Source organism: Bradyrhizobium sp. USDA 4369 (assembly GCF_054056435.1).
In genome coordinates this window covers 2,709,906-2,767,246 of sequence record NZ_JBSRYH010000001.1, presented here as the reverse complement: position 1 = coordinate 2,767,246, position 57,341 = coordinate 2,709,906, and the positions used below count along the sequence as shown (strand labels likewise).

Sequence of the window (57,341 nt, the reverse complement as noted above, 5' to 3'; positions counted from 1 at the left end):
GCGCCGCGTCGACCCTCATTTACTTCCTGCTCGCCCGCGGCGAGCGCTCACATTGGCACAGAGTCGATGCGGTCGAGAGCTGGCACTTCTATGCCGGCGCGCCGCTCACTTTGCGGATCGCCGCCGCGGGACAGCCACCGCACACGACGACGCTCGGCATTGACCTCGCTGGCGGCCAAGAGCCGCAGGCGGTGGTCCCGGCTCATGCCTGGCAAGCCGCCGAGAGCACCGGCGATTGGACTCTGGTCGGCTGCACGGTGGCACCGGGGTTCGAATTTGCCGGATTCGAGCTCGCGCCGCCGGGCTGGGAGCCGTCGATCTAGATCCGCTGTTTGCGGATGATCCGTTCGGAACGTGCGTTCGCCGCCGATCGGATCATGCTCCGGACTACGCGGCGCCGGCGCCGGCGTACTTGCCTTCGGACGGCTCGGCCAGACGTTGGCGCTCCCTGGTCAGGAAACCGAGCACGGCATCTGCCGGCATCGGCTCAGCGAAATAATAGCCCTGGATGTAGTCGGCCCCGAGCCGGCGCAGGCTGTCGAGCTGCTCCTTGGTTTCGACACCCTCAACGACGCACGAGATCTCCATGTCGGCGCAGAGGCCGGTCAGCGACTTGATGATCTTGTGGCTGATCGGGTTGGCGTTCACGTCATGGACAAAGCTGCGATCGACCTTGAGTTTGTCGAGCGGCAACCGGTGAACGTGGCTGAGCGAGGAATAGCCGGTGCCGAAATCATCCAGGGAGATCCCGCAACCGATGGCCTTCAACGCTGAGATCGACTGCTCGGCATGAACGAAATCGAAGGTCACCGCGGTCTCGGTGATCTCGAACTCGATCCGCCGTGGCGGCACACCGCTGGCGTGAATCACGGAGATCAGCGGCAGAATGCCGTCGGGCGAGCAGATGTCATGCGCCGACAGATTGAAGGACATGCGGATGTCCTCCGGCCAGGTCCGCGCTGCAGCCAGCGCCTTCACCAGCAAGACGCGCGTCAGCGTGCGGATGACTCCGATGCGCTCGGCGGCCGGAATGAAAGCCGACGGCGAGACCAGGCCCAGCTTGGGACTGCGCCAGCGTGCGAGCACCTCGAAGCCCGTCGTGCGCGCGCTCGCAGCGTCGACGATGGGCTGGAACGCCAGCTCCATTTCCCGCTCGAAATCGGCGGCTAGCAGCAGATGCTCGATCACGCTGCGGCTGCGGATCTCCGCCTCCAGCTCGCTCGAGAAGATCACCGTCTGGCCGCGCGCATGGCGCTTGGCATGATACAGCGCATAGTCGGCGCATTCGTATAACGCATCGGCGGCAGTCGCGGAGCGCGGATAGAGCGCGAAACCTGTCGAGCACGACACTCCCGTATGCGCCGTATCGAGCTCGTAGGGCAGCTGGATCCGCTCGGTGATTTGCCGTCCAAGCGCGAGAAGCTCGTCATCCTCCGGATCGCCCGCGACGATCAGTCCGAATTCATCGCCGCCGAGCCGCGCGAGATGCACGTTGTCGCCCACGCTGTCGCACACGTCGCTGATCCGGCGCGCAGCCTCGATCAGGACGCGATCGCCGACGCTGTGGCCGTAGGTGTCGTTGACGGGCTTGAAGCCATCGAGATCGATAATGCCGACCGCGAGCCGCGTGCCGTCCCGCTCGGCGTCGTTGAAGGCTTGCGCAAGCTCCGAGAAGAAGCGACGGCGATTGGGAAGATCCGTCAACGAATCGAGATTGGCGAGACGGAAGTTCTCGTCCGACAGCGCCTGGGTTGCGGCCTGCTCGGCGAGCAGAGACTTGCGACTGGCGACCAGCGCGGCGAAATCCCGGTAGTAGATGAAGAGCACGATCACCATCGCGCACGAGACGAGCAGCTGATTGACTGCAATCGCACGCAACGCATGGACGCCGGTGGACATGAAGAAGATCACATAGGGCACGATCACCACGAGCGTAACGATCAGCGCGGCCGACCGCAGATGCATCAGGCAGAAGATGATGCCGATGACCGTGACGGCCATGTAGAAGGCGACCTGCCCCTTCGCGAACGGATCGCCATAGGGAAACAGCGCGAACGACCAGGCCACGAACAACGCTCCGATCGGCCCGGCGATCCGATTGGTGACGCGCAGCTTGTGCAGGATCTGTTCGCTGCTGGCTCCGACATCGCGCTGGCGCAACCACCACAGCATGCGAAAGCCGGTCAGCGCCGACAGCAGCGCCGGGACCGCCATCGTCAGCCATATCGGCGCCAGCGGCAGGAACGTATAGGCGAGGGCGAGACTGTTGGTGATCAGAATGAAATAGAGCAGCGGCACCTGTTTGGAGAACGCCTGGAACTGCGCCCGCGTCAGTTCGGGCTGGTCTGGAGGCACGCGAAACAAGTCCGCAGCGCGAGCGAAATAGCCCCTCACATCCGGCATCCGCCGCCCCGTCATCAGCACTATTGCTTGCAGAGTTTTGCCCATGACGGGTAAAGGGCACGTTAGGTGCCGGCACTGGCCGCGCCGAACGGACGGTTGCGAACTACCGCCCCACCGGCTCGTGCCGCTCCACCGTTAAGCTTGCATCAAGGATGGCACCGGATTCGCGAGCGCGACGGTGGCCTTGGGCCGAACCGAGCAAAGCGATTGCGCTATCGGCCACGCAGACGGAACATATCCTTGGCTGCGACCAATCCGCCACCGGCGATCAGCAAGGCCGCAACCGCGATCGCGACACTCGGCCGGGCGTAGCCGCCGAGAATCAGGAAAGCCGTCGACAGCAGCGGCGTCGCATAGGACGCAGCGCCGAGCACGCGAATGTCGCCGCGCTTCATGCCGATGTCCCAGGCGTAGAACGCCGCGCCCACCGGGCCCATTCCGAGCCCGATCACCGCAAGCCATTGCGCTGGAGTGACGGGCCACACCGTGCGCTCGATCGCAGCGTGAACAAGGGCCGCGAGCAGCGACGTCGCGAGGCAGAAGCCGGCCACGGCCTCCGTCGGCACCGCCTTCAGCCGCCGCGACAGCACCGAATAGATCGCCCACACGAACGCGGCAATGAAAGCCGCCGCCAGCCCCGGCAGCTGGCTCGCCGCAAAGCTCGCGCCATTGCCGACGAACAGCAGCACGGTTCCGACCAGGCCGAGGGCGGCGCCGATGACATGATGGATCGCTAGCCGCTCGCCGGGCAGAAAGGCCGAGAACAGCACGATGAGCAGTGGCCAGAGATAGTTCAACAGGCCGGCTTCAGCCGGCGGGGCGAAGCGCAGCGCCAGGAAATACAGCGCGTGATAGCCGAACAGGCCGCCGACGCCCACGGCCCATGCGGCCGCCGGCTGCCGCAACAATTGCAGCGCCTGGGGCTTACGCAACAGTGTCAGCAGGCCGACGGCGCCGCCGATCGCGAAGGTCATCGCGGCGAGCTGGAAAGCCGGGATGGTACCCGTTGCAACGGTTATGACGGCAAGCAGCGACCACATCAGGATCGCCGCCAGACCAATGAGGGTGGCTGTGCGTTGAGACATCGGACCGGCTCCGTCGCGGCCGGCTCAGGCCGGCCATTCACGCCGATGCCCGCGTCGAGCAATCGCAGAGACGTGAATGCCCGCGGGCGAGCGCGGGCATTCCATGTCCATGCCGTAGATTTAATCCTGACGCAACGCCGCTGCGCGTGTCAGGCCATGTACTGGCCGCCATTGATCGACAAGGTCGAACCGGTCATCGCGCCGGCCTCCTCGGCCGCGAGGAACACCACGGCGCGCGCGATCTCCTCCGGCTCGCCCAGCCGGCCGACCGGAATCAGCGGCAAGATGGCCTTCTCGAGCACGTCCTTCGGCACCGCCTGCACCATTTCGGTGTTGATGTAGCCGGGGCAGATCGCGTTGACGGTGATGCCGGCCTTGGCGGTCTCCAGCGCCAACGCCTTGGTGAAGCCGATGTCGCCGGCCTTCGCCGCCGAGTAGTTCACCTGGCCGAACTGGCCTTTCTGGCCGTTGATCGAGGAGATGTTGATGATGCGGCCGAACTTGCGCGCGCGCATGCCCTCGATCACCGGACGGGTCATATTGAACAGCGAGCCGAGATTCGTGTTGATCACCGCGCTCCATTGTTCGAGCGTCATCTTGTGAAAGGCCGTGTCCCGCGTGATGCCGGCATTGTTGACGAGAATGTCGACCGGACCGAGCTCGGCCTCGACCTTCTTGATCCCCTCGGCGCAGGCGTCGAATGAGCTGACGTCCCATTTGTAGACGGGGATCTCGGTCTCGCTCTTGAACTTCTCCGCAGCGGCATCGTTGCCGCCATAGTTCGCTGCGACCTTATGTCCCGCAGCCTTCAGTGCCTTGCTGATCGCTGCGCCAATACCGCGCGTTCCCCCCGTCACCAACGCCACACGTGCCATGTCGAATCCTTCCCTCGATGACTGTTCCAGCACGACAACCTGTGGGTGCTGCCGCGCATTCCGTTGTTATTGGACCACGGACCGCTGCGCGACATCAACTTGTCGCTGAGATATCCATGATCGCTCAACTTCCCTTTTTTACTGATCGATTATGCGACGTGTTTGACGGACATCAAGAACAAAACGCCCGGCGAGATCGCCGGGCGTTGATCTTTAGTTGAGGCGGGTGCGAATGCGAAGGTGATATGCCTCGCAATCAGTGCCGCGATTTTAGTCGCGTGCGATGCACAGCGCGATGCCCATGCCACCGCCGATGCAAAGCGTGGCAAGACCTTTCTTGGCATCGCGCTTCTGCATCTCGTGCAGCAGCGTGACCAGCACGCGCGCGCCCGACGCACCAATCGGATGCCCAATCGCGATCGCGCCGCCGTTGACATTCACCTTGGCGGGATCCCAACCGAGGTCCTTGTTCACCGCGCAGGCCTGCGCGGCGAAAGCCTCGTTGGCTTCGATCAGATCGAGGTCGGCGATGTTCCAGCCTGCCTTCTTCAGCGCGGTGCGCGACGCCGGGATCGGGCCGGTGCCCATGATCTTCGGGTCGACACCGGCTTGGCCCCACGACACGATCCGGCCGAGCGGCGTCTTGCCTTCCTTCGCCGCCTGCTTGGCGGTCATCAGCACCACGGCCGCAGCGCCGTCATTGATGCCCGAGGCGTTGCCCGCGGTGACCGTGCCGTCCTTCTCGAAGGCCGGACGCAGCTTGCCCATCGAATCGAGCGTGGCGCCGTGACGCGGATATTCGTCGGTGTCGACCACAACGTCGCCCTTGCGGCTCTTGACCGTCACCGGCGCGATTTCATCCTTGAACCTGCCAGCCTTCTGCGCGGCCTCGGCCTTGTTCTGCGACGCAACGGCAAACTCGTCCTGCTGCGCGCGCGTGATCTGATATTGTTTCGCGACATTCTCGGCGGTGTTACCCATGTGGTAGCCGTTGAAGGCATCCCACAGGCCGTCCTTGATCATCGTGTCGACGAATTCGAGCGCGCCCATCTTCACGCCACCGCGCAGATATTGCGCATGCGGCGCCATGCTCATCGACTCCTGGCCGCCAGCGACCACGATGTCCGAATCGCCGTTCTTCAGGGCCTGATAGCCAAGCGCCACCGAGCGCAGGCCGGACCCGCAGAGCTGATTGATGCCCCAGGCCGGGCTGTCGACCGGGATGCCGGCTGCGATCGACGCCTGCCGCGCGGGGTTCTGCCCCTGAGCGGCCGTCAGGATCTGTCCCATGATCACCTCGGAGACACGGCCGGGCTCGAGGCCGGCGCGCTCCAGCGCGGCCTTGATGGCCACCGCCCCCAATTCATGGGCCGGAAGGTTGGCGAAAGCACCGTTGAAGCTTCCAACCGCGGTGCGGGCGGCGCTGACGATGACGACATCGTCTGACATGGGCATCTCCTGGGTTCTTGATTTTGAGAAGTGAAGCGAGGGCTTGAGGACTTAGGGGTATTTGAAACGAAGCCGAATATTTTAGTTCACGGTCGTGCCGGCCGTCCGCAAGCCGAGGGATTGGCAAGTGCGCAACCTTCACCCTTTATCCTGTGAACGTCGTTGCGACATGTCAATTGGCGGCATGGGCAATTCCTGTTGCGGCGCACGCAAAATGGTGCGCTTGGCGGTTTGATGGGCAAGATTTCTGCTGCCGGATTAACCGTTCCGCACAAAACCGTAGCCGAACTCGCTCGAAAGTGATTACGTTATTGCATTGCGCAGCTCGTTTGCCCTGCGGCAACGCCGCAGGGTTTCCCGTTCCCGGATTGCATGTGTGAGCTCCATGGCGAAATCAGACCAACCGACCACAATCAAGAAATACGCGAACCGGCGGCTCTACAATACCGGGACGAGTACATACGTGACCCTCGAGGATCTGGCCGCAATGGTTAAGAACGGGGAGGATTTCCTCGTCTATGACGCCAAGACCGGTGACGACATTACCCGTTCGGTGCTGGCCCAGATCATCTTCGAGCAGGAGAATAAGGCCGGTCAGAACCTGCTGCCGACCACCTTCCTGCGCCAGCTGATCCGGTTCTACGGCGACAGCATGCAGATGGTCGTTCCGAAGTACCTGGAACAGTCGATCGACACGCTGACCAGGGAGCAGGAGAAGTTCCGCAAGCAGATCGCCGACACCTTCAGCGGCACACCCTTCGCCCCGCTCGAGGAGCAGGTGCGCCGCAACATGGAGCTGTTCCAGCAAACCTTCTCGATGTTCAAGCCGTTCGCGCCCGTGCCTGCCCGCACCGACGAGAAGGCGGCCGAGCCGGCCGCCGCCGCGGAGGACAATATCGATGATCTGCGCCGCCAGATGAAGGAAATGCAGGACCGGCTGGACCGCATGTCCGAGCCGAAAAAGGACGAGCAGAGCTAAATCAGAGCTGAACTTGGATCATGGTGCGATGCGACGACATCGCATCATGATCGACGCCCCTGGCGAGCTGCGCGAGCCCGCTCACGCCGCCGGCCGTCAACTCGCCGCAGGCAGCACAGCCCTGCTCGCGACCCACGGCTTCTCGATCGAGGCAAGCCCGATCAATCGGCCCTGGATGTAGTCGCAGCCCCAGTCGCGCAGCAGCGTGACCGAGGTGTCGTCCTGGACCCATTCCGCCACCGTCTTGATCTGCAGCCGCCGCGCCAGCTCGACCAGGGTCTGCACGAAGGCGCGATCGTCGGCCGAGCGCGCCAGGTTCTGGACGAACGCGCCATCGATCTTGACGATGTCGACGCCGAGCTTGCGCAGATTTCGGAACGAGGTGTGACCGGCACCGAAATCGTCGATCGCGATCCGGCTGCCCAGATCCTTCAGCCGCGTGACGAAGCCGCGGAGATCGTCGATATCCTGAATTTCGACCGTCTCGGTGATCTCGACGATCAGCCTTTCCGCGACGCCGGGATGGGCGCGCATCATCGACTCGATCGAGGCCCACCAATCCGGGTCCATCGTCGTTTCCGGGGAAATATTGAGACTCAGGGTCACGTCGGGCGCGCTGGCCAGCTCGGCCACGACGAGTTCGAGGATCCTGTGATCCACCAGGCGAATCAGGCCGAGGCGCTCGGCGACGGGCACGATGTCCGGCGCCAGCACGGCGCGTCCATCGTCCTGACGCATGCGCACCAGGCACTCATAGAAGGCGGTCTGGCGCGTGTCGGCATGCACCACCGGCTCGAAGGCGGTGACGATGCGCCGCTCGTTCAGCGCGGTGACGATCTCGTCGGTGACCCGGATATTGACCTTGCGCTGCGCGTCGCGCTCGACATTCGGCCGCCAGGTCGAGAACGAGCCGATGCGGCGCCGCTTGGCCGAATCCAGCGTCTCATGGGCGCGGTTGACGGCCTCTTCGACCGACCTTGCGTGCCGCGGCACACTGACCGCGCCGATCGTCACGGTCACCGCCACCGGACCCGATTTGGTCGGCACCACCTCGTCGCGCACAGCCGCGAGAAAGCGTTCGGCGGCGACGGTCATGTCGTCCATCGTGCAGTTCTTCAGGATCAGCCCGAATTTGTTGCCCGAGAACCGTCCGAGCGTATCGCCCCCCCGCAGGCGGGCGCGGATGCGCTGCGCGACCTCGAGCACCACCCCGTCGGCAACGTCGAAGCCGAACGCGTCGTTGATGCGGGCGAGATGATCGATCCCGATAAGCATGAAGGCGCAGGAAAAGCGAAACCGCTGCGACTCCTCGATGACCTCCGCCAGCGTCGCCAGCAAATGGGTGCGGTTGAGCTCGCCGGTCAGCGGATCATGGCGTGACAATTTGAGCAGCTGCTCGTCACGAGCATGGCGCTCGTTGTTGATCCTGACAATGCCCTGCGCGCGCGCAGGCCGGCCATCGGGGCCGGCGAACCAGCACCCGGTTTCCTCGACCCAGATCAGCGGCGCCGCCGAGTGGGTCCGCACGCCATATTCGATGCGGTAGGGCGTGCCGTCGACGCCGTGCAGCGGCGCGACCTGACGCATGGCTTCGGAACGGACGCCACGCTCCGGCTCGATGAGCTTGCCGAACTCGGTGCCGTTGCAGAGCTGCGGCAGCGGCACGTCCGGAAACACGGCGCCGACATGGTCGCTCCAGACGATCACGTCGCTGGCCAGATCCCATACAAAGGCGGCTTGGCCGAGGGACGACAGGATCGTCGCGGTCTGTGGCAATTCGGGTGTCAAGATCGCCTCGTTTCGGGACAAGCGGGCGCGGCCCGAGGTCAACAGCAAGGAGCCGGCGCCTACTCTCGCGAGCGACAGCACCGGATTTCGCGAATCAGACTACGCATCTCTGGTTAACGGAGAGCATGCCGATGCGACAGACACGCGTCGGAATCCACGTCAACCATCACGCGACATGTCGGAACGCGCTCTCCGGGAGCGGCATTGCTCTTGCGAGATCGGATGGTGAAAGGCTCCGGCGTCTCAGAACGTGACAATCGCGCCGGGTATGGTGGGACGATGTTAACGATCGATCAGGATCAGACCGGAGCGGCAACCGCCGACGAGGCCTCACGCTGCCTGACCCTGATCCGGACCGATCCGCAGGTCGAGCAGGAGGCGCCCAAGGTTCGCGCCCCACGCCCAGATGCCGGCTTCGTCGCCCATCTGATCGCGTCAGCCGAAAAGCTGCCGCAGACCCGCGCGCTCCGACGGGCTGCACCAGCCGATGCGAAATCGGCCTACACGGCCCGGCTTCAGCCGGCCGCCGCTCTCGGCGGCAGGACCCGCCAGGTGGTTTGAACAGGGAGGTGGTGCGCCGGATCAGGGCTTCGGCGTTTCCGGCGCCTTGATGGGGTCTTTTGCGGGATCGGCCGGCGCCTCGGCGGCACCTTCGGCCTGCAAGTCCGGCGCGGTCGACTCTGCCGGCGCGGGCGCTGCGCTCGGCGGGCGCGGCAGCGAGTGATCCAGCAGCACCGATTCCGCGACCGAGGCCGCGGCCGGCACGGCATCGCCGGGCTCCGCATGAATGGGGGTCGCAACCGCAGGAGCATCCCCCGGCTGCACGGCTTCTGCTTTGGCCGGTTCTTCCGTCGCCGTGGGTTCCGGAAGCGTTGCTGGCTCTGCGGCCGGCACCGGAGCCGGCACGGCGACAGCCGCCCGGGCGCGGCGCTTGGTGCGCAGCGCGACGCCGCCGAAGAAATCGACCATGGACAGCAGCGTCAGCAGCAGGAAGGTGGAGTTCCCGAATTTCGGCCACATCGCGAACTCGGCCGCGGCGCCGCCGAACACCAGCAGCGAGAGCAGATGGTCGGTCAGGTATTTGCCATTGGGCTTCGCCGCCTTGATGACCTCCAGCAGCAGCAGCAGCACGGCCAGCGCCAGCAGCATGTCGCCGAGCGAGACCGTCCAGACCTCGCCGGACGGGAGCTGAAGGCGCAGCAGCGTTTCGCTGAACGCGACCCCGGGCATCAGGAAGACGATCATGTTGTAGATCGCCAGCGGGATCAGCAGCAGCGGAAAACCGATCATCGACATCGGTTAAAGCCTTGGGTGGGGCGGGGCCACGGCCCTGCGCGAAATCGATTGGTCGAAAGAAAAGAGATGGCGGCGAGATGGGATCACGCAGCACTCATGCGTAACGGCCCCTGCGAATCAAATCGCACGGGCCCGCTTTCACCCCAATCGATGGCCGAATTCGGGCCGCTTGGAAAGCGGCCCTGCGGGCAATCAGGCGTCTTTCTTCTTCAGGACCTGACGGCCCTTGTACATGCCGGTCTTGAGGTCCAGGTGGTGCGGACGACGCAGTTCGCCGGAGTCCTTGTCCTCGACATAGGTCGGCTTCTTGATCGCGTCAGCCGAGCGGCGCATGCCACGGCGCGACGGCGAAGTTTTTCTTCTGGGGACGGCCATATCGGTATCCTCTAGGGGTAATTTGTAAGGCATCGTCCGCGAAGGACGGCTGCAGCCATGAAGCTGGCGAGCCCGGATGCCGATCAGGCCGCGCTTATAGAGGAAGGGGTCCGGTATGGCTAGGGGCTCTCCGAGGCATTTTTGGCCAAATTTGCGTCCCCGACGCGCTCAGCGCCGCTCGCCCCAGCAGGTCTGCAGGGCCGAGGCCTGCCCCCGCACCATATAGGTCCCCGACAAACGGCGCACGCCAGGACCAGGGGCACGGGCGCTGCGCCGGACCGGATTCGGCAGGATCGCGGCCAGCAGCGCCGCCTCGCGCGGCCCCAGCCCGGCGGCTGAGCGGTTGAAGGCGTAAATTGCCCCAGCTTCGACCCCGAATTGGCCGGATGGACCGAGCTCGGCGATGTTGAGGTAGATCTCCAGGATGCGCCGCTTGCCGAGGACGAGGTCGATCCAGAGCGCCAGCGGCAGTTCCAGCGCCTTGCGGACATAGCTGCGGCCCTGCCACAGGAACAGGTTCTTGGCGACCTGCTGAGTGATGGTCGAGCCGCCACGGCTGACGTCGCCCTCCTCGGCATCGTCCATCACCTCGCGCAGCGCGCCCCAATCGATGCCGTGATGGCTGCAGAATTTGGCATCCTCGGCCGCCACAACGGACCGCGGCAGATAAGGCGACATCGCCGAAAGGTCGATCCAATGCCGCGTGACGGGCTGGCCGGTCAGCGACCGCCAGAGCATCAGGGTCGAAACCGGGTGACCGGCAGCATAGAACGGCGTCAGCACATAGGGCACGAGCAGCACCAGCACGACGATCAGCAGGATGGTTCTGACGGTACGCAATGGCAGGCGTCGCCCGGGTTGGACCGCCGAGGCGGCGGTCAGTTGCCCCGAATTATCCGACATCTGCATGAGGATTCCTGCTTTTTTCCGCCATTATGGCCGAAAGGGCCCATTGTCCCCGCAATTGACGAAGTCGCCGCCATCAACGATTGTCCGGCGAATTTCGTCCCTGGAGCTCTTCTTAAATGACTGCGACGGCCCTCACCGACTTCACCCAACGCCTGGACAAGACCGCGGAAGAGACCGAAGCCCTGCTCGGCGAGCTGCTCGGCGATGCGCCGCTGGCGGACGAGATCGCCAGGCCGCAGCGGTTGATCGAGTCGATGCGCTACTCCAGCCTGGGCGGCGGCAAGCGGCTGCGGCCGTTCCTGGTGGTCGAAAGCGCTGCCGTGTTCGGCGTGCCACGCAAGGGCGCGCTGCTGGCAGGCGCCGCGCTCGAATGCATCCACTGCTACTCGCTGATCCATGACGACCTGCCGGCGATGGACAATTCCGACCTCCGCCGCGGACGTCCGACCCTGCACAAGGTCTATGACGATGCCACCGCGATCCTGGCCGGCGACGCGCTCTTGACCATCGCCTTCGACATCATCACCCGCGACGAGATCCACCCCGACGCCGGCGTCCGCCTGGCGCTGACCCGGGCGCTGGCGCGCTGCGCCGGTGTCGGCGGCATGGCCGGCGGCCAGATCCTCGATCTCGCGGGCGAGGGTCGGTTCGGCGACCGCGGCCCGGTCGACGTCGCACGCGTCCAGCAGATGAAGACCGGCGCCCTGCTCCGCTTCGGCTGCATCGCCGGCGCCCTGCTCGGCCAAGCCTCTCCAGCCGAATACCAGGCGCTCGACGATTACGGACGCGCGCTCGGCGAGGCCTTCCAGATCGCCGACGACCTGCTCGACGTCGAGGGCGACGCCGCCACGCTCGGCAAGCCGGCCGGCGCCGACGCAGAACTCGGCAAGACCACCTTCGTTACCCAGCTCGGCATCGAGGGCGCCAAGCAGCGCGTGCGCGACCTGCTCGCCCGCGGCGATGCCGCGCTGTCGATCTTCGGCAGCAAGGGCGACGTGCTGCGCGCCGCCGCCCATTTCGTCGCCGAGCGCAAGAGCTGAGGCGAGGCGTTGGCCGGACTCCATCCCGATGATCCGGCCCTCGCCCGCTTCGTCAGGCTGCCGGCGCCGCTGCGCATCGTGTATGCGCGTCCCCGCACCTTCGTCTCGCTCGGCATCGCGATCGTCGCCTTGCTGCTGCTGCCATCGGTGCTGCGGCTGGTCACGCGGCTCCTGATCAGCTGGGACATCTTCACCGCGATCTATCTCGTCCTGGTCGCGGTGATGATGCTGCGCAGCGAGCATCATGACATCCGCCGCAAGGCGATCATGCAGGACGACGGCCGCTTCGTGATCCTGATGGTGACCGCACTGGGCGCCTTCGCCAGCATCGCCGCGATCGTGTTCGAGCTCGGCGCCTCCAAGCGCGACGCGCCGGCGCTGACGCTCGCGCTGCTCACCGTGAGCCTGTCCTGGGCGGCGGTGCATGCGACCTTCGCCCTGCACTACGCCCATGACTACTACCGCGGCGCCAAGCCCGGCGGCCTGCAATTCCCGAGCGGCGACAAGGACGAGCACGCCGACTACTGGGACTTCGTCTACTTCTCCTTCATCATCGGCATGACCGCCCAGGTCTCCGACGTCGGCATCACCGACAAGATCATCCGCCGCACCGCGACCGTGCACGGCATCATCTCGTTCGTCTACAACACCGCGCTGGTCGCCCTGATGGTCAATATCGCTGCCAGCGCGATCTCGTCCTGATCAGTTGCAGACTTCCACGCTGGCGTTGTTGGCGGGGCCGCCACCGCCGCGATATTCGAGGCGGCAGCCTTGCCGGACGGGACGGCACAGATAGGCATCGCAATAGATCTGGCCCGAGGACGGCTTCGGACGCGCCTGCGCCTGCGGCCGGGGCGGAGCAATGCTCGGCGCCACCCCGATGCCGACACCGAGACCACCGCCGCCGACACCGATCCCCACCCCGACGCCCACATTGGGAGGCGGCATCGGCATGCCCGGCTCAGGCGTCGCGCGGGCCCGGCGGCGCGACGGCGGCTCCTCCTCGTCGCTGGTGTCGCGCCTGACGACCGGCTTTTTGTCGCGCCGCTTCTCGCATTCATTGTCGTCGTTCACGAAGGAACCCTCGGCGCAGACGATGCGGGTGCAGCGATCGCCATCCGATTTGTAACCGTGCTGGCAGACCAGCGGGCAGACCCGGGCCTGCTTAAGCTTGATCGCCTGCAGCGCATCCGCCGAGGCCGCCTGGGTGTCGAGCCTGGTGCCGGCATAGCGGTTGAACTGCGACATCGAACGCCGTGAGGCGGAGCCCCAGTCGCCATCGGCGTCCTCGGTGAGGCAACCGACGCGGCGCAGCTCGAGCTGCACGGATTTGGTCAAATCGGCGGGCTGCGACGCCGGCGTGAGCGCGGCGACCTGCGGCCCCTGCTGCGGGGAGGCGGCCGGCGATGTCGCCGCACGCGGATTGTCGGCCGCCGCGAGCTGCTGCTCCTGCCGCTTCCTTTCGGCCTCGGCGGCCTGCTGCTGCGCCAGCTGATTGGCCCTTTCCGCCGCGATGCGGGCCTGCTCGGCCGCCTTGGCCTCAGCCTCCGCCTTGGCGAGCGTATCCTTGCGCGCCCCCTCGGAGGCGAGGCGCGCACGCTCTGCCTCCGTCACGCGCGCCTTCTCGGCCGCCGCGGCGCGATTCTCCTCGGCGGCCAGCTTTTCGAGCTGCAGCTTGGCGAGGCTCGCATAGAAGCCGTCGGGATATTGCGCCAGGAATGCGTTCAGCGCGCCCTTGTTGCCGACCTGCATCGCGAGTTCGTAGTCACGACGCATATCGGCCTGCGCATTGACCGGGGGCGCCACCGGCATCTGCGTGACGACGCGTGGCACGCCCGGCACCAGCGGCACGTCCTCGCCGCCGAGCGAGCCATAAACAAACGGCTCCTGGCGGTTGGAGGTCGACTTCAACACCTCGTCACGCACGAAGCCAAACGCCTTACGGACGTCCAGACCGGGAGTGGCGATGTGCCGCGACAGTGCCAGGGTAAACGGGCTGTTCGTGCCGTCGCCATCCTGCGCGGTAGAGCCGGCCTTGGCGGAATAGGCGATCAGCGTGTTGGGGCTGGTCGGCTCGATCTTGGCCAGACCGCGGCCGAGGCTGCGGGTCGCGACCGTCCGCTGCATCGTGCGTGTAAACGGATTGTCGCGACAGGCGTCGAGAATGACCAGCCGCAGCTTCTTGGCCGGCTCGACGGCAACCAGGATACGGTCGAGCGACAGCGTCTCGTCATAGACGTCGGTGTCGCGCTCGAGCCGGGCATCGATCGGGATCAGGTAGTTGGAGCCTTCGACCTCCATGCCATGGCCGGCGTAATACACCACCGCGATATCGGCATCACGGGCGGCATCGGCGAAATCGCGCAGCGCCCGCCGCGTCTCTCTGGCCGTCAGGTCGCGGCGATAGTCGACGACATCGAAGCCTGCGTTCTTGAACGTCGTGGTCATGACCGCCCCGTCATTGGCGGGGTTCGTCAGCTGCGGCACGTTCTGATAGGCCGAGTTGCCGATCACGAGCGCCACGCGCTTCTCCGCGAGCGCCGGATGGCAGAGCAGCACCAGCGCTGCCGCCAAGAGGAACCCGCCGCATCGAGCTGACCAAGACATCTGACTTCCCCATACCGCCGGGAGACCTGCTGGAACCTGTCTATCAGATTCCGGATCATTCGGCTTGTGACTGGGATCACGCAGCCATTATCCCGCTCTCGCCCAGTTCTCCACGTTTATTGCGTCGCTCTCGGGGTGGCGGCAGTTCAAGCCTTGCCAAGCACGCTTTTGCATCGAAAATGCGATCGTTGTTCGTTCGCCGCAATGGAGAGAGCCGTGAGCACAGACCGTTCCAGCATCGAGGCCGTCGTGCAGGGTTATTTCGACGCGCTCTATTGAGGGCGATGCCGACAAATTAGGCGCCGTGTTCCATCCGACCGCCGATCTGCGCTGGATCGAAAATGGCGAGCTCAAGATTCTGACCGTGCCGGACTGGCTGGCCTGGGTCCGCAAGCGTCCGTCCGCCAAGGCCGAGGGCAAGCCGCGCGAGGATTTCATCGTCACCATCGACCGTTCGGATGACAAGACCGCTTTCATCAAGGTTCGCTGCCAGCTGCCGCCGCGCTATTTCACCGATTATCTCGTCGCCATGAAGCTGAAGGACGGCTGGCAGATCGTCTCGAAGTCGTATCGCTACGATCTCAGGGACTGAGCCCGGCGCAGCGACGCCTGGCTGATCGCGATGGAAGCTCACTTTCAGATATTCCTGATCCTGCTGGCGGTGCTGGCGGGAACCGCCCTGATTGCCCGGCGTGCCAATATCGCTCCGGCAATCCTGCTGATGCTCGCCGGAATCGGCCTGGCCTTCGTGCCGGGCATGCCCGCCTTCGTTCTGCCGCCCGAACTGGTGCTCCTTGTGGTGCTGCCGCCGCTGATCTACTCGTCGAGCGTTGCGATGAGCTGGCGCGAGTTCAGGCGCAATCTGCGGCCGATCGTGCTGCTGGCGGTCGGCTGCGTGATCTTCACCGCCTCCATGGTGGCGACCGCGACCCATCTTCTGCTCGGCCTGCCCTGGAGCATCGGTTTCCTGCTCGGCGCCATCGTGGCACCTCCCGACGTCGTGGCGCCGCTCGCCATCGCGCGCCGGCTGCATCTGCCGCGCCGGGTCATGGTGATCCTCGAGGGCGAGGGCCTCGCCAATGATGCCACGGCGCTGATCCTCTACCGCTTCGCGGTCGCCGCGATCATGACCGGCACCTTTTCCTTCCCCGTTGCCGCCGGCGAGTTCGCCGCGATCGTGGTCGGCGAGATCGCCTTCGGCATCGGCGTCGGCTGGCTGATGCTGCGCGCCCGCCATTACGCGCGCGACCCCCAGGTCGAGATCACGCTGTCGCTGCTGACGCCTTACCTGGCCTATTGGATCCCCGAGCATGTCGGCGGTTCCGGCGTGATCGCGACGGTCTCTTGCGGCCTCTATATGAGCTGGAACGGCCCGCTCTGGATATCGTCCGCCACCCGTTTGCAGGGCGTGTTCTTCTGGGACCTCGTGGTCTACCTGATCGAGGGCATGCTGTTCCTGCTCACCGGCTTCCAGATGCGGCTGATCTATGAGAAGTCGAAGGTCTTCCCGCTCGATGCGATCCTGGTCGCCACGGCGCTGGTGGTCGCGATCCTGGTGATTGCGCGCTTTGCCTGGACGTTTCCGGCGACGATCCTGCCGCGCATCCTGAGCAGCTCGTTGCGCGCCCGGGATCCGCTGCCGCCCTGGCAGCAGACCTTCATCATCGGCTTCACCGGCGTGCGCGGCACCGTCTCGCTGGCGACCGCGCTGGCGCTGCCGCTGACGCTGTCGACCGGCGATGCGTTTCGCTATCGCGACCAGATCCTGTTCGTCGCCTTCGGCGTCATCTTCTTCACACTGATCGGGCTCGGCCTGACCTTGCCGCTGGTGGTGCGCTGGCTCGGCGTCGGCCGCACTGGCCGCGCCGAGCACGTCCGCGAGCACGAGCAGGAGATCGCCGCGCGCCGCGAGGTGCTGGACAGGGCGCTGCAGTCGCTGGAGACGATGACCAATGATCGCGACCTGTCCGACGAGGTCGTCCGGCTGCTGCGCGCGCGGCACGAGGTGCGCGTCAACCAGCTTCCCGAAGCACTCACCCCGGACGACTATGATGCTTCCGCGCGCGGCATCGCGCTGACCCGCGAGCTGATCGGCGTCGAGCGCAAGACCATTCACGTCATGCTCCGCGACGGCAAGATCACCGACGAGACCCGCCGCCGCATCGAGCGCGACCTCGATCTGGAAGAAGCGAGCCTCGCCAACCGCGAATATGGCCGCGTGCCGCTGTAACCGACGACATCGCCAAGGCGGCCAGCGCTGCCCGCGCCGGATCGCAACCAATCGCCGGCAGACGAATGACGCTCGCCATCCCCTGCCGATGACGATCCTTGGTCCCCGACGCCGAGATACCGGACAATTTCGATGGATGGCGGCCCGCCGGGGCACGGCCGTCGGCACGACCGTGCTCGCTCTGACGGTCTGATCTGACCAAGCGTCAGCCGTTTGCCGCCAATTTCCTCACGCCAGGCTCAAAAGTTCCGCAGCTGCGGCCTCGTGGCCGTTTGACAGAATAATTTCAATATCTGAAATTCTAGTTCAGAAATGAGGATCATGATGGCTCGGCTCACCCCGGTGCAACGCAAGACCGATACGACCCTGCTGGACCCCGGCGAGGATGCCCGGATCGTTCAGGGATTGGCCCGCGGACTCGCGGTGCTCAGGGCCTTCCAGCCGGGCGAGACGTCGCTGAGCAACACCGAGCTGGCGGCGCGTACCGGCCTCGCCAAGTGCACGATCTCGCGGCTGACGCAGACACTGACCGCGCTGGGCTATCTGTCCTATGTGCCGCGCCTAGGTCGTTACCAATTGGGGGGCGGCGTGGTCGCGCTGTGCCACTCGCTGCTGGCGGGCATGCCGCACCGCCTCGCCGCGCGGCCGCTGCTGCAGGACATCGCCGATTTCGCCAGGTTGCCGGCCTCTCTCGGCATGCCGGATCAGAACGAGATGCTGACGATCGAGACCGCGCGGCATGCGGGCCTGCGCCCGCCGCGCTTCGATCTCGGCGCGAGGCTTCCGATCGAAACGACGTCGATGGGACGCGCCTATCTGTTTGCTCTGCCGGCGGACGAGCGCACCCTGCTGCTGCGCCGGCTGCGCCTGAAATGGACCAAGACGGAGTGGCAGAAGATCGATGGCGGCATCGACAAGGCGTTCACGTCGCTGGCCGAGCGCGGCTTCTGCGTCTCGCTCGGCGATAGGCGCCCCGATGTGTTCGCGGTCGGCGCGCCGCTGGTGACGCCCGAAGGGCTGGTGCTCGCGCTCAACTGCGGCGGCATGCCGTCGGAAGTCACGGCCGAGCGGCTCGAACATGAGATCGGTCCACGGCTCGCACGCGCAGCATCACAACTCTCGGCACAGGACCGCAACCATGCGTGATTTCAGCAAGCCCGGACGCTCGGACACCATCGGCGAACGCGGTATGGTTTGTACGTCGCATCCGGCGGCGTCGGCAGCTGGCCTCGACATGCTTCGATCAGGCGGCAACGCCATGGACGCGGCGATCGCCGCCGTCGCCGTCCAATGCGTGGTCGAGCCGCATATGACCGGAATCGGCGGCGACTGCTTCGCTTTGTTCTCCTGGAACGGTGCGGCGCCGATCGCACTGAACGGCTCGGGCCGTGCGCCGCAGGCTGCGACGGCCGCGTGGTACGTCGACCGCGGCCTGACGGCGATCCCGGACCATTCGGCCCACGCTGTCACCATCCCCGGCGCGATCGCAGCCTGGTGCACGCTCAACAAGGATTATGGCGCCAAGTCCCTCGCGGAAGTCCTCGCGCCGGCGATCAGCCTCGCCGAGCAGGGTATGCGGGTCACCGCGCGCGTCGCATGGGACTGGGCGCGGCAGGTCGAAAAACTCTCCCGCGATCCCGACGCCCGCGCCGCTTTCCTGCCTGGCGGCAAGCCGCCGGCGTTCGGCGATCTTTTCCGCAATCCGGCCCTTGGCCGCACCTTGCGTGCCGTGGCTCAGGACGGCGCGGCTGCGTTCTATCGCGGCGGGGTGGCGGAGGCGCTGACACGCAAGCTGCGCGCCCATGACGGGCTGCACAGCATCAACGACTTCGCAAGCGAGCACAGCGATTACGTGCAGCCGGTCAGCACGGCATATCGCGGCCACACGGTCTACGAATGCCCTCCGGCGGGGCAGGGCCTGGCGGCGCTGATGATCCTGCGCCTGATCGAACGCTTCGAACTCGGCCAGCCGCAGCACTCCGAGGCAGACCGGATCCACTATCTGGCCGAAGCGACCAAAGCCGCCTACCGCGCGCGCGACGCCTATTTCAGCGATCCCGCGTTCGGACCCACGCCTGTGGCCAGCTTCCTCTCCGACGACTGGACGCAGCGCGCGAGCGATCTGATCCAACGCGACCGCGCCACCGCGCCGGAAGCCTGGGGCGAGATCGAGCACAAGGACACGGTCTATGTCTCCGTCGTCGATCGCGATCTGAACGCCGTCTCGCTGATCAATTCGTTGTTCGCAGCGTTCGGCAGCGGCCTCTACGAGCCCACGACCGGCGTGTTGCTGCATAATCGCGGCCTCGGCTTTCGAACCGATCCGACGCATCCGAGCGCGATCGCCCCCGGAAAGCGGCCGATGCACACCATCATTCCGGGAATGCTCTATCGCGACAATCTCCCGGTGATGCCGTTCGGCGTGATGGGCGGCCACTACCAGGCGACGGGCCACGCCCACTTCGTCTCGCAGATCCTCGATCACGGACGCAGCGTTCAGGAAGCAGCCGACGCACCGCGCTCGTTCGCCTTCGACGGCAAGCTGTCGCTGGAGACGGCCATCTCAGCCGACGTGAAGCGCGACCTCGAAGGCCGGGGCCACACGGTCGAATGGTCTGATTTCCCGATCGGTGGCGCCCAGGCGGTCTGGATCGATCGCGAGCGCGGCATTCTGATCGGAGCATCCGACCAGCGCAAAGACGGGATGGCGCTAGGGTTCTAAGGCGAAGAAGGAAAAAGCCATGGATGACCGGATCTCACAGGACCAACGGAACGCATCCCGGGCTTCACCGCCAACCGTCTCCTCCGGTCCCGGTGCTCACCCCTCCGCGATCCATGTCTCCGCTCTCTGCAAGACCTACGGCACCGACGACACCGGCGTCATGGCCTTGGACGACATCAACCTGGACATCCGTGCCGGGGAGTTCGTCACGGTCGTCGGCCCATCCGGCTGCGGAAAATCGACATTGATGCGCATGATCGCCGGGCTGATCGCGCCGAGCCGCGGCGAGATCCGGCTGGGCGGCGAGATCGTCCGGGGAACGCGGCGCGACATCGGCATCGTCTTCCAGTCGCCCGTGCTGTTTCCGTGGCGCACCGTGCTCGAAAACGTCCTGATTCCGATCGACGTTCAGCGCCGCGGCCGGCAGCAGAACCTGCCCAAGGCGCGCGACCTGCTCGGCATGGTCGGCCTGGCCGATTTCGCCCACCGTTATCCAGCGGAGTTGTCGGGCGGCATGCAGCAGCGCGTCGGCATCGCGCGGGCGCTGGTCAACGATCCGGCGATCCTGCTGATGGACGAACCGTTCGGCGCCCTCGACGCCATGACGCGAGAAAATCTCAACGTCGAATTGCAGCGGCTCTGGCAGAGCAACGGCAGCACCGTTCTGCTCATCACCCATTCCATCTCCGAAGCCGTCTTCCTCGCCGACCGCGTCGTGGTGATGACCGCGCGGCCGGGACGGATCGCCGAAGTGCTGGAGATCGACCTGCCGCGGCGGCGCACGCTCGAGATGATGGGCAGCACCGCGTTCGGCCACTACGTCAACCGCATCAGGACCCATTTCGGCGCCAAAGGAGTGGACTAATGCTCGACCTCACCTCCATCGACACGCCGCGAAACCGCATTCTGAGTGTTCTGCTGCTCGTCGGCCTGCTCGCAGGCTGGGAGGCCGTGATCCGCGTGTTCGGCATCGCGGCCTTCATCCTTCCGGCGCCATCGGCCGTCGCGCAGGCGCTGTGGCGTGGCTTCGCGAATGGGCCGTTCCTGCAGCACACTCTGGTCACCGTTGCGGAGGTGGTGCTCGGCTTCATCTTCGGCTCCGCCGTCGGCCTGGTGCTCGGCGTCGGCATCGCGCTCAATCGACACATCGCCTATTTCGTCTATCCCTACATCGTGATGTTCCTGTCGATGCCGAAAGTAGCGCTGGCGCCGCTGATCGTGCTCTGGTTCGGCCTCGGCATCACATCAAAGATCGTGACGGCCGCGCTGGTCACCTTTTTCCCGGTGATGGTCAACACCATCGCCGGCCTCAACGCCGCCGATCGCGACGGCATCGACCTGATCCGCTCGCTCGGCGGCACCGAGCGCCAGATCTTCACCATGCTTCGGCTGCCGGCGGCTCTCCCCATGATCGTCGCTGGGCTGGAGATCGCGATGACACTCTCCTTGATCGGAACGGTGGTCGCCGAGCTGATCGGCGCCGAGCAGGGCCTGGGCATGCTGATGCAGAGCATGAATTTCTCGATGGATACCGCCGGCGTCTTCTCGATCCTGATCGTGCTCGCAATCGTCGGCCTGGTCCTGAATCAGGCGCTGAAGTCGGCGCGCCGCCGGGTGATCTTCTGGGAAAATGCCGGCCGCGCCGCATCGACCCCATCCAAGCGCTCGCCGCCCGCAAGCGAGGTCGAGAACACGCTGGCCGTTTCGCGCTGAGCAGAACGTCTCCCACGGCAGCAGGACGTTGCGTGTCGCGGGTCGGTCAAACGGAGGAAGAGGACATGAACTACAAGTCTGCACTCGTGGCCGCGTCACTGGGCCTTGCGGTGCTGCTCCAGGCCACGGCCGCCATCGCGCAGACCAAAGTCAGAGTGGGCTGGTGCACCAGCGTTCCAACCACCGGCGCCGTGCCGTTTGCCGTGGCGACCAAGCTCGGCTGGTTCAAGCAGGCCGGCGTGGATGTCGAGCTCGTCAATTTTCCCGGCTCCTCCGATTGCGTCCGCAATATCGCCACCGGCGAGGTGCTGGTCGCCGTGCCAACCGTCGATCCGGTCGCCATCCTGAATTTGACCGGCGTCAGAACCCAGGTGTTCTACACCGCCTATCGCCGCAACATCTTCGGGCTGGCGGTGCCGGCCGACAGTGCCATCAAGACCTACGCCGACCTGCGCGGCAAGAAGATCGGCGTCACCTCAATGGCCTCGGCGGGCGTGATCGTCGCGCGATCGGTCGCCAAATCGGTGTCGCTGGACCCCGACCGCGACATTCGGATCCTGGTGTCCGGGCAGCCGGCCCAGACCGCGGTCCTGCTCAAGCGCGGCGACATCGACGCCGTATCGCAGTGGGACACGCAGTACACGCTGATGGAGCTGGCCGGCGTGCCGATGCGCCAGCTCGACGACAAATATCTCGGCTCTTTTCCGGCCAACAGCTTCGTGGCCACACCCGACACCATCAAGACCAAGAGCGATCTGCTGAGCCGGATGATGCGCGCCTACACGATGGGCGTGCTGTACACGATCGCGAAGCCGCGCGCCGCCGGCGAGATGTTCCATGCGGTCTATCCGCAGGTGGTCCCGGCTGGCATGGACCCGGTCCAGGCCCTGGACCAGACGACGGCCCTGCTGGCCACGGTCATCGGCAAATGGACGCTTGAGTCGGCCGACATGCGCTGGGGCGAGAGCAACATCGAAACCTATCAGCGCTATCTCGACTGGCTCCGCGATGCCGGCATCCTGAAGGACAAGGTCGATGCGCACGACATCGCGACCAACGAGCTGGTCGAGAACATCAACAAGGACCTGGATCTGAAGGCCGTCGACGCCGCGCTGGCCAATTGAATCCGAGCCGCTCCCGCCATCAACACCTGAGAGAAACCGATGCAAGACGCGATGTCGATCGACGTTCCACCCAACGATCTCGAAGCCTTCTGGATGCCGATGACGGCGAACCGGCGCTTCAAGAAGACGCCGATGTTCTTCTCCGCCGCCGAAGGCATATATTATGCGACGCCGGATGGCCGCCGCGTGCTGGATGCGATCGCCGGATTGTGGTGCGTCAATGCGGGCCATTGCCATCCCAAGATCGTCGAGGCGATCAGGACGCAGGCCGGCAAGCTGGACTACGCGTCCAGCTTCGGCGTCGGTCATCCGCTGGCCTTCCATTTCGCGAACCGGGTGGTCGAGATCGCGCCTCGCGGCTTCCGCCACCTGTTTCTTGCGGGCTCCGGATCGGAAGCCGTCGACAGCGCCTTGAAGTTTGCGCTGGCCTATCATCGGGCGCGTGGGGAGGGACACCGCCAGCGGCTGATCGGCCGGCAGCGCGCCTATCACGGCGTCGGCTTCGGCGGCCTGTCGGTATCGGGCATCGGTTGGCAGCGCGCGCAGTTCGGCGCGTTGTTGCCGGCGACGTCCCACCTGCCGCACACGCATGATCTGGCGCGCAACGCGTTCAGCCGCGGCCAGCCGGCGCATGGCGTCGAATTCGCCGATGCACTCGAGGGATTGTTGTACGCGGTCGATCCATCGACGGTGGCCGCGGTCATCGTCGAACCGGTCGCCGGCGCGGGCGGCGTGCTGCCGCCGCCACAAGGCTATCTGCAGCGGCTGCGTGAGATTTGCGACCGCCACGGCATTCTCTTAATCTTCGACGAGGTGGTGACCGGCTTCGGCCGGCTCGGCGCCCCCTTCGCGGCCCAGGCGCTCGGGGTCAGCCCCGACCTCATCACCTGCGCCAAGGGCATGACCAGCGGCACCGTGCCGATGGGCGGCGTGTTGATCAGCGATCGCGTTCACGACGGGTTGTCACAGGGGCCCGAGGCGGTCCCGGAGCTCGCGCACGGCTACACATATTCAGGCCACCCGCTCGCCTGCGCGGCGGGACTTGCCGCGCTCGACGTCTACCGCGACGAAGGGCTGTTCGACCGGGCCGCCCGGCTGGCGCCGATCTGGGAGGATGCGCTGCACGGGTTGCGCACACTCGGACCGGTCAGGGACATCCGCAATCTCGGCCTGCTGGGCGCCATCGAGATCGACGGTGGAGACGGCGCCCCTGGCGATCGCGCGCGCGCCTGCGCCGAGGTCTGCCTGGAGCGCGGGGTGTTCATCCGCGCCCTCGGCGACACCCTGATTCTCTCGCCTCCCCTGGTGATCGACGAGGGACAGATCGGACAGATCGTCGACGCCATCGGCAGCGGCCTCAGGCGACTTGCCGCGTGAGCGCAGGCCGGCGATCGAACGCCGGCACCGGCTGTTCCTCAGGACACGCGCGAACACCTCCCGGGAACGCAAGGCGACATTCGCGGGCGCTTGTGGCCCAGCCGGAGCGATCCGGCGGCCTCACCGCTCGATCATCCAGCGCGTCACCGCCTGGTGATAGTTCATCGGGCCCGGCACGGTCTTGTAGGTCTTCACATAGCGGAAGCCGGCCTTCTGCAGCGCGCGGTTGGGGGCGGTGTTGTAGGCATGCGGCTCGCAGAACAGCCGCTTGAGCTGCAGTCGCTCGACATAGAGAGCCACGCTGCGGCTGACGCAGGCGGTGCCGAGGCCGCGGCCGCGCAGCTCCGGCGCGGTGACGTGCAGATGCATATTGGCGTGGCTGCCGCGCACGATCCGATCGCAGCTGGAGAAGCCGATCGGCCGGCCGTCGAGCTGCCACACCACCATCAGCACCGCGCGCTCGGCAACCGGCGCTTCGTAGAGCGACTCGAACAGATGGCTCCAGACAGGCCTGGTCGGCATCCGCGTCGGATCGATGCCCATCAGATCGAGCTGCTCGACGGTCGACGAATAGAAATAGTCGATGACCATCGCGGTCTCGTCGAGTGTCATTTCGCGGATGTCGAGATTCATCGAGACGCCCTTCCCCAGGCGTCAGGGTGCCGATCATGCGGGCGGCAGTGGGGCGACACGGCGGCGGCGCGTAGCGGCGAATCCGGGGCGAAAAATTTCAGACTGGGGTGAGCGGCACAAGCGGCCAACGGCTGCTGAGTCAGCTGTCGCGCTCACGACGAAATCTTGAAGACGAGATCTTGAGGACGAGATCTAGCCGCGGGCTTTGTCTTCTCGAGCTCCACCCGCTTGCAACAGCACCATCGCCGAAGGCGACCGGAGTGATGCGCTCGTCTGCTTTCCCACCATGGCATGACGGAGAAACTAAAGGGCAGACGTCCGAGCCGCGATCTGAAGCACCGCGCAATCAGCCCGCAGCACAGAAGGCGCCGCCGGCTCCGATCCAGGGCGCGCCCCTACTCGGCCGCCGTCACGCTCTCGGGCGCCATGGCGGCGTTGCCGTAGCGCTGGTCGATGTAGTCGATGACGAGCGCCTTGAAGTCGGCCGCGATGGTCGGCCCGCGCAGGGTGCGGAACTTCTTGCCGTCGACGAACACCGGGGCGGCCGGCGCCTCGCCGGTGCCCGGCAGGGAGATGCCGATATTGGCGTGCTTGGATTCGCCCGGGCCGTTGACGATGCAGCCCATGACGGCGACGTTGAGATTCTCGACGCCCGGATATTTCGACTTCCAGGCCGGCATTTCCTCGCGGATGAAATCCTGGATCGAGCGCGCCAGCTCCTGGAACGTGGTCGAGGTGGTGCGGCCGCAGCCCGGGCACGCGGCGACCAGCGGCACGAAGGTACGGAAGCCCATGGTCTGCAGCAGTTCCTGCGCGACCTGGACCTCGATGGTGCGGTCGCCGCCGGGCTCCGGCGTCAGCGAGATGCGGATGGTGTCGCCGATGCCCTGCTGCAGCAGGATGCCGAGCGCCGCCGAGGAGGCGACGATGCCCTTGGAGCCCATGCCAGCCTCGGTGAGGCCGAGATGGATGGCGTAGTCGGAGCGCGCGGCGAGGTCCTGATAGACCGCGATCAGGTCCTGCACCGCCGAGACCTTGGCCGACAGGATGATGCGGTCCTTGGGCATGCCGAGCTCCTGCGCCCGGGCGGCGGACAGCAGCGCCGACTGCACCATGGCCTCCCTGGTCACGGCGCGCGCGTCGCGCGGCGTCGCCGAGACGGCGTTCTCGTCCATCAGCTTGGACAACAGCTCCTGGTCGAGCGAACCCCAATTGGCGCCGATGCGCACCGGCTTGCCATATTTGTTAGCCAGTTCGATGATGGTCGAGAACTGGGTGTCGCGCTTGTCCTTGAAGCCGACATTGCCGGGATTGATGCGGTATTTCGCCAGCGCCTCGGCGCAGGCCGGATAATCGGTCAGGAGTTTGTGACCGATGTAATGGAAATCGCCGATCAAGGGCGTGGTGATACCGCGCTTGTCGAGCTGCTCGCGGATGTGCGGGACGGCCGCCGCGGCCTCCTCGCGGTCCACCGTGATGCGGACCATCTCGGACCCGGCGCGCGCCAGCGCTGCGACCTGGGCCACCGTGCCGTCGATATCGGCGGTGTCGGTGTTGGTCATGGACTGGACCACGATCGGCGCACCGCCGCCCACGGCGACGTTGCCGACCATGACTTTGGTGGTCTGGTGCCGGGGAGCGGGTCCGGCGATGTCGGTCTGGGTCATGATCTCGGGCTTGTTCATGGGCGCTCGGATATCAGGTTTTGGTGACGTTCAGCAATGGATCAGTCGCGGCGAGGACCGCACGGTTCGGGCGGTTGACGAGAAAAAGCCCAATGATCACAAGCACGGCAGCCAGGCCAAAGGCCAGCGTCAGGGCGTCATGCAGGATGAAATAGCTCGCCACGACCCCGAATAAAGGGGTGATGAAGGTAAATGCCGACAATTTGCTCGCCGAATAGGCCTTGATCAGCGCGAACCAGATCGTGAACGTGGTGCCGACCACCCAGATCGACTGGTAGGCCATCAGCCCGATCACGAAGGGGCTGGGAACCTGGGCCAGCCGTTCACCAGCGATCAGGGCCGCCGCCGCCATGATCGGGACCGAGACACCGACCTGGTATCCCAGTGCGCGCTCGGGCGCGATGAAGCGCAGCCTTGTGCCTTTGACGAACACGGTGGTCACGCCCCACAGCAGGCCGCCGCCGACCACCAGGAGATCGCCGAGCAGCACCCTGCCGTCGACATTCGCCTGGGGAATGCCGATCGCCAGCGCCACGCCGGTGAAGCTCATCGCCAGCCCGCCCCATTGCGCCGGGCCGAGCCGCTCGCCGAGGAAGCGGAACGAGCCGAGCGCGACGAAGAACGGCGCCGTGTAGAGGAACACCACGGCCCGCGACGCCGAGGTCAGCAGCAGGCCCTGATAGATCAGCACGAACTCGAACCCGAATAGCGCCCCCGCGACCAGACCAAGCCCCAGCGTTCCGTCGCGCTCGAACATTTTCACGCCGCGCAGCTGCGCAAAGATCAGCAGCACCGGCAGCGCACCGGCCGAACGGAACGTGGCCTGCAGCAGCGGCGGAATCTCCGGCAGCGCCAGCTTGATCGCGATCTGGTTGAAGGCCCAGGACAGGCAGAGCACGAGGACGATGGCGATCGCGCCCGGACCGAGCGGCCGGGTCCCGGCCGATGGCGATGAGTTTGCGGACATTTGCTCCCGGCAGACGTTGATTTTCGTTGGGCCGAACGCTTATCGCGCTCACGCCGCCTTCTGGCAATGTGCGCAGAGACCCGTGATCTCCACCACCGACATTTTGGGCGTGAAGCCCGACGCGGCAGCGGCGCTTTTCAGGCTCTCCGCAATCGGTGCGGCGGGAACCTCGCCGACGGCCCCGCAGCTCTCGCAGATCAGGAACGCCACCAGCGCGGTCTGCTCATGGTCATGCGCGCAGGCGAGAAAGGCGTTGCGGCTTTCGATGCGGTGCACCAGGCCGTTGGCCATCAGGAACTCGAGCGCGCGATACACCGTGATCGGGGCGGGCCGCGGCGCCACCTTCGCGAGTTCCTCGATGATCTCATAGGCGCCGAGCGGCCGATGGCTGGAGAGCAACGCCTCCAGCACCTGGCGCCGCAAGGGCGTGAACTTCTGGCCACGCTGGGCGCAGACGCGCTCGGCGTGGGTCAGAGCATCGGCCGCACAGCGGCCATGATCATGGTCCGGCGCCGGGAAGGTGGGTTTTGCGAGGGTCATTGCCGACAATCTAGCATTCCCTTCGGCTCCCGCCAAAGGGGGCGGGCCGAGCCATGCATTTGCGACAAGGCCCGGCCGCGCTCCGTCACCATCACATATTCATAAGCTTGCTTATTGTAGTCGAGGCTCATAAGAGCGTCAGCTTAGTTTCCCGCTTGCAGCCGAGATCAGCCATGCGCCACACGTCCGTGGACGTGAACTTCCTGTTTACGCTCGGCGAGTTGCAGCGCCTGGTGCGCGCCTATGCCGACAAGGAGGCGGCGCGCTTCGGCATGACCCGCGCACAATGGGCCGTGCTCGCCAAGGTCGAACGCAACGAGGGCATGAAACAGTCCGAGCTCGCCGAGCAGATGGAGATGCAGCCGATCACCCTGACGCGGCTGATCGACAAGCTGGCCGAGGCCGGGCTGATCGAGCGCCGCGACGACGACACCGACCGCCGCGTCAACCGGCTCTATCTGAAGAAGGCTGCACGCCCCCTGCTCGCCAAGCTGGCGGTGCTGCGCGCCGAGCTGACCGGCACCGCCCTTCAGGGCATCAGCCCGGCCGAGGCCGAACGGCTGATGACCCATCTCGAAGCCATCAAAGAAAACGTGAGAAACGCCCTGCAGTCCCTGTGTGACGCGCAGCGAAAGGAGCAGCGCTATGGCTGAGCCAGCCCTGAAACTCGCCCCTGAACAGAAGACCAATCCCGATGCGGCATCGCCTTCGGCCGCGGAGGCGACGCCGGCGCGCCCCGGCTTTCTGCGCCGCTATCGCCGCCCGCTGCTGCTGGTCGTGCTGCCGCTGCTCGCCGCGGCCGGCGGCCTCGTGCTCTATCTCAATGGCGGCCGCTACGTGACCACGGACGACGCCTATGTCGGCGCGCAGAAGGTGCTCATCACCCCCGACATCTCCGGCAAGATCGTCAAGGTCGTCGTGAAAGAAGGCCAGCAGGTGCAGAAGGGCGACGAGCTGTTCGAGATCGATCCGGTGCCCTACCGCCTCGCGGTGGACCAGGCCAAGGCGGCGCTCGAGCAGGCGCGCACGAGCTATGAGAACCTCACCGCCAACATCAAGATCTACGGCCAGATGCTCGATCTGGCGCAGCAGGGCATCGACCTGAAGCAGAAGGATGTCGAGCGCAAGCAGACCCTCGCCAAGAGCAATTTCGGCTCGCAGCTCGATCTCGACAATGCCGCGAATGCACTGGTGACGGCGAGCGCGCAGGCGCAGTTCATCAAGCAGCAGTTGTCGAACGCCAGGACGCAGCTGCTCGGCAATCCCGATCTGCCGCTAGAACAGTTCCCGCCTTACATCCAGGCCAAGGCCAAGCTCGAGGACGCCCAGCGCGACCTCGACCACACCACCTTGCGCGCGCCGATGCCGGGCATCGCCACCCAGGTGGACCAGATCCAGCTCGGCCGCTTCGTCACCGCGGGCACGCCGGTGTTCTCGGTGATCGACATCAGCAATCCCTGGGTCGACGCCAACCCGAAGGAGAGCGACTTCACCTATGTCGCGGTCGGCCAGCCGGTCGAGCTCGATGTCGACGCCTTTCCGAACCATCGCTTCAAGGGCACCATCGGCTCGCTGTCGCCTGGCACCGGCGCGCAATTCGCGATCCTGCCGCCGCAGAATGCCAGCGGCAATTTCGTCAAGGTGGTGCAGCGCGTGCCCGTCCGGATCTATTTCGACAAGACCGACAAGTTCGTCACCAGGCTCAAGGCCGGCATGAGCGTCAACGTGTCGATCGACACCGGCCATCAGCGCACGCTGGCCGGTCTTTTCGGCGCCGCCCACGCTGCGGAGAAGGAGGAGTAGCGCGCCATGACTGCGCCGGCGGCCTCATCCTCGGCGGTTCCTGGGTTCCGCCGCAACATGGTGACGATCGGCGCCATGACCGCGACGATCATGCAGGCGCTCGACACCACCATCGCCAACGTCGCTTTGCCCTACATGCAAGGCACGCTGTCGGCCTCGACCGACCAGATCAACTGGGTGCTGACCTCCTACATCGTCGCGGCCGCGATCATGACCGCGCCGGTGGGCTGGATCGCCAACCGCTTCGGCCGCAAGCGCACCTTCATCGTCTGCTCGGCCGGCTTCACCATTGCGTCTGTGATGTGCGGGCTGGCCCAGGACATCACCCAGATGGTGCTGTTCCGGCTGTTGCAGGGCGTGTTCGGCGCCTCGCTGGTGCCGCTGTCGCAGGCCGTGATGCTCGACTCCTACGCGCTGCATGAGCGCGCCAAGGCGATGGCGATCTGGGGCATGGGCGTGATGCTCGGCCCGATCATGGGGCCCTCGCTGGGCGCCTGGCTGACCGAGACCTATTCCTGGCATTGGGTGTTCTTCGTCAACCTGCCGTTCGGCGCCGTGACCGTGCTCGGCCTGATGGTGTTCATGGAGGAAACCAAGCCGAATACGGAGCTCACCTTCGACTGGTTCGGTTTCGTCGCGCTCGCCATCGGCATCGGCTCGCTGCAGATCGCGCTCGATCGCGGCGAGGATCAGGGCTGGCTCGAGAGCAACGAGATCATCATCGAGTTCATCATTGCCGCCGTCGGCTTCTATTACTTCCTGGCCCATTCGCTGACCACGCAACGGCCGTTCATCCAGTTCGCGCTGTTCAAGGACCGCAATTTCGTCGGCGGCTGCGTGTTCATGACCGTGATGGGCCTGGTGCTGTTCTCGACCATGGCGCTGTCCTCGCCTTACTTGCAGAACGTCATCGGCTATCCGATCATCACCGCCGGCGTCCTCCTGGCGACCCGTGGCTGCGGCACATTGGTCGCAATGATGCTGGTCGGCCGGCTGTTGCGCTTTATCGAGGCGCGCACCTTGATCGTGGTCGGGCTGTCGCTGACGGCGTTGTCGCTGTTCCAGATGACGGGCTGGACCGACCACACCGGCGTGCCCGAGATCATCACCGTCAGCATCATGCAGGGTTTCGGCTTCGGCCTGGTGTTCGTGCCGCTGTCGACCGTGGCGTTCCTCACCTTGCCGGGCCATCTGCGCACGGATGGAACATCGATGCTGACTTTGGTGCGCAACGTCGCAAGCTCGATCGGGATCTCGATCGCGATCGCGCAGCTGACGGAGGGAACACGCCGCAGCCACGCGATCCTGGTCGAGCACATCAACCCGTTCAACCACGCTCTGCAGATGCCGAACGTGGCGGGGCTGCTCAACCTGTCGACCGATGCCGGACGCGCGATGGCCGATGCAATGGTCATGATGCAGGCCCAGATCCTGGCCTTCTCCCACGATTACCAGCTGGTGATGACGTTCATCCTGGTGTCGATCCCGCTCGCCGTCATGATCGGCTCGACCCGCACCGCGCTCCGTGCCCAGTCCGCGCCGGCGGAGCACGCTGTGATGGAGTAGTTCCCGGTATGCCTATGCTGCGGACGCGCGTGCGGCGTTCGGACGCGGCGCGCCGTCGGATAGCGAAAAGGTGACCGGCTCGTGATGCAATTGTAACTTCAAGCCGGCCCGATTCCAGCTATCGTTTCCATACCCCACTCGGATCTCTGCGTATGAGTTGCGCGCAGGGACAGCACCTCATGAGCGCCCCACTCGTGATGTGCCGGGCGGGGGCGGTGGCTCCTCCAGCGCCGCCCCCAGCCCCCGGGGATTTTTCCACTCATGAAATACCGTATTTCGCCTACAGGCGAGAAAGCCTGCAACGACCACCGCTTAGCGGCTACCTGATCGGCGCACGCGGCAGCACGGTGTCGCCGATCTCCATGCGGTAGACGTGATCGAGCGAGTACCAGGGAGCGCTGACGTCAGCGTCCGTCGGATGCGGTTCGTCGTGACGGATGAAATTGCCGAGCAAGGCCTTGGTGACACCGAACTGGACGTCGCTGTCGATGTGCGGGTCGCTGGGGTCGTAGATCTGCGAGATCAGGACCTTGAAGCCCGGCTTGACGATCAGCGCATGCAGATGCGCCGGACGATAGGGATGGCGGCCCTGCGCCTTCAGGAGGCGGCCGACCACGCCGTCGGTCGGAATGGGATAACCGACCATCATCACCGAGCGGAACCAGAATCGGCCATCGGCATCGGTGGTGAGCTTGCCGCGCAGGTTCATGTCGGCCTGCTCCGGGTCCTGGTTCTCGTAGTAGCCCACGGGTGAGGCGTGCCAGACGTCGACCTCGGCGCCGGCCACCGACGCGCCTTGCGGATCGACCACGCGCCCCTGTACGAACAGCGCCGGGCCCGGTGTGGCCGAGCGCACGATCGACCCGCCATTCTCGGTCCGCGGCGAATTCAGCCGCCAGAACGGACCGAGCAGCGACTGCGCGGTCTCGGTGTTGCCGCCATCGCCATTGTTGAGCAGGCAGACCAGCGGCGAGACGCCGAGCGAGCCGGCCATCAGCACCACTTCATTGTGGGTGTCGTTGGTGCGCTGTCCGAGCTCGGCGATGAGGGCGGCGGCCTCGCGGAATTCGGCCTCGGTGAGACGGACATCGCGCACGAAGCCGTGCAGGTGCTTGACGAGCGACACCATGATCTCGCGCAGCCGCGGATTGGTGGTCTGCTCCATCACCGCCAGCGCCGCCGGCGTGACGTCCTGTTCGCGGGAGATTGTCATGACGCGATCCCTTGGCATTCTCCGTCATTGCGAGCGAAGTGTTCAGACCGGGGACATAGCTTACACCTGTTCGGAGACATAGTTGACACTTTTCGGGCAGCGCAAATCGATCGCTGCGATCTGATGCGCGGCAAAGAAAATTCCGAATTTTCCGTCGGAACTGAGCGGACGAATAGCGAGCCGCTCACCGCGAAAGGCTTGCGGGACTTTCCAGAGCCGTCCCTTGAAACTGACATAGGCCTTGGTGGTGGATACCGAACGGACGATCTCGCCATCGTCGTATTCCACCGTCGGAAGGCGATCCGGCATCGTGCGCTGGCTGGGTCGATAGCGGCTTGCGGGCACATCGAAGTCCAACGCCTCGTGCGGCCGGTCGAGATTGTAGACGGCCCGCCAGTCGTCGAACGCCCGCTGGACGTCGATCAGGTCGCGATAGCGCTTGAGGGCAAAGACCTCGGCCTTCAAGGTGCGGTGGAAGCGTTCGTTCTTGCCCCGGCTCTGAGGATGGTAGGGCCGGCTGTGGATCGTTCGGACGCCGAGCTTCAGAAGCCACACCGTCAGCGTGGTCCAGGGGTCTTCAAGGGTGAAGCCCCAGGGGCCGCCATTGTCGACGAACATCGCATCCGGCAGTCCGTAGCGGCGGAACGTCGTCTCCAAATGGCCTTGTACCGTAGAGCCTCGTTCGTTGTCACAGGCGGCCAGGCACAAGGAGAAGCGCGAGTGGTCGTCCAACGCCGTCAGCGGATGACAGGACACGCCGTTCTCCAGCGCGCTGTGCCCCTTGAAGTCCATCTGCCAAAGCTGATTGGGCGCATCCTTCTCGAAGCGCGTGTAGGGCTGCCCGGGCGTGCCTGCAGGCTCGCTCACGCGATCGTAACGGCGCAGGATGGAGTGCACGGTGGATATCGCCGGGACAGCTTGCCCATCGCGCTCGAGACGACGTGCGAGCTTGCGCGCGCCCCAGGCCGGGTGAGCATCGCGCAGCGCGACAATCTGCTGCTCAGTCGCAGCCGCCGTGCGCTCCGGACTCCGATGCGGCCGCCGCGATCGGTCCGCCAGCGTCGTATCGCCAGCATCATCCCGCTGGATCCACTTGTAGCCGGTCTGGGGGCTGATGCCGAACTGCCGACACAGCTGCCGCCAGTTTACTCCCTCCTGCTTGGCAAGCATCACAAACTCTCGTCGCTGATCCATGACAGACACCTCTCGCCACGGCATCGCTCGCCCCCTTGTTTGACGAATCGAGCCGATTTTGACGTGTCAACCATGTCCCCGAACACCCGTCAGCCATGTCCCCGGGCTAAACAGAAGCGAAGCAATCCAGGACCGCAGGCGTGGCTCTGGATTGCTTCGTCGCTTCGCTCCTCGCAATGACGGCGGCTTGTCAGTTGATCGTCTCGACCGCGAGCGCGACGCCCTGGCCGACGCCGACGCACATCGTCGCCAGCGCGCGTTTTCCGCCGCGGACTTCGAGGCCGTGCACGGCGGTCATCGCGATGCGCGCGCCGCTCATGCCGAGCGGATGCCCCAACGCGATGGCGCCGCCATGCGGGTTGACGAAATCGGCGTCCTCGGCGACGCCGAGCTGGCGCAGGCAGGCGATGCCCTGGGATGCAAAGGCCTCGTTCAGCTCGATCAGGTCGAAATCGGTGATCTTCAGGCCGAGCCGCTCCATCAGCTTGCGCACGGCCGGCACCGGACCGATGCCCATGATGCGCGGCGGCACGCCGGCAGAGGCAAGGCCGAGCACGCGTGCGCGCGGCGTCAAGCCGTGCTTCTTCACCGCCGCTTCCGAGGCCAGGATCATGGCGGCGGCGCCGTCATTGACGCCCGAGGCGTTGCCGGCGGTCACCGTGCCGGGATTGCGCACGATCGGCTTCAGCTTGGCGAGACCTTCCAGGGTGGTCTCAGGACGCGGATGCTCGTCCTTGTCGACGGTGATGGGACCAGCCTTGCCGCCGGGCACGGACACCGGGGTAATCTCGGCGGCGAAATAGCCTGACGCGATCGCCTGGCCGGCGCGCTGCTGGGAGCGGATCGCGAACGCGTCCTGGTCGGCGCGCGACACCTGGAATTCCTCGGCGACGTTCTCGCCGGTCTCCGGCATCGAATCGACGCCGTACTGCTGCTTCATCAGCGGATTGATGAAGCGCCAGCCGATCGTGGTATCGAAGATCTCGGCCGAGCGCGAGAATGCCTCCACAGCCTTGCCCTGCACGAACGGCGCTCGGGTCATCGATTCGACGCCGCCGGCGATCGCGAGATCGACCTCGCCGGCGCGGATCGCGCGGCCCGCGGCGCCGACCGCATCGAGGCCGGAAGCACAGAGACGGTTCAGCGTCTGGCCGGGAATGGAGTCCGGCAGGCCCGCAAGCAGCAGCGCCATGCGCGCGACGTTGCGGTTGTCCTCGCCAGCCTGGTTGGCGCAGCCGAAGAACACCTCGTCCACCGCGGCCCAGTCGAGATTGGGATGCTTGGCCTTGAGCGCCTTCAGCGGCGTCGCCGCGAGATCGTCGGTGCGCACCTTCGCCAGCGAGCCGCCGAAGCGGCCGATTGGGGTCCGCACCGCATCACAAATGAACACGTCTCGCATCGCTCTCTCCCGGGATCTCGGTGTTTTCTGGTCAGAATTGACGGCGGTTTTAGGAGTGCGCCGGGGGCAGGTCAAATGACGGGAGCGCGGGGTGGCATGCGTTGCGGCGGTGGAGTCGACGCCCTCGCCGCACAGACGGGTCCGCTCCCTCTCCCCGTTCTTCACGGGGAGAGGGCTGGGGTGAGGGGCAGCCACACGGGAAGTGCCGCTTCTCGCCTTGCCCGGCTCTGTCGATAGTCATCATGTCCACTGAACCCCGGAGCCGCCGTGCCCGTCCGAGAGACCTGCGTCTGGGCCACGTATGTGCCATGCCCCTCACCCGGATTGCTGCGCAATCCGACCTCCCCCCGCAAAGAGCGGGGAGAGGTTACACCGCCGCTGTCGCGCCGATCTGCTCCCTCTCACCAGTCTTGCGGCCGCACGGTGAACAACACCCATCGTGGAAAACCGGGACAGCCTCCGCAAAGCGGTAGGACCGTCCGGGCAAATTGGCTAGTTTCCGCGCCATGACGATCCAGCAGCCCATCTCCGCCCCGGTTCCGCACGAATCAGAGCCTGCGGCAGCGCCCGCCGAGGCGCCGGCCAAGCTCACGCCGATGATGGAGCAGTATCTCGACATCAAGGCGGCCCATCCGGGCCTGCTGCTGTTCTACCGGATGGGCGACTTCTACGAGCTGTTCTTCGAGGACGCGGAGGTCGCGTCGAAGGCGCTCGGCATCGTGCTGACCAAGCGCGGCAAGCATCAGGGCCAGGACATCCCGATGTGCGGCGTGCCGGTGGAGCGCTCCGAGGACTATCTGCACCGGCTGATCGCGCAGGGCATCCGCGTCGCCGTCTGCGAGCAGATGGAAGATCCGGCGGCGGCGCGCGCGCGCGGCAACAAGAGCGTGGTCAAGCGCGGCGTGGTGCGCGTGGTGACGCCGGGCACACTCACCGAAGACAATCTGCTCGATGCCCGCGCCAATAATTATCTGCTGGCGATCGCGCGCAGCCGCGGCTCCTCCGGCGCCGACCGGCTCGGGCTCGCCTGGATCGACATTTCGACCTCGGACTTTATCGTCACCGAATGCGCCTTTGCCGAGCTGACGGCGACGCTCGCCCGCATCAATCCGAACGAAGTGATCGTCTCCGACGCATTGTACTCGGATGAAGCCTTCGAGCCGGTGCTGCGCGAGCTCGCCGCGGTGACGCCGGTGACCCGCGACGTGTTCGACGGCGCCACCGCCGAGCGCCGGCTGTGCGACTATTTCGCGGTGGCCACCATGGATGGCCTCGCGGTGCTGTCGCGGCTGGAAGCGACCGCGGCGGCCGCCTGCGTCACCTATGTCGAGCGCACCCAGGTCGGCCAGCGCCCGCCGCTGGCGCCGCCGGCGCGCGAGGCGACCGGCAGCACCATGGCGATCGATCCGGCCACCCGCGCCAATCTCGAGCTGACGCGCACGCTCGCCGGCGAGCGGCGCGGCTCGCTGCTCGACGCCATCGACTGCACGGTGACCTCGGCTGGCTCGCGCCTGCTGGCGCAGCGGCTCGCGGCACCCTTGACGGAGCCGGCGCAGATCGGCCGCCGGCTCGATGCCGTCAACGTGTTCGTCGCCGACAGCGCCGCGCGCGAGGACATCCGCTCCATCCTGCGCGGCGCGCCGGACATGACGCGCGCGATGGCGCGACTGTCGGTCGGCCGCGGCGGCCCGCGCGATCTCGCGAGCTTGCGCGACGGCATCCTCGCCGCCGACCAGGCGCTCGCGCGGCTGTCGGCGCTGGATCAGCCGCCTCAGGAGATCGCAGCCGCGATGGCGGCGCTGGCGCGGCCGGCACGCACGCTCGCCGAGGAATTGAGCCGCGCGCTCGACGACCAGCTGCCGCTGATCAAGCGTGACGGCGGCTTCGTCCGCGCAGGCTATGATGCGACGCTCGACGAGACGCGCAATCTGCGCGACGCCTCGCGCCTCGTCGTCGCCTCGATGCAGGCGCGCTATGCCGACCAGACCGGCGTCAAGGCGCTCAAGATCCGTCACAACAACGTGCTCGGCTATTTCGTCGAGGTCACGGCGCAGCATGGCGACAAGCTGATGTCGGCGCCGCTCAACACGACCTTCATCCATCGCCAGACGCTTGCCGGCCAGGTGCGCTTCACGACGTCGGAGCTCGGCGAGATCGAGGCCAAGATCGCCAATGCCGGCGAGCGCGCCCTCAATCTGGAGCTCGAGATCTTCGACCGGCTGTGCGGACAGGCGCTGGCGATCGGCGACGATCTGCGCGCCGCGGCCCATGGCTTTGCGATGCTCGATGTCGCGACCGCTCTTGCCAGGCTCGCGGTCGATGACAACTACATCAGGCCGGAGGTCGACGGCTCGCTCGGCTTCGCCATCGAGGGCGGCCGCCATCCGGTGGTGGAGCAGGCCTTGAAGCGCGAGGGCCAGCCATTCATCGCCAATTCCTGCGATCTGTCGCCGACGCCGGGGCACAAAAGCGGCCAGCTGTGGCTGCTGACCGGTCCGAACATGGCCGGTAAATCGACCTTCCTGCGCCAGAACGCCTTGATCGCCTTGCTCGCGCAAATCGGCTCGTTCGTTCCGGCGACGCGGGCCCGCATCGGCATAGTCGACCGGCTGTTCTCGCGCGTCGGCGCCGCCGACGATCTGGCGCGCGGACGCTCGACCTTCATGGTCGAGATGGTCGAGACCGCTGCGATCCTCAACCAGGCGGGCGAGCGCGCGCTGGTGATCCTCGATGAGATCGGGCGCGGCACAGCGACGTTCGACGGCCTCTCGATCGCCTGGGCCGCGATCGAGCACCTGCACGAGAGCAACCGCTGCCGCACCTTGTTCGCCACGCATTATCACGAGCTGACCGCGCTCGCCGCCAAGCTGCCGCGGCTGTTCAACGCCACGGTGCGGGTCAAGGAATGGCAGGGCGACGTCGTGTTCCTGCACGAGGTGCTGCCCGGCTCCGCCGACCGCTCCTACGGCATCCAGGTGGCCAAGCTCGCCGGCCTGCCGCCGGCCGTGATCAGCCGCGCCAAATCGGTGCTGGCCAAGCTGGAAGCCCAGGACCGCGGCCAGAACGCGCGTGCGCTGGTCGACGACCTGCCGCTGTTCGCCGTGCCGTCGCGCGCGGCGGCCGAGCCCGCGATGTCGAAGGAGGCGGAGGAGTTGATCGCCGCGGTCAAGGCGCTGCATCCCGACGAGATGACGCCGCGCGAAGCGATGGACGCGCTGTATGCGCTGAAGGCGAAGCTGCCGAAGTCATAGTTTGATCGTCATTCCGGGGCGGGCCAGCGCGGCGCGATGGCGCGAGCCCGGACTCCATCTCACGCTGACGCATGCGGCCAGATGAGGCGCATCGATCAACAGCGCCGTCATTGCGAGGCGCCCGTGCGCCGAAGCAATCCGGAGTCCCATCCGAGTCCTGGATTGCGTCGCTGCGCTCGCAATGACGACGGAGAGAGCTAGTGAATTGCGGCGGCCTTCCTTCGCCCCAGCCACCACAGGCCGAGATTCCAGCCGACGCAGGTGGCCAGCGCGCCGCTGAGGCCGGCGGCGGCGCCGAGATGCAGGCTGCCGAGATGCAGCACGACGACGGCCAGCGAGAAGCCGATCAGGCCCCAGGCGCCGTTGGCCATGACCGCGGCGGTGGCCGGGCCGCCGATGCGCGGCTGCAGGATCAGCATCATCGAGGTGAAGACGATCGGAAACAGCGCCAGGATGCCGGACACGCTCGGGCCGGCCCAGCCAGAGACCGAGGTGACCGTGGCGACGAGGGTGGCGACCAGCGACGCCCGCAGGGGTACGTCGTACCAGCGCCTTGTGATCAGCGGCATCTTCGCATGGCGATAGCGCTGCAATAGCGGCAGGCAGATCGCAAAGGTTAAGATGTTCGCGACGAGGCCCATCAAGAGCGTCCACTGCACGCTCTTGATCAGCGATGCGAGGCCGAGCCACACCGCGACGGCGGTCGCACTCGCCACCAGCACGCTGTGGCGCTGCGCCAGCACGGCATAGGCAAGGCTGAGGAAGATCGTCGCGGCGTTGATCGGCAGGCTGGTCAGCGCTCCTTCCGCGATGAACGCGGCATCGTGGTCCAGCGCCAGAAACACGTAGGTCGGCCCCGCCGAGATCGGCAGGGTCGCGACCAGCGCGCCGATCACCGGCCCAGTGCGCTCGGCAATCATCGAGGCGGACACCACGAACGACGCCGCGATCGCCATGCGCAAAGTCAGCAGCAGCAGGAAGGAGGAATCGAGGGACATCAGCTCATGCCGCAGCGGCAGTGCTCTCCCTCCCCCGCGCTTGTCCGCCGTAGCTCGAAGAGCGAAGGCGGATGCGGGGGAGGCTGATCGCATAGCATATGGCCAATCGAGAGTTTTGCGCTCGTCAATTTCCGGATCGTCATGGCCGGGCTTGTCCCGGCCATCCACGTCGTTCGGCATCCTGGGAGCGACGTGGAAGCCCGGGACAAGCCCCGGCATGACGGTGCAAACTCACCAAGGAGGTTGCTGGGCGCGACAGCGCCGGCTTCTTCATCTATCTGCCGCGGTTATTGGCTACGCCGCCACCCGCTTCAGGCTGACCGAGACCTTCGGGCCGTTCTTGATGGTCTGATAGACCACGCAATAGCGCTCGGTGAGCTTGAGCAGCAGATCGAGCTTGTCCTGCGGGGCGTCGGTGTCGACCTCGAAGCGCAGACGGATTTCCTGGAAGCCGACCGGGGCCTCCTTGTCGACCCCGAGCGTGCCGCGGAAATCGAGATCGCCTTCGGCCAGCACCAGCCCGCTTCGGAGCGGCACCTCGACCGCCGTCGCGACCGATTTCAGGGTGACGCCGGCGCAGGCGACCAGCGCCTCCAAGAGCATGTCGCCGGAGCACAGCTCGAGCCCGGAGCCGCCGGTGGCCGGATGCAGGCCGGCGACGGCAAGAGCGCGGCCGGTCTCTAGCTTGCAGGTCAGGCCTTCGCCGCCGACCTCGCCCTTGGCCTTCAGCGTGATAACCGCAGCGGAGGGATCAGCCTTGTAGCGTTCCTTAATCGGCGCCTGCATGGCGCGCAGTTCGGCAGCATCCATTGTCGTTCTCTCCCGGATTCATTTCCTACCATTCGCAAGAGATTTACCGGGACGCGCCGCCGATGTCACCACCACAGCCCGCCGCCCGCGTCACGCCTGCCCGGCATGTCCGGCACCGTCCGGTCGAGCGACCGGTCCAGCGCGGTCAACACGTGGCGTTTGAACTGTTCGAACAGCGGCGCATTGCGGTCGCGCGGGCGCGACAGATTGATGGTGATCTCCTCGAACAGCCGGCCGGGATGCGGCCGCATCACCAGCACGCGGTCGGCCAGCACCACCGCTTCTTCGACATCGTGGGTGACGAGGACCAGGGTCGGGCGGGTGTCGGCCCAGAGGTCGAGCAGATGGTCCTGCAAATCCTTGCGGGTGAAGGCATCGAGCGCCGAGAACGGCTCGTCGAGCAGCAGCACCTCCGGCTGCGCCACCAGCGCCCGGGCGATCGCAACGCGCTGCGCCTGGCCGCCGGACAATTCGCGCGGCCAGACCTTGGCCTTATCGACCAAGCCGACGCGCGCCAGCGCCTTGGCCACGCGCTCGCGGCGCTCGGCCGCAGGCAGCTCGGACAGGCCGAAGCCGATATTGTCGGCGACCGTGAGCCAGGGCAACAGCCGCGGCTCCTGGAAGATGATGCCGACCTTGGGATGCGGCGCCGTGATCGCCTCGCCGTCCAGCGTGACGGTGCCGGCGCTGGCGCGGTCGAGCCCGGCGACCGCGCGGAGAAGCGTCGACTTGCCGCAGCCGGAGCCGCCGATGATGGCGATGATCTCGCCGAGCTGGATTTCGGCCGAGAACCGTTCCAGCGCGTGGACGCCGTTGGGATAGACCTTGGTGACGGATGCGAGCTGCAGCATCAGGCCGCCCCGCTCTGGCGTGCAAAACTGTCCTGCCAGCGCAACAGCGGCGCGGTCGCGATCTCCAGCAGCCAGTCGGTCGCCTTGCCGATGATCGCGAAGATGACGATGGCGGCGACGATCTGCGCCGGCTTGCCGAGCTGCTGGCCGTCGATCAGGAGGTAGCCGAGGCCCTCCGAGGCGCCCATGAACTCGGCGGCGACGACGAACATCCACCCCAAGCCCAGGCCGACGCGCAGCGAGACCACATAGGCCGGCAGCACCGCCGGCAACAGGATGCGGCGGATCATCGCCGGCCCGGACAGCCGGAAGATGCGGCCGACCTCGACGATCTTCCGGTCGACCGACAGGATCGCGCCGGTCAGACCGAGATAGACCGGGAAGAACACGCCGACCGCGATCAGCGCCACTTTCGAGGTCTCGAAGATGCCGAGCCAGAGGATGAACAGCGGCACCCAGGCGATCGACGGGATGGCGCGCAGCGCCTGGATGGTGGGGTCGATCAGCCGGCGGGCGAGGCCCCAATAGCCGCAGATGCCGCCGAGCAAGGTGCCGGCGGCAACGCCGAAGCCGAAGCCGACCTCAACCCGGGAGAGCGTCGTAGCGATGTGCCGGGTCAGCTCGCCGGAGCGGGCGAGCTCGGCGATGGTGGTGAAGACTTTCGAGGGCGGCGGCACCAGCCGGCCATTCGACCAGCCGGCCCAGACCAGAAGCTCCCAGGCCAGCGCCAGCGACAGCGGCAGCAGCAGGCCGAGCAGCGGCCGCGCCAGGCGGGTGAGCCATGCCGCTCGGCCGATCTGGGGTGTGGCAGCCGCGGCGGGTGCCTGCAATTCGACGGTCATGGTCATAGTGAGAACAGTGTCTCGCGCGGGAATGCAAGGCGTGGTGATGGAACGGATGGTCATGGTGGCCGAGGACAGCGCCCCATACTCGCTGTCGTCCCCGACCCCCGCTCCGGGACCCATACTCCGCGGCGGTCATTGTGGAGCGAGATGCCGCTCCAATGTGCCTCACAACAGGCGTCACGGAGTATGGGTCCCGGATCTGCGCCCGACAACACCAAAGCGTTGCCGGGCTTGTCCGGGACAACATCGCTTGTTTGGCTGGCCTAAATGACCAACCGACGCGGCATCAGTTGGTCGGCAGCGGGACCTGGTCGTCGATCAGGGCGTCCAGGGTTGCCTTCACGTCGACCTTGGCGTCCACCACACCGGCCTGCTGCAGCGCCAGACCGGCCGCCAGGATCGAGTCGCGCTGCGGCGCGCCGATGCGGCTGTGGATCAGTTCGGTGCGTTCTTTGAGCTGCTTGTCGACGACAGTCTCCGGCAGCTTGGTGACCGCGATGAACGTCTTCTTGAGGTCGTCGTAATTGGCCAGCGCATCCTTGCGCGCGACCTCATAGGTGGCGAGCACGCGGCGGACAAGGTCGGGATTGTCCTTCAGGAACTGCTCACGCACGTTGAGGATGCCCCAGGTGTTGGCGTCGGCCTTGCGGTAGAACAGCTTGGCGCCCTCTTCGACCTCGGCCTGCGCCATCATCGGATCGAGCCCGGCCCAGGCGTCGACGTCGCCGCGGATCAAAGCCGCCTTGCCGTCGGCATGCTGCAGCAGCACCGGGGTGATGTCCTTGTCGGTGAGGCCGGCTGCGAGCAGCGCGCGGACCAGGAAGATGTGCGGATCGGTGCCGCGGGTCACCGCGACGCGCTTGCCTTTGAGATCGGCGACCGAGGCGATCTTGGAGTCCTTGCCCGTCACGAGCGCCGTCCATTCCGGCCGCGAATAGACATAGATCGACTTGATCGGGTTGCCATTGATCTTGGCGACCAGCGCGGCGGAGCCGGCCGTCGAGCCGAAATCGAGCGAGCCAGCGTTGAGGAACTCGAGCGCCTTGTTGGACCCGGCCGACTGCACCCAGACGATGCTGATGCCGTCCTTGGCGAACTCCTTCTCGAGCAGCCCCTTCTGCTTCAGTACCAGCGACACCGGATTATAGGTCGCCCAGTCGATGCGGATCTCCTTGACCGGTTCGGCGGCGCGTGCGGCGCCGCAGCCCAGTAGAAACACGGCCGCAAGCCCGGCGAATCCGCGCCTTGACAGTCCACCCATCATCAATCCTCCTGATCAAGAAAACATCGCTGTTGTTTCAATGCGTTATGCCAGGGGCTCGCGAGAATTGTTTTTCCTTTCGATTGCCTCACCGAGAACAATCCTCATCTCCATGTGGCCGACGGCAGCATGGATCGATTGCCGCATTGGAAGTTTCGTGACAGCACTGGCCTTGTTCGATATCCGGTTGCATCCATGGACAGCGTCACCCCGAATTCCCGACCCGAAAGCTTCCCCGAATTTGACAGCGCCGGCCTCGCGGCGACCGTCGATGCGCTCGCCGCGCAGCATTCCGGCCGGGAGGACATGTTCCGCGCCGCCGTGGTGCAGTTGCTGAAGGCCGAGCTGGTCAAGGCCCGCGCCGTGGCCCAAGCGCAGCTCTTGAAGGACCGCCACGGCCGGCGTTGCGCCGAGCGGCTGTGCTTCGTGCAGGACGAGATCATCCGTATCCTTTACGCGGCAGCCACCCAGCACCTGTACCGGTCGCAGGTGCCGAGCGGCGCCGAACGGATGGCCGTGGTCGCGACCGGCGGCTATGGCCGCGGCCTGATGGCGCCGGAGTCGGACATCGATCTCCTGTTCATCCTGCCCTACAAGCAGACCGCCTGGGGCGAGCAGGTCGCCGAAGCCATCCTGTATTCGCTGTGGGACATGGGGTTGAAGGTCGGCCACGCCACCCGCTCGGTCGATGAATCGATCCGGCAGGCACGCGGCGACATGACCATCCGCACCGCCATCCTGGAGACGCGCTATCTCGCCGGCGACCGGCCGCTTTATGACGAGTTGGTCGAGCGTTTCGACACCGAGGTGGTGCAGGGCACCGCGGCCGAATTCGTTGCCGCCAAGCTCGCCGAGCGCGAGGAGCGGCACCGCCGCGGCGGCCAATCACGCTATCTGGTGGAGCCCAACGTCAAGGACGGCAAAGGCGGGCTGCGCGACCTGCACACGCTGTTCTGGATCGCCAAATACGTTTACCGGGTGCGCGAGACCGCCGAGCTTGTGGAGCGCGGGGTGTTCGACGCCCACGAATACCGGACCTTCCGCCGCTGCGCCGATTTCCTGTGGTCGGTGCGCTGCAACCTGCATTTTGTCAGCGGCCGGCCTGAGGAGCGGCTGTCGTTCGACCTGCAGCGCGAGATCGCCGTCCGGCTGGGCTACACCAGCCACCCCGGCATGCAGGACGTCGAGCGCTTCATGAAGCACTACTTCCTGGTCGCCAAGGAGGTCGGCAACCTCACCGCCATCCTCTGCGCCAAGCTGGAGGACCAGCAGGCCAAGCCGGCGCCGGTACTGAGCCGGGTGATCTCGCGCCTCAAGACCGGCAACAGCTGGCGGCGCGTGCCGGAAAGCGACGATTTCATCGTCGACAACAACCGCATCAATCTCGCCGCGCCCGACGTCTTCAAGCACGATCCGGTCAATCTGATCCGCATCTTCCGGCTGGCGCAGAAGAACAACCTCGCCTTCCATCCCGATGCGATGCGCGCGGTGACGCGCTCGCTGAACCTGATCAATACCGACCTGCGCGACAATCCCGACGCCAACCGGCTGTTCATGGAGATCCTGACCTCCAACGACGCCGAGACCGTGCTGCGGCGGATGAACGAGACCGGGGTCCTCGGCCATTTCATCCGGGCCTTCGGCCGGATCGTCTCGATGATGCAGTTCAACATGTATCATCACTACACGGTCGACGAGCACTTGATCCGCTGCATCGGCTTCCTGCAGGAGATCGAGCGCGGCGGCAACGACGAGTTCGCGCTGGCCTCCGACCTGATGCGCAAGATCCGGCCCGAGCACCGCGCCGTGATCTATATCAGCGTGCTGCTGCACGATGTCGCCAAGGGCCGTCCCGAAGATCATTCGATTGCCGGCGCCAAAGTGGCGCGCCGGCTGTGTCCGCGTCTCGGCTTCAGCAATGCCGATACGGAGCTGATCGCCTGGCTGATCGAGGAGCATCTGACGATGTCGACGGTGGCGCAGTCGCGCGACCTGTCGGACCGCCGGACGATCGAGAAATTCGCCGCCGTGGTGCAGTCGGTCGAGCAGATGAAGCTGCTGACGATCCTGACCACCGCCGACATTCGCGGCGTCGGCCCCGGTGTATGGAACGGCTGGAAGGCGCAACTGTTGCGCACTTTGTATTACGAGACCGAGCCGGTGCTGACCGGGGGCTTCTCCGAGGTCAACCGCGCCAAGCGCATCACCGCGGCGCAGGCTGAATTCCGCAACACCTTCACCGACTGGCCCGAGGACGAGCTCAACACCTATATCGGCCGGCACTATCCGGCCTACTGGCTCAAGGTCGAGCTGCCGCGCAAGATCCGCCACGCCCGCTTCGTGCGCGCGAGCGAGGATGCCGGCCATAAGCTCGCGATCAATGTCGGCTTCGATCCGGCGCGCGGCGTCACCGAGCTGACGATCTTCGCCATGGACCATCCGTGGCTGCTGTCGATCATCGCCGGCGCCTGCGCCTCGGCCGGCGCCAATATCGTCGACGCCCAGATCTACACCACGACCGACGGCCGCGCGCTCGACACCATCGCGATCTCCCGCGAATATGAGCGCGACGAGGACGAGGGCCGCCGTGCGACGCGGATCGGCGAGACCATCGAGCAGGTGCTGGAAGGCAAGCTGCGGCTCCCGGATGCCGTGGCGCGGCGGACCACGCGCGGCAAGCAGCACAAGGCGTTCTCGGTCGAGCCCGAGGTCAGCATCAACAATCAATGGTCGGAACTCTACACGGTGATCGAGGTCTCCGGCCTCGACCGCCCCGGCCTGCTCTATGAGCTGACAACCGCGATCTCGAAGCTGAACCTGAACATCGCCTCGGCCCATGTCGCGACCTTCGGCGAGCGCGCGCGCGACGTGTTCTACGTCACCGACCTGCTGGGCGCGCAGATCAACGCGCCGACGCGGCAGGCGGCGATCAAGAGCGCGCTGCTGCATCTGCTCGCCAGCGACGACACGGCGGCTCAGCCGGCGGCCTGAAGGCATCGCGCAAGTCAGACGCGGCGGCTGTCCGCAACGGAATGAATTGAGGGGACCGGCACCACCGCCGGTCCTGATGGGCTTGGGGGAGCCGAACCATGGCATTGATTGCAAATATCGTCGTCGGGCTGATCGGCCTGCTGCATGTCTATATTCTCGTGCTCGAGATGTTTCTTTGGACCAAGCCGGCCGGCCTCAAGGCGTTCAACAACACGCCCGAGCGCGCGGAGGCCACCAAGGTGCTCGGCGCCAATCAGGGCCTCTATAACGGCTTCCTCGCCGCCGGCCTGTTCTGGGGCCTCGCGCACCCGACGCCGGCCTTCGGCTTCCAGATCAAGCTGTTCTTCCTGCTCTGCGTCCTGGTGGCCGGCCTCTACGGCGCTGCCACCGCCAGCCGCAAGATCCTGTTCATCCAGAGCGTGCCGGCCACCATCGGCCTGGTGCTGGTCTGGCTGGCGGGCTGAGGCGGACTGCACCCCATCACTGGTGTCGTCCCGGGCAAGCAGGGCGGCGCAACGCGCCGGCGTGCGCCGACCCGGGACCCATACTCCCAGGGAGCCGTTCGAGGCAGAATCGCAACTCCGAATCTTCGCCACACGACGGCCCGTGGTGACGGATCCCGGCTCTGCGCCCCGACGTCGCTGCGCGACGCCAGGGCTTGGCCGGGACGACACTGAATGTGGGGCGTTGGCAGAGCTCGCGACAGGCCGAGTCACATCATGATCCGCATCCCGCGTCCTCACCCCCGCGGAACCGCCGCCCCCTGTCCCCTCGCCTTGCGTCCGCCAAGCCCTTCCTCCACACTGCCGAAAGCGATGGCGCCCGGCCGGGCAGACCAGCCGCATAACAAATCAGGAGGAACGATAGCCCCCATGCGACAGGGATTTTTCCGTCTCGCGGGAGCGGCCGCTTTGGCCGTCACCCTCTCCGTCACCTCTGCCTCGGCCCAGAAGAAGTACGATCCCGGCGCCTCGGACACCGAGATCAAGGTCGGCCAGACCGTGCCGTTCTCGGGTCCCGCTTCGGCCTATGCCTCGATCGGCAAGACGCAGGCCGCCTATTTCAACATGATCAACGAGCAGGGTGGCATCAACGGCCGAAAGATCAAGCTGATCCAGTATGACGACGCCTATTCGCCGCCAAAGGCCGTCGAGCAGGTCCGCAAGCTGGTCGAGGACGACGAGGTGCTGCTGACGTTCCAGATCATCGGCACGCCGTCCAACGCCGCAGTCCAGAAATATCTGAACGCCAAGAAGGTGCCGCAGCTGTTCGCCGCGACCGGCGCCTCCAAATTCACCGATCCGAAGAACTTCCCCTGGACCATGGGATACAATCCCAACTACTTCACCGAGGGCCGCATCTACGGACAGTACATTCTGAAGGAGCATCCCACCACCAAGGTCGGCGTGCTCTATCAGAACGACGATCTCGGCAAGGACTATCTCAACGGCATCAAGGCCGGACTCGGCGACAAGGCCGGGACGATGATCGTCGCCGAGGCGTCCTACGAGGTGTCCGACCCGACCATCGATTCGCAGATCCTGAAGCTGAAATCGGCCGGCGTCGACCTGCTGTTCTCCGCCGCCACCCCGAAGCAGGCCGCGCAGGCGATCAAGAAGCTGCACGAGCTCAATTGGAAGCCGGTGCACATCGTCGACATCAACGCGACCTCCGTCGGCGCCGTCATGCAGCCGGCCGGCCTCGACGCCGCCAAGGGCGTGATCTCGGTCAATTACGGCAAGGAGCCGCTGGACCCGACCTGGAAGGACGATGCCGGGCTGAAGCGCTATCTCGACTTCATGGCCAAGTATTATCCCGACGGCGACAAGAACTCGAACTTCAACACCTACGGCTATTCGACCGCCCAGCTACTCGCCCGCGTGCTCGAAATGTGCGGCGACAACCTCACCCGCGAGAACGTCATGAAGCAGGCGGCCTCTCTCAAGGACGTGGTCGGCGACCTCGCGCTGCCCGGCATGAAGATCAACACCTCGCCGACGGATTATCGCGTCAACAAGCAGCTGCAGATGATGAAGTTCAACGGCGAGCGCTGGGAACTGTTCGGCCCGATCCTGGAGGACAAGGGCGCGGCGGGTTAGCTGGCTCACGCGCGATCTGACCAAGTTAGCTGCCACGATCTCAGTTCACCTCTCCCCATCGGGGAGAGGTGAACCTCCGTTGCCGCGCCACAGAATAGAGTAGTCGGCAGTCGTCATCGAACACGCTGATCAACGGTACGGGGCTGCGCGATTGCGCGGCCCCGTTTTGCGTTGCGGCACAGAATGCGCCCGTTCGTCGCGCCACGAAACGTTGCGTTGTCGACTTGCTTCCTCCACACTCGCGTGTAGCGATGGCGACATAACAACCAAGAAGACCATCGGCCTATCTCACCGGAGGAGGACTCGCATGAGAACGTCACTGTTCGGTCTCGGCGCCAAAACATGTGCGATGGCGCTTGCTACGGCGCTTGCCGTCGCGCTGCCTGCTTCATCAGCCTTCGCCCAGAAGAAATACGACATCGGCGCCACCGACACCGAAATCAAGATCGGCCAGACCGTGCCGTTCTCCGGCCCGGCCTCGGCCTATGCCGGCATCGGCAAGACCCAGGCTGCCTATCTCAGGATGATCAACGACAAGGGCGGCATCAACGGACGCAAGCTCAACCTGATCCAGTATGACGACGCCTATTCGCCGCCCAAGGCGGTCGAGCAGGTACGCAAGCTGGTGGAAGGCGACGAGGTGCTGTTCACCTTCCAGATCATTGGCACACCGTCCAACGCCGCCGTGCAGAAATATCTCAACGGCAAGAAGGTGCCGCAACTGCTGGCCTCGACCGGCGCCTCGCGCTTCACCGACCCGCAGAACTTCCCGTGGACCATCGCCTATAATCCGAACTACCAGTCAGAGGGACGGATCTACGCGAAATACATCCTCGCCAACCACCCCAACGCCAAGATCGGCATCCTCTACCAGAACGACGATCTCGGCCGCGACTACATTGCCGGCCTGCGCAGCGGCCTCGGCGCCAAGGCGGATTCGATGATCGTCGCGGAAGCGTCGTACGAGCTTTCCGATCCGACAGTCGACTCGCAGATCGTCAAGCTGAAATCGTCGGGTGCGGATCTGCTGTACAATGCCTCAACGCCGAAATTCGCGGCGCAGGCGATCAAGAAGCTGGCCGATCTCGGCTGGAAGCCGGTGCACATCCTCGACATCAATGCCAGCCCGGTGTCGGCGACATTGAAGCCGGCCGGGCTCGACATCTCCAAGGACATCATCAGCACCAATTACGGCAAGGACCCGGCCGATCCGCAATGGAAGGACGATCCGGGCGTGAAGGCCTATTTCGAGTTCATGGACAAATACTATCCGGAGGGCGACAAGCTCAACACGGTCAACACCTATGGCTATTCGACCGCAGAGCTGCTGGTGCAGATCCTGCGCCAGTGCGGCGACGACCTGACGCGCGAAAACGTCATGCGCCAGGCCGCCAACATCAAGGGCTTCGTCCCGAGCCTGGCGCTGCCCGGCCTGTCGATCAATACCTCGCCCACCGATTTCCGCATCAACAAGCAGATGCAGATGATGCGCTTCAACGGCGAGCGCTGGGAACTGTTCGGCCCGATCATCGAGGACACGGGGGCTGCGGGGTAAGACACCCTGCTTCCGCGACAGCCGATGTCATGTCCTGCGCAGGCGGGGCATCCAGTACGCCGAGGCTTCTCGGTTGATCACAACCCTCTCGGAATACTGGGTCCCCCGCTTTCGCGGGTGACGACAACGGTTGTTTGGGCACACTTCAACGGTTCATGAGCGGCCGAATCAGCAATCGGCGCTATTCCTCTGCTTCACGACGCGGTCAATCAAGCCCCACTGCAAGGCTTCGTCGGCCGTCATGAAATGATCGCGATCCAGCGTGCGCTCGACATCCTCATAGCTCCGTCCACAATGCTCGGCATAGAGCCGGATCATCCGGCGCTTGGTCTGCTCCATCTCCCTGGCGTGGATCATGATATCGGACGCCTGTCCCTGAAAGCCGCCAAGCGGCTGATGGACGTGCAGGCTCGCATTGGGCAGCGCAGTCCGCTCACCCGGCTCGCCGGCCATGAGAAGAAACGAGCCCATCGATCGCGCCGTTCCCATGCAGAGCGTGTGCACCGGCGCCTTGACGTATTGCATCGTGTCGTACATCGCCAACCCGCTGGTCACGACGCCGCCTGGCGAATTGATGTAGAGATGGATCGGCCGCTTTGGGTTCTCAGCCTCGAGAAACAGCAGCTGCGCACAGACCAGGGCCGAGACGGTGTCGTTGACTTCGCCGTTGAGGAAGACGATCCGCTCGCGGAGCAGCCGCGAATAGATATCGAAGGATCGCTCTCCCCGGCTTGACTGCTCGATGACCATAGGGACGAGTTGCATCGTTTCGCGCATGCGCGAGCTCCCGGGTTCGGTGAGGTGTTGATGAGTTGAAACGTCAGGCCGCGCGCATCAGACAGCGCTGGTTGCTGTTCGCCGCGGGCGACGTCCGCCGCATCTGCGCCGTGACAACCAGTCCGTGGATGATTCTGAGCGTCGTGCCGCCCACGGCATTCGGCATGACCTGGAACGTCACGATGCTTTCAAGGTAGGGCGGTTCGTCGTCGCGCATCCGGTAGCGGACCTCTTCGCCGGGCGTCGAGGACACCGGCGCGGCATCGGCCAGTTCTCCTGAGGGCAGCCAGGTCTCGCGCAGCGCGGGACTACTGATGGCACGCCAGACCTTCTCCGGCGGTGCGTCGAGTTCGTAGTCGAGCACGAGAGCTTCGCCTTGCTGGTCAGCCTTGAGATCGGTCATTGGTCCATGTCCTTCAGCAAGGTTTTCAACGCATCGACCCGTGACGGCCAGTAGGCGCGATACTTCGCCAGCCAGCGCGCGATCAGCGCCAAGCCGGCCGGATCGACCTCGTAATTGACGAAACGCCCCTGTCGTTCTTCCCGCACCAGCCCGGCGTTGCGCAACACCGCGAGGTGCTGCGACATCGCCGGCTGGCTGATCGTCAATCCCTCGCGAAGGGCGCCGGCATTCATGCTGCCGGTCGCCAGCTTCTCGAAGATCGCGTATCGCGTCGGATCGGCCAAAGCCTTGAAGATTTCGCTCTCGATCATGTAAAATACATAAGCATAAACTTATGTATCGCGCAAGGCTGCTGTCACGAGGCCAGCCTGCGCTAGGAGCTACGCCATCGATCTGTCGGTCTACTAGCCCGACTGCCGCTCCACGGCCGGTGTGGTCCCAGCGAACGCAGGGACCCATAACCCCGGGGCAGGGTTTAGGGCAGGACCGGTGCAACGTGCGACCGGCCACAAGATAGATCACGCGGTATGGGTCCCGGGTCGGCGCCCGCTGACGCGTTGCGTCACCGGGCTTGCCCGGGACGACAGCGTTCTGTGATCGCCAGCTTCACGGCCGATCATCGAGGAGGCTGTCGCTGCCGAGACAGCTCGTCACCTCACCGGCAGGAGTATCACCCCGGCACCTCGCCAAAATTTTTCCCCACCGGCAGCACGGCGTGACGGATCAGGCGCGAGTCCTCCACCGCGGCCTGGCGGTGCTTCACCGCCTCGCGATAGACCGGATCGCGGATCATCTCGACGAAGGCCTGAACGGATGGGTATTCGGCGATGAAGCAATGGTCCCAGCGTTCCTCCTGCGGACCGATCAGCATCAGCTCGAAGCGGCCCTGCCAGACGATGCGGCCGCCGAGGCGCTCGAACACCGGACCGCTCTCGCGGCCATAGGCCGCATAGGCTTCGGCGCCGCTCACCTGGCGTCCGTCGGGATAGGCCGCCTCCTTGCGCAGCCGGACCAGGTTCAGCATGTGGATCGGGCCTGGGCGGTCATTTTCCCGGAACTGCGCAAACACCTCCTTGGTGGGATCGATATGCCCCATGATTATCCTCGCCTGATTGTTGTTTACCGGAACTTAACCATAACGCCGTGTTAGCGGCGCGAAACTCCTAATCGCGCGTTAAGCTCTTCCTAACTGCCCCTTAAACTCCGGACATTAACGTGGCTGGACGGCAGGTCGCGGGCTCGGGTTGCGTATGGCGCGGGGACGGAAACAGGGCGGCGGGCGCAAGGAGCCGCGATTCGGCCTTGCGGCGGCGATGGCCGATCTGCGTCTCGATCCCAAGGATCGCATCCCCGCCGGCGAAGACGCCCCGAAGAAATCGGCTGCGAAGAAAAAGCCGGTCGAGCCCGACGACCAGGACGATGTGCTGGCGCGCGAGCCCAAGGCCGCACCACCCAGACCGAAGCCGAGCCGCGGCAAATCCCGCTGGGGACTATCGCTCGGACGCATGGCCTATTGGGCGCTGGTCTGCGGCCTTTGGGGGTTGATCGCATTGGTCGGCGTCGTCGTCTGGGCCGGCGCGCATCTGCCGCCGATCCAGTCGCTGGAGATTCCCAAGCGCCCGCCGACCATCGACATCGTCGGTGTCGACGGCACCATGCTGGCACAGCGCGGCGAGATGGCCGGCGCCAATGTCGCGCTGAAAGATCTGCCGCCCTATCTGCCCAAGGCCTTCATCGCCATCGAGGACCGCCGCTTCTACCAGCATTGGGGCATTGATCCGATCGGTATCGCCCGGGCCGTCGTCGCCAACATCCTGCATCGCGGCGTGTCGCAAGGCGGCTCGACCCTGACGCAGCAGCTCGCCAAGAATCTCTTCCTGACCCAGGAACGCACGCTGGCGCGCAAGCTGCAGGAGGCCGAGCTCGCGCTGTGGCTGGAGCGCAAATATTCCAAGCGCGAGATCCTGGAACTGTATCTGAACCGCGTCTATTTCGGCTCCGGCGCCTATGGGGTCGAGGCCGCGGCACAGCGCTATTTCGGCAAGTCGGCGAAGCAGGTGACGATCGGCGAGGCCGCGATGCTCGCCGGTCTCGTCAAATCGCCGTCGCGGCTGGCGCCGAACCGCAACCCCGAGGGCGCCGCCAAACGCGCGCAGACCGTGCTCGCGGCGATGGCCGACGCCAAGTTCATCACCGATGCCCAGGCGCAGGCTCAGATCGCGCATCCGTCCGTCGCGGTGAAGCCGGCCGGCGCCGGCACCGTGAACTATGTGGCGGATTGGATCGGCGAGGTGCTCGACGACCTCGTCGGCCAGATCGAGCAGTCGATCGTGGTCGAGACCACGATCGATCCGAAGCTGCAGGCCGTTGCCGAGGCGGCCGTCATCGACGAACTCGCGGCCAAGAGCGTCAAGTTCAATGTCAGCCAGGGCGCGCTGGTGGCGATGACGCCGGATGGCGCAGTGCGCGCCATGGTCGGCGGCCGCAACTATGCGGACAGCCAGTTCAACCGCGCGGTCACGGCCAAGCGCCAACCCGGCTCGGCGTTCAAGCCATTCGTCTATCTCACCGCGATCGAGCAGGGCCTCACCCCCGACACGGTGCGCCAGGACGCGCCGCTCGATCTGAAGGGCTGGAAGCCGGAGAACTACAGCCGCGAATATTTCGGCCCGGTGACGCTGACCCAAGCCCTGGCCATGTCGCTCAACACCGTCGCGGTCCGCGTCGGCCTCGAGGTCGGACCGAAGAACGTGGTGCGGACCGCGCATCGGCTCGGCATCGCCTCGAAGCTCGATCCCAACCCGTCGATCGCGCTCGGCACGTCAGAAGTGTCGATGATCGAGCTGGTCGGCGCCTATGCGCCGTTTGCCAATGGCGGCGTCGGCGTGTCGCCGCATGTCGTGACGCGGATCAAGACGCTCGACGGCAAGCTGCTCTACATGCGCCAGAGCGAGCCGCCGGCGCAGGTGATCGAGCCGCGCAATGCCGCGATGATGAACCAGATGATGCAGGAAACGCTGATCTCGGGCACGGCCAAGAAGGCCGAGATCCCCGGCTGGGTCGCCGCCGGCAAGACCGGCACCAGCCAGGATTTCCGCGACGCCTGGTTCATCGGCTACACGGCACGCCTGGTCACCGGCGTCTGGCTCGGCAATGACGACAATTCGCCGACCAAGAAAGCGACCGGCGGTGGCCTGCCGGTCGAGGTCTGGACCCGCTTCATGCGCGCGGCGCATCAAGGCGTGCCGGTCGCGGCGCTGCCGAATGCGCAGGGCTCCGGGCTCGCGCCGACCTTAGCGCAGATCACCTCGCAGATCAGCGCGCCCTCGGCGCCGGGAGCCAATGCAGCCACCACCGCGCGGGCCGCGCCTTCGGGTCGCGGCACGACACGGCCCGAAGCGGCCGCCGGGCTCGACGGCTGGCTAGTGGACCGGTTGTTTGGTGGTCAGCGCTAGCTTGAGACCCGCCGCCGCGGCGGGCGACGGCTTGCAGCGATCAACTGGCTGCGGCGATCGCAGCAGGCGATAAGCGCTCGCCCTCGCTGACCTCGCTGACGCCGGCCGCCTGCGCCAGTGCGCGGCCGACCTGCCGCAGCATGAGGCTGGCGCGATGCGCGCTGTAGTCCAGCAGCCAGCGGCTGAACGCTCCAGCGGCCATCGGCCGCGCGAACAGGAAGCCCTGCATCGCATCGCAGCCAAGCTCGGCCAGCAGCCGCCGCTGCGGCTCGGTTTCGACGCCCTCGGCGACGACCTTGACGTCCAGGCTCTGGCCGACCCTGACCACGGCGGTCACGATCGCCCGCGTGCCCTGGTCGTTCTCGAAATCGCGCATGAAGCTGCGGTCGATCTTGAGTTCGTGGATCGGCAGCTGCGCCAGACGGCTGAGGCTGGAATAGCCGGTACCGAAATCGTCCAGCGACAGGCCCACCCCCATGTTGCGCAGCTCGCTCATGGTGGCGATCACGGTGGCGCGCTCATTGAGAATCACGCCCTCGGTGATCTCGAGCATCAGCATCTTCGCCGGCAGGTCGTTGGCAGCCAGGATCTGAGCCACCACGGCCGCCAGATTGACGTTCTGGAAGTTGATCGGCGACAGGTTCACCGAGATGCAGGGGATGTCGAGACCGGCGCGCCGCCACGACGCCATCTGCTGGCAGGCCTGCTTGATCGACCACACACCGATCTGCTCGATCAGACCGCATTCCTCGGCGAGCGGAATGAACTTGGCAGGTGAGACCTCACCCAGTACCGGATCATGCCAGCGCGCCAGCGCCTCGACGCCATGGATCGCGCCGTTTCGGGTGCAGATCTGCGGCTGATAATTCAGCGTCAGGGCCTCGCTCGCGATCGCCTCGCGCAGCGCGGTCGAGTGCATCAGCCGTTCCTCGGCGAGCTTGTCGATGTCGGCGCTGAAGAAGCGATAGGTGGCGCGCCCGGCGCGCTTGGCCTTGTACATCGCTGCATCGGCCTGCTTGATCAGGGTCTCGATGTCGGTGGCGTTGTCCGGATACAGGCTGAGCCCCATGCTCGCCGACATCGGCACCTGGCGCTTGCCGATCGTCAGCGGCATCGCCAGCGCGGCGGTGATCCGCGCCGCAGCCAGCGACGCCTCGAGGGCATCGCGGTTCTGCAGCACGATCACGAACTCGTCGCCGCCGAGCCGGCCCAGCATGTCACCGGGGCGGATCTGCGCCCGGAGACGGTTGGCGAAGGCGACCAGGAACTCGTCGCCGGCGGCATGACCCAGCGTATCGTTGACGTCCTTGAAATTGTCGGCGTCGAGGAAGGCGATCGCGAGATGGCTGCCCTCCGGACAGGCCTTGATGGCCTCGGCGATCATCGATGGGATGCGGGCGCGGTTGGGCAGGCCCGTCAGCATGTCGTGATAGGCAACCTGCGAGATCGTCGACCTGACCTCCTGCCGCTCGATGGCGAGCGCGCCGAGCTGGACGCAGGCGGCGACGATCTGCTCGTGCCAGGGGCTCGGGCCTCGGCATTCGCGGAAATAGAAGGCGAAGGTGCCGATCACCCGGCCATCCTTGCCCTGGATGGGCGTCGACCAGCAGGCGCGCAGCCCGGCGCCGAGCGGCCCAGCCTTATAGGGCTGCCAACGTGGATCGGTGTCGAGGTCGCGGGCCAGCACCGGCTCGCACAGAAAGGCTGCCGTGCCGCAGGAACCGACATCGGGACCGATCGCTACACCGTCCAGGCCAGCCGAGTAGTCCGCCGGCAGGCTCGGGCCGCCGAGCGGATGAATCCGTCCCTCCGAGTCGACATGCAGGATCGAGCAGACGACGTCGGGGGCGAGCTCTTCGACCCGGCGGCAGAGCTGGTCGGCGATGGTGGCGATCGCGATGTCGGAGGCCAAGGACGACATGATCAGCTGCTGCAGGGAGCGCAGCTGCTTGGTCTCGCGGATATCGCTGAGCAGCCCGACCAGATATTTGACCTTGCCGCGCTGGTTGCGGTGCGCCTTGACGTGGGCCGTGGTCCAGATCTCGCAACCCGCTTTGTCGTAGATCATCAGGTCGTCCTCGACGCCCCGATCATCCTCCACGCATTGCTTCAGGCGTTCGATTGTCGCGGGATCGGTACAGGGGCCGACCAGAAGAGTTTCAACCTGACGCCCGAGCACCTCCGCGCTGCTGTAGCCGAAGATGCTGCAGAAGGCCGCGTTGGTATAGAGGATCTTCAACTCATGGTCGGTGACGATGACGGCGCGGTTGCTGCGGTCGGCGACCGAGGTCAGCAGCGCGTTGCGCTCGCGCAGCTGGACGTCCGACGTCACGTCACGCAGCAGCAGCAGCGACTGGATCGGCGCGTGGTCGGACGGGAGATCGCGCACGATGGCACGCACCCGGCTGCGGGAGCCATCCGCGTGGCGGAGCATCATCTCACGGCCGGCATCGCCCGCCTCTGCCGCGTGTGGCGCATCTGCAGGCGCCTCGGCCTCGCCCTCCGTCATTGCCGGAAGCTGGTCTGCCGGCAGGCCGAGACTATCGAGATCGGCGCCGATCAGGTCCTTGAGGTCACGTCGCAACAAGGCAACCGCCGCCTGGTTGGCGTGATGGACACGGCCCTCTGCGTCGAGAAAGAGAATCGCCTCGGAGACACGGTCGAGCGCGGCCGAAAGCAGGTTCGCAGATGCGGCCGGTGGGAACTCGCTTGCAAGCATCGTTCGATTCGGGGCGCGCTGCACGTTTTGGGAGAAACGATCTGCGCTTTGGTTGCAGGAAAAACTCCCGGCGCCTGGCTGGGACGTCACCGTGGGCTGATGGTGTCAAATCTGACGAGCACAGCGTTACAGCCACGTTAAGGCGGCCTGGCATTCGGCCCGATCTTGAGCTCGCGCCGTCGGCACGCTTAAGAATTCGATAGCCGGGGTCGGCATTCCACATCGATTAATCGGAGGCACAAAAGCGAAATGGCCCGGATCAGAGGCCGGGCCATTCACAATGATCAATCGGCAATTCGCAGAACCGTTGGCGTCAATCGTCGACGCCGTAACGGTGCAGATCATTACCGCAGG

At 65.7% G+C, this 57,341-nt stretch carries 48 protein-coding genes and 1 pseudogene (2 of these 49 cut by a window edge); 22 read left to right on the top strand and 27 right to left on the bottom strand.

Features of this window, described 5'->3' with window-relative positions:
• Window positions 1-323: the 3' portion of a cupin domain-containing protein gene (locus ACVIJ6_RS12545; protein WP_456772976.1), read on the top strand. 112 nt of this gene lie to the left of the window's left edge; 323 of the gene's 435 nt are visible here — the last part of the coding sequence; its start codon lies off the left edge, out of view; the stop codon is at window positions 321-323.
• Window positions 324-387: 64 nt separating this feature from the next.
• On the opposite strand, the gene ACVIJ6_RS12540 is transcribed toward ACVIJ6_RS12545, so the two are convergent.
• The 4 genes from ACVIJ6_RS12540 to ACVIJ6_RS12525 all read right to left on the bottom strand — a co-directional run bounded on the left by ACVIJ6_RS12540 (window position 388) and on the right by ACVIJ6_RS12525 (window position 5,812).
• A complete protein-coding gene (locus ACVIJ6_RS12540; RefSeq protein WP_456772975.1) occupies window positions 388-2,403 on the bottom strand; it encodes a putative bifunctional diguanylate cyclase/phosphodiesterase in 2,016 nt (671 codons plus the stop codon).
• Between the two features lie 212 nt (window positions 2,404-2,615).
• On the bottom strand, window positions 2,616-3,488 hold the full coding sequence (gene yddG, locus ACVIJ6_RS12535; RefSeq protein WP_456772974.1) for an aromatic amino acid exporter YddG: 873 nt from the start codon (window positions 3,486-3,488) through the stop codon (window positions 2,616-2,618).
• 149 nt (window positions 3,489-3,637) lie between these two features.
• The gene (phbB, locus tag ACVIJ6_RS12530; RefSeq protein WP_456772973.1) at window positions 3,638-4,363 is read right to left on the bottom strand and encodes an acetoacetyl-CoA reductase; all 726 of its coding nucleotides are present in this window, start codon (window positions 4,361-4,363) and stop codon (window positions 3,638-3,640) included.
• Between the two features lie 270 nt (window positions 4,364-4,633).
• Window positions 4,634-5,812 (bottom strand): acetyl-CoA C-acetyltransferase, encoded by a 1,179-nt coding sequence (locus tag ACVIJ6_RS12525; protein ID WP_456772972.1) that lies wholly within the window; start codon window positions 5,810-5,812, stop codon window positions 4,634-4,636.
• Between the two features lie 385 nt (window positions 5,813-6,197).
• Here ACVIJ6_RS12525 and phaR point away from each other — a divergent pair, with 385 nt between their 5' ends.
• Entirely contained in the window at window positions 6,198-6,791 is a 594-nt protein-coding gene (phaR, locus tag ACVIJ6_RS12520) for a polyhydroxyalkanoate synthesis repressor PhaR (protein ID WP_012047352.1), read from the top strand.
• A 96-nt stretch (window positions 6,792-6,887) separates the two neighbouring features.
• Here phaR and ACVIJ6_RS12515 read toward each other — a convergent pair whose 3' ends face one another.
• Entirely contained in the window at window positions 6,888-8,579 is a 1,692-nt protein-coding gene (locus ACVIJ6_RS12515; protein WP_456772971.1) for an EAL domain-containing protein, read from the bottom strand.
• A gap of 279 nt (window positions 8,580-8,858) precedes the next feature.
• Between ACVIJ6_RS12515 and ACVIJ6_RS12510 the strand changes: the two genes are divergently transcribed.
• Entirely contained in the window at window positions 8,859-9,140 is a 282-nt protein-coding gene (locus ACVIJ6_RS12510) for a hypothetical protein (protein WP_456772970.1), read from the top strand.
• A 21-nt stretch (window positions 9,141-9,161) separates the two neighbouring features.
• Here the strand turns inward: ACVIJ6_RS12510 and ACVIJ6_RS12505 are convergent, their stop codons facing one another.
• The 3 genes from ACVIJ6_RS12505 to mtgA all read right to left on the bottom strand — a co-directional run bounded on the left by ACVIJ6_RS12505 (window position 9,162) and on the right by mtgA (window position 11,090).
• Window positions 9,162-9,875 (bottom strand): hypothetical protein, encoded by a 714-nt coding sequence (locus ACVIJ6_RS12505; protein ID WP_456772969.1) that lies wholly within the window; start codon window positions 9,873-9,875, stop codon window positions 9,162-9,164.
• Between the two features lie 192 nt (window positions 9,876-10,067).
• Entirely contained in the window at window positions 10,068-10,250 is a 183-nt protein-coding gene (rpmF, locus tag ACVIJ6_RS12500; protein ID WP_006610266.1) for a 50S ribosomal protein L32, read from the bottom strand.
• Between the two features lie 168 nt (window positions 10,251-10,418).
• Entirely contained in the window at window positions 10,419-11,090 is a 672-nt protein-coding gene (mtgA, locus tag ACVIJ6_RS12495) for a monofunctional biosynthetic peptidoglycan transglycosylase (protein ID WP_456776968.1), read from the bottom strand.
• Window positions 11,091-11,275: 185 nt separating this feature from the next.
• Here mtgA and ACVIJ6_RS12490 point away from each other — a divergent pair, with 185 nt between their 5' ends.
• Window positions 11,276-12,199: a polyprenyl synthetase family protein gene (locus tag ACVIJ6_RS12490; RefSeq protein ID WP_456772968.1), complete on the top strand. Its 924-nt coding sequence runs from the start codon at window positions 11,276-11,278 to the stop codon at window positions 12,197-12,199.
• A 9-nt stretch (window positions 12,200-12,208) separates the two neighbouring features.
• On the top strand, window positions 12,209-12,901 hold the full coding sequence (locus ACVIJ6_RS12485) for a DUF1345 domain-containing protein (RefSeq protein ID WP_456772967.1): 693 nt from the start codon (window positions 12,209-12,211) through the stop codon (window positions 12,899-12,901).
• Here the strand turns inward: ACVIJ6_RS12485 and ACVIJ6_RS12480 are convergent, their stop codons facing one another.
• Window positions 12,902-14,806: a caspase family protein gene (locus ACVIJ6_RS12480; RefSeq protein WP_456772966.1), complete on the bottom strand. Its 1,905-nt coding sequence runs from the start codon at window positions 14,804-14,806 to the stop codon at window positions 12,902-12,904.
• Window positions 14,807-15,022: 216 nt separating this feature from the next.
• Here ACVIJ6_RS12480 and ACVIJ6_RS12475 point away from each other — a divergent pair.
• From ACVIJ6_RS12475 to ACVIJ6_RS12440, 8 genes and pseudogenes are all read left to right on the top strand, one after another.
• A pseudogene (locus ACVIJ6_RS12475) lies at window positions 15,023-15,398 on the top strand (nuclear transport factor 2 family protein).
• 30 nt (window positions 15,399-15,428) lie between these two features.
• The gene (locus ACVIJ6_RS12470; protein WP_456772965.1) at window positions 15,429-17,036 is read left to right on the top strand and encodes a Na+/H+ antiporter; all 1,608 of its coding nucleotides are present in this window, start codon (window positions 15,429-15,431) and stop codon (window positions 17,034-17,036) included.
• Window positions 17,037-17,360: 324 nt separating this feature from the next.
• The gene (locus tag ACVIJ6_RS12465) at window positions 17,361-18,182 is read left to right on the top strand and encodes an IclR family transcriptional regulator (RefSeq protein ID WP_456772964.1); all 822 of its coding nucleotides are present in this window, start codon (window positions 17,361-17,363) and stop codon (window positions 18,180-18,182) included.
• The gene (gene ggt / locus ACVIJ6_RS12460) at window positions 18,175-19,758 is read left to right on the top strand and encodes a gamma-glutamyltransferase (protein WP_456772963.1); all 1,584 of its coding nucleotides are present in this window, start codon (window positions 18,175-18,177) and stop codon (window positions 19,756-19,758) included. The genes ACVIJ6_RS12465 and ggt overlap by 8 nt, the downstream gene beginning before the upstream one ends.
• 19 nt (window positions 19,759-19,777) lie before the next feature.
• The gene (locus ACVIJ6_RS12455) at window positions 19,778-20,623 is read left to right on the top strand and encodes an ABC transporter ATP-binding protein (RefSeq protein ID WP_456772962.1); all 846 of its coding nucleotides are present in this window, start codon (window positions 19,778-19,780) and stop codon (window positions 20,621-20,623) included.
• Window positions 20,623-21,471 carry an ABC transporter permease gene (locus ACVIJ6_RS12450; RefSeq protein WP_456772961.1) on the top strand — a complete coding sequence of 283 codons (849 nt, stop codon included), beginning with the start codon at window positions 20,623-20,625 and terminating at the stop codon, window positions 21,469-21,471. The genes ACVIJ6_RS12455 and ACVIJ6_RS12450 overlap by 1 nt, the downstream gene beginning before the upstream one ends.
• Window positions 21,472-21,536: 65 nt before the next feature.
• Window positions 21,537-22,595, top strand: a complete 1,059-nt coding sequence (locus ACVIJ6_RS12445; protein WP_456772960.1) for an ABC transporter substrate-binding protein — start codon at window positions 21,537-21,539, stop codon at window positions 22,593-22,595.
• A gap of 39 nt (window positions 22,596-22,634) precedes the next feature.
• The gene (locus ACVIJ6_RS12440; RefSeq protein WP_456772959.1) at window positions 22,635-23,972 is read left to right on the top strand and encodes an aminotransferase class III-fold pyridoxal phosphate-dependent enzyme; all 1,338 of its coding nucleotides are present in this window, start codon (window positions 22,635-22,637) and stop codon (window positions 23,970-23,972) included.
• Between the two features lie 120 nt (window positions 23,973-24,092).
• On the opposite strand, the gene ACVIJ6_RS12435 is transcribed toward ACVIJ6_RS12440, so the two are convergent.
• From ACVIJ6_RS12435 to ACVIJ6_RS12420, 4 genes are all read right to left on the bottom strand, one after another.
• On the bottom strand, window positions 24,093-24,605 hold the full coding sequence (locus tag ACVIJ6_RS12435; protein ID WP_456772958.1) for a GNAT family N-acetyltransferase: 513 nt from the start codon (window positions 24,603-24,605) through the stop codon (window positions 24,093-24,095).
• 395 nt (window positions 24,606-25,000) lie between these two features.
• Window positions 25,001-26,290, bottom strand: coding sequence for a flavodoxin-dependent (E)-4-hydroxy-3-methylbut-2-enyl-diphosphate synthase (gene ispG / locus ACVIJ6_RS12430; protein WP_456772957.1), 1,290 nt, complete (start codon window positions 26,288-26,290; stop codon window positions 25,001-25,003).
• A gap of 13 nt (window positions 26,291-26,303) precedes the next feature.
• Window positions 26,304-27,257, bottom strand: a complete 954-nt coding sequence (locus ACVIJ6_RS12425) for a DMT family transporter (RefSeq protein ID WP_456772956.1) — start codon at window positions 27,255-27,257, stop codon at window positions 26,304-26,306.
• Between the two features lie 48 nt (window positions 27,258-27,305).
• Complete coding sequence (locus ACVIJ6_RS12420) at window positions 27,306-27,797, bottom strand: Fur family transcriptional regulator (RefSeq protein ID WP_456772955.1); 492 nt, start codon at window positions 27,795-27,797, stop codon at window positions 27,306-27,308.
• A 173-nt stretch (window positions 27,798-27,970) separates the two neighbouring features.
• On the opposite strand from ACVIJ6_RS12420, the gene ACVIJ6_RS12415 reads away from it, so the two are divergent.
• The 3 genes from ACVIJ6_RS12415 to ACVIJ6_RS12405 are packed head-to-tail and all read left to right on the top strand — an operon-like array spanning window position 27,971 to window position 31,166.
• Complete coding sequence (locus ACVIJ6_RS12415) at window positions 27,971-28,450, top strand: MarR family winged helix-turn-helix transcriptional regulator (RefSeq protein ID WP_456772954.1); 480 nt, start codon at window positions 27,971-27,973, stop codon at window positions 28,448-28,450.
• Window positions 28,443-29,600 (top strand): HlyD family secretion protein, encoded by a 1,158-nt coding sequence (locus ACVIJ6_RS12410; RefSeq protein WP_456772953.1) that lies wholly within the window; start codon window positions 28,443-28,445, stop codon window positions 29,598-29,600. Before ACVIJ6_RS12415 ends, ACVIJ6_RS12410 begins: the two co-directional genes overlap by 8 nt.
• A 6-nt stretch (window positions 29,601-29,606) precedes the next feature.
• The gene (locus tag ACVIJ6_RS12405) at window positions 29,607-31,166 is read left to right on the top strand and encodes an MDR family MFS transporter (RefSeq protein WP_456772952.1); all 1,560 of its coding nucleotides are present in this window, start codon (window positions 29,607-29,609) and stop codon (window positions 31,164-31,166) included.
• Window positions 31,167-31,485: 319 nt separating this feature from the next.
• On the opposite strand, the gene ACVIJ6_RS12400 is transcribed toward ACVIJ6_RS12405, so the two are convergent.
• The 3 genes from ACVIJ6_RS12400 to pcaF form a co-directional block, all read right to left on the bottom strand.
• On the bottom strand, window positions 31,486-32,379 hold the full coding sequence (locus tag ACVIJ6_RS12400) for a dioxygenase family protein (protein ID WP_456772951.1): 894 nt from the start codon (window positions 32,377-32,379) through the stop codon (window positions 31,486-31,488).
• Between the two features lie 60 nt (window positions 32,380-32,439).
• Entirely contained in the window at window positions 32,440-33,597 is a 1,158-nt protein-coding gene (locus ACVIJ6_RS12395) for an IS481 family transposase (RefSeq protein WP_456772950.1), read from the bottom strand.
• Between the two features lie 166 nt (window positions 33,598-33,763).
• A complete protein-coding gene (pcaF, locus tag ACVIJ6_RS12390) occupies window positions 33,764-34,972 on the bottom strand; it encodes a 3-oxoadipyl-CoA thiolase (protein ID WP_456772949.1) in 1,209 nt (402 codons plus the stop codon).
• 506 nt (window positions 34,973-35,478) lie between these two features.
• Here pcaF and mutS point away from each other — a divergent pair.
• On the top strand, window positions 35,479-38,223 hold the full coding sequence (gene mutS, locus ACVIJ6_RS12385) for a DNA mismatch repair protein MutS (protein ID WP_456772948.1): 2,745 nt from the start codon (window positions 35,479-35,481) through the stop codon (window positions 38,221-38,223).
• Between the two features lie 197 nt (window positions 38,224-38,420).
• On the opposite strand, the gene ACVIJ6_RS12380 is transcribed toward mutS, so the two are convergent.
• The 5 genes from ACVIJ6_RS12380 to ACVIJ6_RS12360 form a co-directional block, all read right to left on the bottom strand.
• Entirely contained in the window at window positions 38,421-39,221 is an 801-nt protein-coding gene (locus ACVIJ6_RS12380) for a hypothetical protein (RefSeq protein WP_456772947.1), read from the bottom strand.
• Between the two features lie 294 nt (window positions 39,222-39,515).
• A complete protein-coding gene (locus tag ACVIJ6_RS12375; RefSeq protein WP_456772946.1) occupies window positions 39,516-40,031 on the bottom strand; it encodes an OsmC family protein in 516 nt (171 codons plus the stop codon).
• Window positions 40,032-40,096: 65 nt separating this feature from the next.
• Window positions 40,097-40,882 carry an ABC transporter ATP-binding protein gene (locus tag ACVIJ6_RS12370; RefSeq protein ID WP_456772945.1) on the bottom strand — a complete coding sequence of 262 codons (786 nt, stop codon included), beginning with the start codon at window positions 40,880-40,882 and terminating at the stop codon, window positions 40,097-40,099.
• Window positions 40,882-41,730, bottom strand: coding sequence for an ABC transporter permease (locus ACVIJ6_RS12365; RefSeq protein ID WP_456772944.1), 849 nt, complete (start codon window positions 41,728-41,730; stop codon window positions 40,882-40,884). The genes ACVIJ6_RS12370 and ACVIJ6_RS12365 overlap by 1 nt, the downstream gene beginning before the upstream one ends.
• Window positions 41,731-42,013: 283 nt before the next feature.
• Window positions 42,014-42,988, bottom strand: a complete 975-nt coding sequence (locus ACVIJ6_RS12360; protein WP_456772943.1) for an aliphatic sulfonate ABC transporter substrate-binding protein — start codon at window positions 42,986-42,988, stop codon at window positions 42,014-42,016.
• Window positions 42,989-43,183: 195 nt separating this feature from the next.
• Here ACVIJ6_RS12360 and ACVIJ6_RS12355 point away from each other — a divergent pair, with 195 nt between their 5' ends.
• From ACVIJ6_RS12355 to ACVIJ6_RS12340, 4 genes are all read left to right on the top strand, one after another.
• Window positions 43,184-45,979: a [protein-PII] uridylyltransferase gene (locus tag ACVIJ6_RS12355; RefSeq protein ID WP_456772942.1), complete on the top strand. Its 2,796-nt coding sequence runs from the start codon at window positions 43,184-43,186 to the stop codon at window positions 45,977-45,979.
• Window positions 45,980-46,077: 98 nt separating this feature from the next.
• Window positions 46,078-46,443, top strand: a complete 366-nt coding sequence (locus ACVIJ6_RS12350) for a DUF1304 domain-containing protein (RefSeq protein ID WP_456772941.1) — start codon at window positions 46,078-46,080, stop codon at window positions 46,441-46,443.
• 408 nt (window positions 46,444-46,851) lie between these two features.
• A complete protein-coding gene (locus ACVIJ6_RS12345) occupies window positions 46,852-48,078 on the top strand; it encodes an ABC transporter substrate-binding protein (protein WP_456772940.1) in 1,227 nt (408 codons plus the stop codon).
• Between the two features lie 307 nt (window positions 48,079-48,385).
• Window positions 48,386-49,633 carry an ABC transporter substrate-binding protein gene (locus ACVIJ6_RS12340; RefSeq protein WP_456772939.1) on the top strand — a complete coding sequence of 416 codons (1,248 nt, stop codon included), beginning with the start codon at window positions 48,386-48,388 and terminating at the stop codon, window positions 49,631-49,633.
• 168 nt (window positions 49,634-49,801) lie between these two features.
• Here ACVIJ6_RS12340 and ACVIJ6_RS12335 read toward each other — a convergent pair whose 3' ends face one another.
• The 4 genes from ACVIJ6_RS12335 to ACVIJ6_RS12320 all read right to left on the bottom strand — a co-directional run bounded on the left by ACVIJ6_RS12335 (window position 49,802) and on the right by ACVIJ6_RS12320 (window position 51,909).
• Window positions 49,802-50,410: an ATP-dependent Clp protease proteolytic subunit gene (locus ACVIJ6_RS12335; RefSeq protein ID WP_456772938.1), complete on the bottom strand. Its 609-nt coding sequence runs from the start codon at window positions 50,408-50,410 to the stop codon at window positions 49,802-49,804.
• A 43-nt stretch (window positions 50,411-50,453) separates the two neighbouring features.
• Entirely contained in the window at window positions 50,454-50,813 is a 360-nt protein-coding gene (locus tag ACVIJ6_RS12330) for an SRPBCC family protein (RefSeq protein ID WP_456772937.1), read from the bottom strand.
• On the bottom strand, window positions 50,810-51,124 hold the full coding sequence (locus ACVIJ6_RS12325; RefSeq protein WP_456772936.1) for an ArsR/SmtB family transcription factor: 315 nt from the start codon (window positions 51,122-51,124) through the stop codon (window positions 50,810-50,812). Before ACVIJ6_RS12325 ends, ACVIJ6_RS12330 begins: the two co-directional genes overlap by 4 nt.
• A 359-nt stretch (window positions 51,125-51,483) precedes the next feature.
• A complete protein-coding gene (locus ACVIJ6_RS12320) occupies window positions 51,484-51,909 on the bottom strand; it encodes a DUF1330 domain-containing protein (RefSeq protein ID WP_456772935.1) in 426 nt (141 codons plus the stop codon).
• Between the two features lie 154 nt (window positions 51,910-52,063).
• On the opposite strand from ACVIJ6_RS12320, the gene ACVIJ6_RS12315 reads away from it, so the two are divergent.
• Window positions 52,064-54,268, top strand: coding sequence for a transglycosylase domain-containing protein (locus ACVIJ6_RS12315; protein ID WP_456772934.1), 2,205 nt, complete (start codon window positions 52,064-52,066; stop codon window positions 54,266-54,268).
• Between the two features lie 40 nt (window positions 54,269-54,308).
• On the opposite strand, the gene ACVIJ6_RS12310 is transcribed toward ACVIJ6_RS12315, so the two are convergent.
• Together ACVIJ6_RS12310 and ACVIJ6_RS12305 are read right to left on the bottom strand one after the other, a co-directional pair.
• Window positions 54,309-56,987 (bottom strand): EAL domain-containing protein, encoded by a 2,679-nt coding sequence (locus ACVIJ6_RS12310; RefSeq protein ID WP_456772933.1) that lies wholly within the window; start codon window positions 56,985-56,987, stop codon window positions 54,309-54,311.
• A 313-nt stretch (window positions 56,988-57,300) separates the two neighbouring features.
• On the bottom strand, window positions 57,301-57,341 hold the 3' portion of the coding sequence (locus ACVIJ6_RS12305; protein WP_456772932.1) for a M48 family metallopeptidase. It continues 799 nt past the right edge of the window; the window shows 41 of its 840 coding nt (coding positions 800-840); the start codon falls outside the window, past its right edge — the gene reads right to left on this strand; it ends in the stop codon at window positions 57,301-57,303.

Coding starts and splice junctions, on each gene's coding strand:
- ACVIJ6_RS12330 (WP_456772937.1), bottom strand. CDS start 50,813: ATGACCGATCTCAAGGCTGACCAGCAAGGCGAAGCTCTCGTGCTCGAC.
- ACVIJ6_RS12440 (WP_456772959.1), top strand. CDS start 22,635: ATGCAAGACGCGATGTCGATCGACGTTCCACCCAACGATCTCGAAGCC.
- ACVIJ6_RS12450 (WP_456772961.1), top strand. CDS start 20,623: ATGCTCGACCTCACCTCCATCGACACGCCGCGAAACCGCATTCTGAGT.
- ACVIJ6_RS12360 (WP_456772943.1), bottom strand. CDS start 42,988: ATGGGTGGACTGTCAAGGCGCGGATTCGCCGGGCTTGCGGCCGTGTTT.
- ACVIJ6_RS12320 (WP_456772935.1), bottom strand. CDS start 51,909: ATGGGGCATATCGATCCCACCAAGGAGGTGTTTGCGCAGTTCCGGGAA.
- ACVIJ6_RS12350 (WP_456772941.1), top strand. CDS start 46,078: ATGGCATTGATTGCAAATATCGTCGTCGGGCTGATCGGCCTGCTGCAT.
- ACVIJ6_RS12480 (WP_456772966.1), bottom strand. CDS start 14,806: ATGTCTTGGTCAGCTCGATGCGGCGGGTTCCTCTTGGCGGCAGCGCTG.
- ACVIJ6_RS12310 (WP_456772933.1), bottom strand. CDS start 56,987: ATGCTTGCAAGCGAGTTCCCACCGGCCGCATCTGCGAACCTGCTTTCG.
- ACVIJ6_RS12355 (WP_456772942.1), top strand. CDS start 43,184: ATGGACAGCGTCACCCCGAATTCCCGACCCGAAAGCTTCCCCGAATTT.
- ggt (WP_456772963.1), top strand. CDS start 18,175: ATGCGTGATTTCAGCAAGCCCGGACGCTCGGACACCATCGGCGAACGC.
- yddG (WP_456772974.1), bottom strand. CDS start 3,488: ATGTCTCAACGCACAGCCACCCTCATTGGTCTGGCGGCGATCCTGATG.
- ACVIJ6_RS12340 (WP_456772939.1), top strand. CDS start 48,386: ATGAGAACGTCACTGTTCGGTCTCGGCGCCAAAACATGTGCGATGGCG.
- ACVIJ6_RS12335 (WP_456772938.1), bottom strand. CDS start 50,410: ATGCGCGAAACGATGCAACTCGTCCCTATGGTCATCGAGCAGTCAAGC.
- ACVIJ6_RS12325 (WP_456772936.1), bottom strand. CDS start 51,124: ATGATCGAGAGCGAAATCTTCAAGGCTTTGGCCGATCCGACGCGATAC.
- rpmF (WP_006610266.1), bottom strand. CDS start 10,250: ATGGCCGTCCCCAGAAGAAAAACTTCGCCGTCGCGCCGTGGCATGCGC.
- ACVIJ6_RS12470 (WP_456772965.1), top strand. CDS start 15,429: ATGGAAGCTCACTTTCAGATATTCCTGATCCTGCTGGCGGTGCTGGCG.
- ACVIJ6_RS12395 (WP_456772950.1), bottom strand. CDS start 33,597: ATGCCGTGGCGAGAGGTGTCTGTCATGGATCAGCGACGAGAGTTTGTG.
- ACVIJ6_RS12415 (WP_456772954.1), top strand. CDS start 27,971: ATGCGCCACACGTCCGTGGACGTGAACTTCCTGTTTACGCTCGGCGAG.
- ACVIJ6_RS12380 (WP_456772947.1), bottom strand. CDS start 39,221: ATGTCCCTCGATTCCTCCTTCCTGCTGCTGCTGACTTTGCGCATGGCG.
- phaR (WP_012047352.1), top strand. CDS start 6,198: ATGGCGAAATCAGACCAACCGACCACAATCAAGAAATACGCGAACCGG.
- ACVIJ6_RS12435 (WP_456772958.1), bottom strand. CDS start 24,605: ATGAATCTCGACATCCGCGAAATGACACTCGACGAGACCGCGATGGTC.
- ACVIJ6_RS12315 (WP_456772934.1), top strand. CDS start 52,064: ATGGCGCGGGGACGGAAACAGGGCGGCGGGCGCAAGGAGCCGCGATTC.
- ACVIJ6_RS12375 (WP_456772946.1), bottom strand. CDS start 40,031: ATGGATGCTGCCGAACTGCGCGCCATGCAGGCGCCGATTAAGGAACGC.
- ACVIJ6_RS12525 (WP_456772972.1), bottom strand. CDS start 5,812: ATGTCAGACGATGTCGTCATCGTCAGCGCCGCCCGCACCGCGGTTGGA.
- ACVIJ6_RS12410 (WP_456772953.1), top strand. CDS start 28,443: ATGGCTGAGCCAGCCCTGAAACTCGCCCCTGAACAGAAGACCAATCCC.
- ACVIJ6_RS12510 (WP_456772970.1), top strand. CDS start 8,859: ATGTTAACGATCGATCAGGATCAGACCGGAGCGGCAACCGCCGACGAG.
- ACVIJ6_RS12370 (WP_456772945.1), bottom strand. CDS start 40,882: ATGCTGCAGCTCGCATCCGTCACCAAGGTCTATCCCAACGGCGTCCAC.
- ACVIJ6_RS12420 (WP_456772955.1), bottom strand. CDS start 27,797: ATGACCCTCGCAAAACCCACCTTCCCGGCGCCGGACCATGATCATGGC.
- mutS (WP_456772948.1), top strand. CDS start 35,479: ATGACGATCCAGCAGCCCATCTCCGCCCCGGTTCCGCACGAATCAGAG.
- ACVIJ6_RS12540 (WP_456772975.1), bottom strand. CDS start 2,403: ATGCCGGATGTGAGGGGCTATTTCGCTCGCGCTGCGGACTTGTTTCGC.
- ACVIJ6_RS12505 (WP_456772969.1), bottom strand. CDS start 9,875: ATGTCGATGATCGGTTTTCCGCTGCTGCTGATCCCGCTGGCGATCTAC.
- ACVIJ6_RS12445 (WP_456772960.1), top strand. CDS start 21,537: ATGAACTACAAGTCTGCACTCGTGGCCGCGTCACTGGGCCTTGCGGTG.
- ACVIJ6_RS12455 (WP_456772962.1), top strand. CDS start 19,778: ATGGATGACCGGATCTCACAGGACCAACGGAACGCATCCCGGGCTTCA.
- ACVIJ6_RS12345 (WP_456772940.1), top strand. CDS start 46,852: ATGCGACAGGGATTTTTCCGTCTCGCGGGAGCGGCCGCTTTGGCCGTC.
- ACVIJ6_RS12425 (WP_456772956.1), bottom strand. CDS start 27,257: ATGTCCGCAAACTCATCGCCATCGGCCGGGACCCGGCCGCTCGGTCCG.
- ACVIJ6_RS12400 (WP_456772951.1), bottom strand. CDS start 32,379: ATGACAATCTCCCGCGAACAGGACGTCACGCCGGCGGCGCTGGCGGTG.
- ispG (WP_456772957.1), bottom strand. CDS start 26,290: ATGAACAAGCCCGAGATCATGACCCAGACCGACATCGCCGGACCCGCT.
- ACVIJ6_RS12405 (WP_456772952.1), top strand. CDS start 29,607: ATGACTGCGCCGGCGGCCTCATCCTCGGCGGTTCCTGGGTTCCGCCGC.
- ACVIJ6_RS12365 (WP_456772944.1), bottom strand. CDS start 41,730: ATGACCATGACCGTCGAATTGCAGGCACCCGCCGCGGCTGCCACACCC.
- pcaF (WP_456772949.1), bottom strand. CDS start 34,972: ATGCGAGACGTGTTCATTTGTGATGCGGTGCGGACCCCAATCGGCCGC.
- ACVIJ6_RS12465 (WP_456772964.1), top strand. CDS start 17,361: ATGGCTCGGCTCACCCCGGTGCAACGCAAGACCGATACGACCCTGCTG.
- phbB (WP_456772973.1), bottom strand. CDS start 4,363: ATGGCACGTGTGGCGTTGGTGACGGGGGGAACGCGCGGTATTGGCGCA.
- ACVIJ6_RS12490 (WP_456772968.1), top strand. CDS start 11,276: ATGACTGCGACGGCCCTCACCGACTTCACCCAACGCCTGGACAAGACC.